The following is a 57,671-nucleotide window of genomic DNA, read 5'->3' as shown; positions in this document are numbered from 1 at the left end:
GGATGTGGACGACTGGGCAATCCAGTTCAAGCGCTGCTATGAAATGGCAGGTATCACCCCCATGGATCGTATCCAGGTAACACCGGGCTACGGTTTATGGACAGCTGGTATCGGTTTCCAGAATGGTGCAGAAAAGCTGGGGGCAATGGTGATCCCCATGGGTCCCGGCAATACAGACAAACAGCTCCAGATGATGATGGATATGAAGAGTACTGTGCTCTGTTCCACCTCCTCCTATGCTCTGCTCCTGGCGGAAGAGATCCAGAAGCGTGGCATCAAGGATAAGATCCACCTGAAAAAGGGCGTCATCGGTTCGGAACGCTGGAGCGAGAAAATGCGGAAGCGTATCTCCACAGAGCTTGGCATTGAACTGTACGACATCTACGGACTGACAGAGATCTACGGCCCTGGCATCGGCATCAGCTGTTCAGAAAACCACGGGATGCACTACTGGGATGACTTCATCTATCTGGAGATCATCGATCCGGTGACCGGCAAGAATCTGCCCGACGGCGAGATCGGCGAGATCGTGATCACCACTTTGGTGAAAGAGGGAGCACCGCTCATCCGCTACAGAACCCACGATCTGTCCAGAATTATCCCCGGCGACTGTCCCTGCGGCAGTAAATTCCCGAGAATTGACACGATCCTGGGAAGAACTGACGATATGATGAAGATCAAGGGTGTCAATGTATTCCCTAGTCAGATCGAAGAAGTACTGGGGACATTCCCGGAGATCTCCAGTGAATACCAGATTCGCATCTCCCATCTGGACGGAAAAGACACGATGCGCATCTATGTGGAAACCACCGGTTCAGTGGATTTTACAGACCTGAGCAAGCGCATTGCCGAAAAGGTAAAAAGCCGCATCGGATTTACTCCTATTGTAAAAGTCGTTGAAATTGGGCTTCTTCCCCGGAGCACTAAGAAAACCGCCCGTGTCATTGACGAACGATATGATTGATATCATGAACGTTCCGAATTTACCTCTTGACATCACCCCAAAAAAACGATATAATAAAAGACAGAAAGTAGCCGGATGTATTTGCGGCGGCTGAAACGAAAAAGGAGAATCCATATGACATACAAAGAATCATTTCTGCGGTTTATGGTGGACTGCGGTGTGTTGACGTTCGGCAGCTTTACCCTGAAAAGCGGCAGACAGGCACCCTATTTCATCAATGCTGGTAATTATCACAACGGTTCCCAGCTCATGAAACTGGGACGGTACTATGCCGCCTGCATTGAAGAACACAATATCCCGGTGGAGACCCTCTTCGGTCCTGCATATAAGGGCATTCCCCTGGCGGCAGCTGCGGCAGTGGCTCTGGCGGACAAATACCAGAAAACCGTGAATTTCTGTTTCGACCGCAAGGAAGTCAAAGATCATGGCGAGGGCGGCATGTTTGTAGGAAAGCAGCTCACAGACGGCGAAAAAGTCGTTATCATTGAGGACGTCATGACTTCTGGAAAGGCAATGGCTGAGGTTTATCCCAAACTCAAGGCTGCCGCCGATGTTGACATTACAGGCATGGTCATTACTGTTGACCGCATGGAATGTGCGCTAGAGGGAAATCAGTCTGCGGTACAGACCGTCTATGAAAAATACGGCGTTCCGGTCTATGCTATCGTTACCATGGAAGATATTATCCAGGCGATCCGTGATGGTGTTATACCCGGTCAGGAGCATCTGGATGCGATGTTGGCATACCGCAAGGAATACGGTGTGTCTTAATTCATTCATACATATTCTGTGCATATTGCAGATTGCCGAGCACACGCCCGGCAAATGTTCCTGTAGCTCAGCTGGATAGAGCGGCCGCCTCCTAAGCGGCAGGTCGGGTGTTCGAATCACCTCAGGAACGCCACTAATAGGTCGATCTAAGATTTCATGCCTACTGCGTTAAAAATTCTTGCCAGGCGAAATCCTATCTACATTTTTCCCTTGTATGCGTAAAAAAACTACTCGAAAATCCGCACAAATATTTTATGCGAACATGCTCTAAAGCTTTTCTACCCCAACCTGGTCAGAGGTCTAAATTACAAACAAAAACGGAACTGCACGAACAGTTCCGTTTTTTGCTTATATAAACAGAATAATTGGTTATCTCAGATATCGTTCCGTACCAGATCTTCTAATGTTTCACGCTTTACTGCCAGACGGTCTGCGCCATTCTTAACAAAGACAACAGCCGGTTTCTGGAGACGATTGTAGTTGGATGCCATAGAATAGTTATAAGCACCTGTTGCACAAACAGCAATAATATCTCCCGGCTCACAGGACTGGAGCGCCATATTTTCGCCGATGAGGTCGCCGCTTTCGCAACATTTTCCGGCAATGGTCACTGTCTCTGTCTTTGGTTCCCCTGCCTTATTTGCCACTAGTGCATCATAGGCAGACTGGTACAGAATATAGCGTGGATTGTCGCACATACCACCGTCAATGGAAACATAGGTGCGGATATTGGGGATGATCTTCTTGCCGCCAACGGTGTACAGCGTAATGCCTGCCGGCGCCGCAATGGAACGTCCCGGCTCAATGAGAATAAACGGACGCTTTACATCGTGGCTTTCGCAGAAACCGTTGATGACCTTTGCCACTGCTTCCATGTACGCATCATAAGGCAGCGGATCATCTGCATCGGTATAGCGGATGCCAAAACCGCCGCCCAGATTCAGATCCTCTGTCTCAAAGCCTAGTTCTTTTTTCAGCTTTTCGATGAATTCCATCATGACTTCTGCTGCTGCCGTAAAGCCATGGGTATCCAGAATTTGAGAACCAATATGGCAGTGCAGACCACGCAGCTGAAGATTGGGATAGGACATTGCCTTTTGTACCGCCTCATAAGCCTCGCCGGTCTCCAAAGCAAAGCCGAACTTGCTGTCGATCTGTCCGGTGCGGATGAAGTTATGGGTATGGGCGTCTACGCCGGGCTTGATGCGGAGCAGAATCGGTGCGGTGACGTTCTTATCTGCTGCCAGCTGGTTCAGCTGTTCCATCTCATAGATGTTGTCCACCACAATGCGGCCTACCTTATATTCCAGCGCCATATTCAGCTCTTCCGTAGTCTTATTGTTGCCGTGGAAGCACGCCTTAGAAACGTCAAAGCCAGCCTGTAATGCGGTGTACAGCTCGCCGCCGGAGACTACATCAATACCCATATTTTCCGACTGCATCACACGATAGATCTCCTTACAGGAAAACGCCTTGCTGGCATAGCAGACCATTCCTTGACCATCGTAATATTTCTCAATGCTCTTCTGGAATGTCTGACAGTCCCGGCGGATCATATCCTCATCCATAACATAAAGAGGTGTACCATACTTTTTCGCCAGCGCCACTGTATCCACACCGCCGATGGTAAGATTGCCCTTTGCATTGATATCCAGATTATCTGATACAAACATTTTTTTTACTTCCTTTCCATTTTTAAACCGTTATTCCTCCGGCTCTAATGCGATCTCTTCTAAAACCGCCTGTACTTCAGTAACGCCCTCCCGTGTGACTGCGGAAAAGGGAATCACATGAATTTGTGAAAAATACGGAATTTCTGTCTCAAACGCCTGCATCCGTTTGGCTCGTTCTGTCTTGTTCAGCTTGTCCGCCTTGGTGAGAACGATCAAAAAAGGCAGCTCACTCTCCACCAAAAAGTCGATCATCTGCAAATCATCCTTGGACGGCGCATGGCGCATATCAATGAGCAGCAGGATCAGCCGCAGATCCCGATCTGCTCCCAGATAACCGGAGATCAGCCCCGACCAGCGTTCCTTTTCTGATTTCGCCACCTTGGCATAGCCATAGCCCGGCAGATCCACAATGGTCAGGGGATCTAACCGGTAAAAATTAATGGTTGCTGTTTTTCCTGGCACGGCACTGACACGAGCCAGCGACTTCCGCTGAAAGATTTTGTTGATCAGCGTAGATTTTCCCACATTCGATCGCCCCGCAAAGGCAATTTCCATGGAATTGCAGGGCGGTATCTGAGAAAAAGTGCCGTATGACGCAACAAATTGTGCATTCTGAAACTGCATACATCCTCCCTTTAAGCGTGACACATTTCCGGTTGTACAGCAGTGACATTGGATATTTCGACTTTCTCAGGCACAAGGGCTGTCTCCAGCACCGTGTCCAGAGTCTTTGCCGGAACAAATGTCACATGTTCCCGTACTACCGTATCGACTTCTTCCAGATCCGGCAGGTTTTCCTCTGGAATAATTACAGTCTGAATACCTGCTTTGTAGGCAGCCATGGATTTTTCCCGGAGACCGCCGATAGGCAGCACCTTTCCGTGAAGCGTGATCTCACCGGTCATAGCAACATCGCCCCGGACTGCTCTGCCGGACAAAGCGGAGATCAGTGCCGTTGCCATTGTGACCCCGGCAGAGGGACCGTCCTTCGGCACAGCACCCTCCGGCGCATGGATATGCAGATCACGGTTGGTGTAGAAATCCTCAGGAATGCCATATTGCTTCGCCACGCTACGGGTATAGCTGACTGCGATCTTTGCGCTTTCCCGCATGACATTGCCCAGGGAACCGGTGTATTCCACAGCACCCTTTCCCGGCATGACCAATACCTCCATGGGCATGAGCACGCCGCCCACCGAAGTCCATGCCAGACCGTTTACCACGCCCACCGTGTCCTCATGGCTCTGGGCATCGGGGCGGAATTTCTGGATACCTAGATATTCCCCGAGATTGTCGGCGGAAAATGTCACCTTTTTGCATTCACCGCTGACGATCTTTTTTGCTGCCTTCCGGCACAGAGTTCCAATCATACGCTCCAGTTCACGGACACCTGCCTCCCGGGTATAGCCGTCAATCACAGCGTAGATCACTTCGTCAGGGATCCGGCACTGGGTACCTTTCAGTCCGTGCTTGGCAAGCTGCTTCTTGACCAGATGCTCCCGTGCAATGTGGAACTTTTCCTCCCGGGTATAGCTGCTCAGCTCAATAACTTCCATACGGTCCAGCAGGGGTGCGGGAATGGGATCCAGGGAATTTGCCGTTGCAACGAATAATACCCGGCTCAGGTCAAAAGGCACCTCAATATAATGATCCCGGAACGCCTTGTTCTGTTCGCTGTCCAGCACTTCCAGCAATGCCGCCGATGGGTCACCCCGGAAGTCATTGCTCATTTTGTCCACTTCGTCCAGCAGGATCAGCGGATTATTGGAGCCGGCACGTGTCATGGCATCCATGATACGTCCAGGCATTGCGCCGATGTAGGTTTTCCGGTGTCCCCGGATGTCTGATTCATCCCGTACGCCGCCCAAGGACACACGCTCATATTTCCGTCCCAGTGCCTTTGCAATGGACTTCCCGATGGAAGTTTTACCCACACCTGGCGGGCCAACAAAGCAGAGGATCTGTCCCGTTGCCTCCGGCAGCAGGGAGCGGACGGCAAAGATTTCCAGGATACGTTCCTTCACTTTCTGTAGCCCGTAATGATCCCGTTCCAGCACACCCTGCGCCCGTTTCAGGTTCACCTTGGTGTGGGTGGAAACATTCCACGGCAGCGCCAGCACAGTGTCCAGATAATTCCGGATCACAAATGCCTCCTGAGATGCCATAGGCAGCCGTGACAGCCGTTCTGCTTCTTTCTCCAGCTTTTCCCGGCTGGCGTCGTCCAGAGGCAGGCTTTGGATCTGATCCTGATATTCCTCAAGTTCCGAGGCAGGGTCCTCTCCTTCGCCCAGCTGTTCTGCAATGAGATGCATCTGCTCCCGCAGATAATATTCCCGCTGGGAACGGTCAAGGTTTGCCTGGGTATCCTCCTGCAATTTACGTTCCATATGCAGGACATCAATTTCATCTGCCAGGATCTGCAGGAGCATTTTCAGTCGTTCGTTCCAGTCATCCTCTTCCAGGAGCAGCTGTTTTTCGGGATAATCCAAAGCGATATTAAATACAATATGCTCAAAGAGTTTTGCCTCATCATGTTCGCAGACCACTGAAGCCACAAGCTCCCGGGGCATCCGAGGCAGCAGCTCGGCATACTGCTGAAAAGCATCCTTAATGCAGCGCCCCACAGCTGTGCGCTCTGTACGTTTTTCTGCATCCGGAAGAATTTCTTCCCGCACCGCACAATCTGCCTGAGGATATGTCATATCTTCTCCGAGCTCTAGATAAGCAGTTTCGATGGTGACCCGTGTCTTGCCCTCTGCCAGAACACGTATGACCCCATCGGGCGTACGGAGCACCTGGCGAATCTCTGCGATGACGCCCATAGAATACAGATCCTTCTGCGTGGGTTCTTCCACCAGAGGATCACGCTGACTCACCAGAACCACACGGCGGTCTGCATCCATACCAGCCTGCAGCGCACGAACAAAAGGTTCCCGCGCCAAATCAAAATGCATCGTCATGCCCGGAAATAATACCGTGCCGCGCATGACAACAAGAGGCAGTTTTTGTATCGTTATTTCTTCCAATTGATTGTTCATATTCTCTGTTTTCCTTTCTGCGTCTATTCCTGCGATTGAGAGCTTATTCTCATTTTTCGTAACGACGCCGTATCAGGTAACGGTTCATTCCCTTCACCGCCGTGACCTCTGTCCGCCGGAATCCCAACAGCACCGACACGATCAGAATCAATTTGTTCTATTATACTATACTTCGTATGATTTTGCAAGTGGTAAGTCCTGAAAATTCAAAGTTCTGTTGCAAAAACAGAACATGTTTTTCAATTGTACCAGGCATTGTTTTATTTGTGCATCAGTTTTTCAAAAAGTTTTGTAAATCCCATTGCTTTTTTTTGCAAACTATGGTACAATTATCTTTGATTATGATAAATTGTTTCATGCGTAACGGCGCCCTCTGCGGAACTGCCCTGCGCAATTCAAATTTACCAGGAAGGCTGTGATGATAGGGTTGGAGAAAAAGCTGACCTTATATGGATTTAATAACCTCACGAAAACGCTGAGCTTTAACATTTTTGATGTATGCTATGCAAAGTCAGAACGGGAAAAGCGGGACTATATCCGCTATATTGATGAGCAGTACAATTCCGAGCGTCTGACCAATATTCTCTGCGACGTGACAGAAATGATCGGTGCAACCGTACTCAATATTTCTAAGCAGGACTATGAACCTCAGGGCGCTTCGGTGAATGTACTCATTGCCGAAGGCGAGGTTACGCCGGAGAGCATGGACGCCTCCTGCAATCAGGGAACAGAATTCTTGAAACGCCGGGATATCCACGCTCATCTGGACAAAAGCCACGTGACCGTGCATACGTTCCCGGAAAGCCATCCAGGCAACGAAGTCACCACCTTCCGAGTAGACATTGACGTATCCACCTGCGGCGAAATTTCCCCTTTGAATACGCTGGATTATCTCATCCGCAGCTTCGATTCAGATATTATTACCATTGACTATCGTGTCCGTGGATTCACACGAGATATCAACGGCAAGAAATTCTTCATGGATCACGATATGACTTCCATCCAGGACTTTATCAGCGAAGAGATCCTGCTGCGCTATGACGCACAGGACGTCAACGTATATCAGTCCAACATTTTCCACACCCGGATGCTGATCAAGGAACTAGAACTACAGAATTATCTCTTTAAAACCGACGCCTACGAATTAGACCCCCGGGTACGGCTGGATATTACCAATCGTCTGCGTCGGGAAATGATCGAGATCTTCAGCGGGAGAAATATTTATTGAGGAGACTTGCGGTATGGATTTGACACAACAGGATGCACCCCTGATGGATGCGCTGAAAGAACATCTCATGAACCGTGTGGTGCGGTTTGATGTTCCCGGACATAAGGGCGGCAGAGGAAACCGGGAACTGGCGGACTTTCTGGGAGACCGCTGTGTGCAGATCGATGTGAATTCTATGAAGAATTTGGACAATCTATGCCATCCCGTGTCGGTACTCCGAAACGCCCAGGCACTGGCAGCAGAGGCATTCGGTGCAGCAAATGCCTTTTTTATTATCAATGGCGCAACAGGTGCATCACAGGCAATGATCATGTCCGCCTGCAAAGCCGGGGAAAAACTGATCATGCCCCGGAATGTCCACCGGAGTGCCATCAATGCTTTGGTTGTGAACGGCGCTGTTCCGGTTTATGTAGATCCAGACGAAAACAAAGATCTGGGTATTCCCTTAGGCATGTCCGTGAAAGCTGTGGAAAAGGCGATTTTGGAAAATCCGGATGCCAAGGCAGTGTTGGTGAACAATCCCACCTATTACGGCGTCTGTCCGGATATCCGGCGCATTGCAAAGCTGGCGCATGACCATGGAATGCTGCTCTTAGCTGACGAGGCACACGGAACCCACTTCTATTTCGGGGAAAATCTCCCCTGCTCTGCCATGGCAGCAGGTGCGGATATGGCTTCAGTGAGCATTCACAAGACCGGCGGTTCTTTGACCCAGAGTGCCATGCTTCTGTGCGCAGAGAGCGTCAATGCCGACTATGTACGCCAGGTCATTAACCTGACCCAGACCACCAGTGCATCCTATCTGCTCATGGTATCCCTGGATATTGCACGGCGGAATCTGGCGCTGAACGGACGGGAAATGTACCGGAAAGCGGTGCAGTACGTGGATTATGCCAGAGAAGAGATCAACCGCATCGGCGGCTATTATGTCTACGGTGATGAGCTTTGCAACGGCGATTCATTCTATGCCTTTGATCGGACGAAGCTGTCCATTCACACGAGAAACACTGGGCTTGCAGGCATTGAGGTATACGACCTGCTCCGAGACGAATACGGCATCCAGATCGAGTTCGGCGACATCGGCAATATCCTTGCCATCGTCACTGCTGGAGACCGTGCCCTGGAGATCGAGCGGCTCATTTCTGCATTGTCGGAAATTAAACGGCTGTACGGTGGCGATCCCACGGGAATGCTCCAGAGCGAATACTTAGCGCCGGATGTGGCACTGCCGCCCCAGCAGGCGTTTTATGCAGAGAAAAAGGCAGTTGCCCTGGAACAGAGCGTGGGCGAGATTTGCAGTGAGTTTGTCATGTGCTATCCTCCAGGAATACCCATTCTGGCACCGGGCGAGCGCATCACGGCGGACATTGTGGATTACATTCAATATGCCAAGGAAAAGGGCTGTTCCCTGACGGGGTCGCAGGATATGGAGATTACAAAGCTGAATGTGGTGAAATGACGCCAAAAACCAAAGTACAAGAAAGCGTACTTTCAATTTTATTTGTGATGCAGATACCGATGTATTTTGCAGATCAAGCGAAAGAAAAAGATCGAGTAAATGAAGGAACAGCAGTTTGAGGATATCAAGGAGAGATATTGGAAACAGTTGAGTGTGTAAAACGGCAAATCGAAATTTTTAAAAGTGATAAAATTAGTCATGGAGGTTGACTATGAAAAAAGGATTTATTATCGTTGGAGAATGTGCTTTGTTGATTATTATAATACTTATTATAAAGATTACGCTTGAAAACTTTATACCTAAAATAGTAAATAACAATATAATAAGTTTTGTGTTCTATTTCATTTCAGCTATGGGTAGTGTTTTGATATACCGTATGAATACAAGAAGTAAATAGCATAACTTCCAATTTATCTCCCCCACCCCAAACAGAAAGGAGATCCCCATGGACATTTGGTACACCGAAAATCACACCGAAAACGTGCGGCTGTCCATCCGCATCGACAAACAACTCGCAAGCGTGCAAAGCGAATTCCAGCGAATCGACGTATTTGATTCCGTAGAATTCGGCCGTATCATGACGCTGGACGGACTGCTCATGGTGACGGAAAAGGACGAGTACATCTACCACGAAATGATCACCCACATCCCCATGGCAACCAACCCGGACATCAAGCGGGTACTGGTTATCGGCGCAGGAGACGGCGGCACCGTCCGGGAACTTTGCCGGTATTCCACTATCGAGCACATCGACATGGTGGAAATCGACGAAATGGTGGTGCATCTGGCAAAGGAATACCTGCCCTTTACAGCGTGCAGCCTGGACGACCCACGAGTGCATATCTACTACCAGGACGGTCTGCGGTTTGTCCGCAAAATGGAAAACGCCTATGACCTCATTATCGTAGATTCCACCGACCCCTTCGGCGTAGGCGAGGGACTGTTCACCAAGGAATTTTACGGCAACTGCTACAAGGCACTCTCCCCTGACGGCATTCTGGTCAACCAGCACGAGAGTACCTTTTACACGTCCTATTCCAACGCCATGAAGCGTGCCCACAGCCGTATCAAGCACTTCTTCCCCATCGCCCTGGTCTATCAGGCGCATATCCCCACATATCCTTCCGGGCATTGGCTCTTTGGCTTTGCATCCAAAAAGTTTGACCCACGTCAGGATTTGCAAGCGGACTGGTGGAATAGTCTGGGACTGAAAACACGGTATTATAACACCATCCTGCATCAGGGCTGCTTTGCCATCCCGAATAATGTCCGGGATGCACTGCGGGAAGCGACAGGCCGAAACTGACATAAGGAGAAAGCCATGGGCTTATTTGATTTTTTCAAGAAAAAAAACGATGTGGCAAAGGAAATGAAAGAACTGGAAGCCATTCACAAAGCCGGTCTTCATACCGTCGATGACATCCGGGACGAAATCCTGCAAAAGACGGCAGTGCATTGTATGATGCTGAAACTGACGGATACCAAGCCAGGATTGTTAGACAGCAAGGTGGGCGGAATTGGCTATGTGCCTCATGACGGGCAGATTCCTCAAGACAGTGAGGGCAAGGAATTGCAGCTTCTGGCACAGATCGACTGCACAAAAATTACATTGGAAGATTTTCCCCACCAGGGTCTGCTGCAATTCTGGATCTTGAACAATGATGTCTACGGACTGGATTTTGAAGATAACACCAGGCAGAACACCTTTCGGGTGCTTTATTACAAAGATGTGGACAGAACTGTCACCGAGGACAAGGTGCGTGGGAAAATGCACAGTGATACTTCGGACGACGATTGTTATTTTCCGGTGTTTGACTGTTATGGACTAGCATTTTCTGCGGAAACAGATACAATTTCTGTCTGCGATTGCCATTTCGACAGTCGTATCACAAAACTGGTACAAAAATATTACCCAGACGAAGCAGAAGACTTGCTGGACGATCCGACAGATTTTGAAGATGAGGACAAAAACGGTTTCGGTCACAAGATCGGCGGTTATCCTGGATTCACTCAGTGGGATCCCCGCAGTGAGGACGACAGCCATGAAGTGCTGCTGTTCCAGCTGGACAGCGAATTCGGAGACGGCGAGGACAAGATCTTATGGGGCGATGCCGGCATCTGCAATTTCTTTATCAATCGGGAAAATCTCAGACGCTGTGATTTCAGCGATGTGATTTATAACTGGGATTGTTGTTAAATATAATTTGGAGGTATAATCATGGGAAAAGCATTGATTATCGGAGCCGGCGGCGTTGCCGGAGTAGTCATTCACAAGTGCTGTCAGAACAGCGAGGTATTCACGGAGATCTGCATTGCCAGCCGTACCAAATCCAAGTGCGATAAGTTCAAGGAAGAATTGCAGGATAAGACTTCCACAAAGATCACTACGGCACAGGTGGATGCCAACGACGTGAACCAGCTTATCGCTCTGATCGAACAGGAAAAGCCGGATATCGTCATTAACGTGGCACTTCCCTATCAGGATCTGACCATTATGGATGCCTGCCTTGCCACAAAGACGGACTATGTGGACACTGCCAACTATGAGCCGGAGGATACGGCAAAGTTCGAATACAAATGGCAGTGGGCATACCGGGAAAAATTCGAAAAAGCCGGCATTACCGCACTGCTGGGCAGCGGCTTTGATCCGGGTGTAACCGGCGTATTCTGCGCTTATGCACAGAAGCATTATTTCGATGAGATTCACTATATTGACATTCTGGACTGCAACGGCGGCGATCATGGCTATCCCTTTGCCACCAACTTCAACCCGGAAATCAATATCCGTGAGGTTTCCGCAAAGGGCAGCTATATCGAAAACGGTCAGTGGGTGGAAACAGAGCCCATGGAGATCAAGCGTGTGTATGACTTCGATCAGGTTGGCGAAAAGGATATGTACCTGCTGCATCACGAGGAACTGGAGTCCCTGGCGCTGAATATCCACGGCATCAAACGCATCCGGTTCTTTATGACCTTCGGTCAGAGCTACCTGACGCATCTGAAGTGTCTGGAAAATGTGGGCATGACTTCCATTGAACCCATCCTGTACGAGGGCAAAGAAATTGTTCCTCTGCAGTTCCTGAAGGCAGTACTCCCCGATCCGGCATCCCTGGGTCCCCGCACGGTGGGCAAGACCAATATCGGCTGTATCTGTCAGGGTGTCAAGGACGGTAAGCCTGTGAATTACTATGTGTATAACGTCTGCGACCATCAGGAATGCTACAAGGAAGTCGGCTCTCAGGCTGTCTCCTATACCACAGGTGTTCCGGCAATGATCGGGGCAATGATGGTCATGACCGGCAAGTGGAAAAAGCCGGGCGTGTATAATGTGGAGGAATTCGATCCTGATCCGTTTATGGAAGCACTGAACAAGTGGGGTCTGCCCTGGACGGAGAATTTTGATCCGGTGCTGGTGGATGAAAATGTTCCTGAAAGTCAAGAAAAAAATCCTAAAATATATGAGAACATCGAACAAGTTTTCGATGAAAAAAAAGCGCAGGAAGAATTGGAGAAAGGATATAAAAAAGCTGAGAAAATTTTGAAGAATCGAGAAAAAATGGAACGATTCTTACAAAGGCTTGAAAAGAAGCTGAAATCAATTCCTGTTTTAGGTGAGAAGTTATCTTATATTCCTGCGATGGTTTCATTGTTAAAAAGCTACATCGAAAAGGAATACACTGATTTACCATTGGGAACTATCATCGCAATTACCAGTGCTTTGCTCTATTTTGTATCTCCGATTGATCTTGTACCTGACAGCATCCCGGTTATTGGCTATTTTGATGATGCTGCCGTAGTTGCTGCGTGTTGGAAATTAGTGGAGTCAGATGTAAAAGAATATCTGAAATGGCGTGAGGACAATAACAAAGTTGTGATTTAAAAACAGTGAACGGATCGTAATAATGTACCACGTAAAACTACTTCTCAAATACACCATCCGGGAACAGATTTTCTACGAGGAATCCATTTTGCAGGTTGATGCCGACTCTTTTGATGCGGCTTATCAAAAGGCAGAGAACTACGTCAGCCGGATGATCGAACCCCAACGCAAAAATATGTATGGCGACACAGTACATTGCTCTATCGTGGATTATCTGGATTGCTTTCAATCTGATAATATAGAGGATGATGTGCAGGAAGTGTATTCCAGAATTTTTCAAAATCGTTTCGGACTTTCTGAAAAGGAATTGGAAAAATGCCTCGGCGATTCATCTACACGAGAGGAAATGCTGCCCCTTCGGTATTTCCCCGATCAAAACGAAATCTAAATCAAGAAAGCGTTCCGCATTACGCAGAACGCTTCTTTCATACACAAAGAAAGGAGTTACCCATGAACTTTGCATCTCTGTTTGATATTTCGATCAACGATCTCTCCACGCCGTGCTACATCACGGACGCACGCCTGCTGAAAAAGAACACTGCTCTGCTGTGCCGTATCCAGGAACAGACCGGCTGTAAGATTCTGCTGGCACAAAAGGCATTTTCCATGTTCTCCGCCTATCCCCTGATCCGGGATGACCTGGCAGGCACTACGGCAAGCGGACTTTTTGAGGCGAAACTGGGACGGGAACGCTTCGGAAAGGAGGTACACGTATTCTCCCCTGCCTACACCCAGGAGGACTTCACCCAGCTGTTGGACATTGCTGACCACATTGTATTCAACTCTTTCGGACAGTGGCACAAATACCGTGCCCAGGTGGGATCTGCACCTCGACACATTTCCTGCGGCATCCGCATCAATCCCGGCTATGCCGAGGTGGAGACTGACCTGTATAACCCCTGCATCCCCGGCTCTCGGATGGGTGTTCCTCTGGAACAGATGGAAGACCTGAACGGTCTGGAGGGCATTCATTTCCACACCATGTGTGAGCAGAATTCCGATGTACTGGAACGTACACTTAACCATTTGCTGCCCAAGTTCGACTTATGGCTGAGACAGTGCAAATGGGTAAACTTCGGCGGCGGTCATCATATCACCCGGGAGGATTACGACATTGACTGTCTTCTGCGGTGCATTGACCGAGTGCAGTCGGAATATGGCGTGCAGGTCTATCTGGAACCGGGAGAAGCTGTAGCTCTGAATGCCGGATATCTTGTAGCATCGGTGCTGGATATTGTGCACAACGGCATGGACATTGCCATTCTGGATGCCTCTGCTGCATGCCACATGCCAGATGTACTGGAAATGCCTTATCGTCCGCATATTATCGGCAGTGGCACTGCCGGCGAAAAAAAACATACCTACCGCCTTGCCGGAAATACCTGCCTTGCCGGGGACGTCATCGGGGATTATTCCTTTGACCATCCTCTGCAGCCCGGCGACAAGCTGGTTTTCTGTGACATGGCGATTTATTCCATGGTGAAGAATAACACTTTCAACGGCATTCCCCTGCCGGATATTCTCTTGTATCACGAGGACGGCACAATGGAACTGGTGAAGCGATTCGGCTATCGGGATTTTGAGAGGCGGCTGTCATGAGTTTCGATGTGACCCACTGCACCCTCTGTCCCCGGCAATGCGGTGCAGACCGGACAAAAACTGTGGGATATTGTCACTGCGGCACGGAAATCCGTGTGGCACGTGCAGCACTGCATCCCTGGGAAGAACCGTGTATTTCCGGAGAGACTGGTTCGGGGACAGTATTTTTCGCCGGATGCACTCTGGGCTGCTGCTTCTGCCAGAACCGGGAGATCAGCCGTTCTGCCGTGGGAAAAGTCCTGACCGTGGAACAGCTAGCGGATACGTTTCTGCGGCTTCAGGCGGAACAGGCGTGCAATATCAATCTTGTCACCGGCAGTCACTATACGCCGTGGATCGTACAGGCGCTGGAACTGGCAAAACCACAGCTGAAAATTCCCGTGGTATGGAACTGCGGCGGCTACGAATCCCCGGAGATTTTGGCAATGCTGGACGGACTGGTGGATATCTACCTGCCTGACCTGAAATTTTACAGTCCGGAGACAGCAAAGGCATATGCCAACTGTCCGGATTATTTTGAGACAGCATCCAAGGCGATCATGACCATGTTCCAACAGGTGGGCGCACTGCAATGGAATGGGACACTGCTAGAGCGTGGATTGATCGTCCGGCATCTGGTGCTGCCTGGACACCGGAAAGAATCCATGGCGCTGCTGGACTGGCTGGCGGAGGCACTACCGAAGGAACAGTTTCTGCTCAGTCTCATGGGGCAATATACGCCGCCGGATATGCCGCTGCCGGACAAGCATCTGAACCGCCGGGCGGCAACTTTTGAATATGAATCCGTCCGGGAACATGCGGTGGAATTGGGGCTTAATGGCTATGGACAGGAACGGTCGGCAGCGGCTGCGGGGTATATTCCGGCTTTTGAGGTGGAGTGAAAGGTCAGATAAATCGGAATTTGTGAGGAAAAAATATGTTTTTAAGCTTCGATTCTCAAGAGAAAAGACGTGAATATGGTGATTCGAGTTATGTAGAATTGCAGTTCTGTAAGATGCCTTTGAATTCTAAAATAGAATCAATTGTAACAGTTGATAATATTAAAAATTGGGAACTCGATTCATTATATATAAACGAATATGAAGATTTCAGTATGATATATGGGAACATTTTTGATTGTGGAATATATAGCAATATGCAAAATGGTACTGTAGATATTTATGGTATAAATTACTATAAGCCCGAATTAGTTGATATGATAATTTCTAAAATAAAAAATAAAAAGCCAGAAGATTACCTTGTTTTACTGAAATGGTTGGAAGATGCTAAAAATTATAATGGATTTTATATTTTAGGAGTTTAACGATTTCCAGTTTGCCGAAAAGGTGAATTCTGATTTTACAATCCATGAATCCGCCCAATGACATAAGCTTTGCAAACACATAACACCCATATACATGAAAAAGGCAGCATTCCCCCACGGAACGCCGCCTTTTTTCTTATCTTAATGAAACCGTTTACTCCGGCTGAATGGCATCATAGCCAGTCTCCTTAGTACGAATGCGCATCGCTTCCCGGACATCGTAACTAAAGATCTTTCCATCGCCAATATTGCCGGTATATGCTGCCTTCTGAATGGTGTCAATGGTTTTCTGCTCCCACTCCTCCGAGGAAACAAGCACCTCCAGCTTGATCTTCGGGAGCATCTGGATCTCCACCTGCTGATGGCCACGCACATAGGCATATTCTTTCAGACCACGCTGGGTACCGCAGCCCATGACCTGATAGCAGGTCACACCGTGCACATCCAGTGCTGCCAGTGCATCCAGCACATCCTCCAGCTTTTCTTCCCGGATAATTGCTTCCACTTTAATAATCATCTCTGTCTCTCCTCCTATAATTAGTCTAAGCCGTTAAACGACGGATATGCCGATTCGCCATGCTGCGAGCGATCCAGACCGATACGCTCATCCCGTTCGCTGACACGAATCTGACCGGTGAGCAACCGGGTAATGCCATAGCAAATCAGCGTACCCACAACTGCTACTACAATGGTAATACCGATACTAGCCAACTGCATGAAGAACAACTTTGTATCACCGAAGAATAAGCCGTTGCCCTGACCGATATCATTGATCGAAACCTTTGTGAACAATCCGGTGCAGATACCGCCCCATATACCACCGACGCCATGGCAGCCAAAGGCATCCAGTGCATCGTCATAGCCGAACTTTTTCTTTGCCCAAGAAATCATGAAGAAGCAGATAGGTGAGGTGGTCAGACCAATGAGAACGGCTGCCCAGATGGGTACAAAGCCTGCGCCCGGCGTAATGCCTACCAGACCGGCAACCATGCCTGTGCAGGCGCCTACAAAAGTTGCCTTCTTGTTTACCAGAACATCACACAGCATCCAGGAGAGCATGGCAGCTGCCGAGGAGACTGCCGTTGTGACAAAGGCATGTGCTGCCAGACCATCTGCTGCCAGAGCAGAACCTGCATTAAAACCAAACCAGCCGAACAGCAGGATAAATGCGCCAAGTGCAACCATGGGAATGCTGTGGATCTTATAGTTGGCACGGGAATAATCATACCGCTTGCCCAGCAGAATGCAGAGTACCAAAGCCGTCACACCGGAGCTGATATGCACTACGTTACCGCCGGCAAAGTCTATCGAACCGATCTCCGCCAGGAATCCACCGTCTGCCCAGACCATGTGCGCCATGGGATAATAGACCACCAGACTCCACAGAACCAGAAATACAAACAAAGACTTAAACCGCATTCTTCCAGCAACAGAGCCAGTGATCAGTGCCGGTGTAATGACAGCGAACATCATCTGAAACAGGCAGAATACCATATTGGGGATCTGCTGCCCTTCCACATAAGGCTCTGTCAGAGATACGCCCTCCAGACCAAACCAGCTGAAATCGCCGATAACGCCAAAATGATCTGTTCCGAACGAAAGCGAATAGCCGAACAGTACCCACATGACAATTCCGGTACCAATGGTAAAGACTGAAGCAAACATCGTGTTCACGGCGTTTTTCCGGCGCACCAGACCGCCGTAAAAGCAGGACAGACCCGGTGTCATAAAGAACACCATGGCTGCACATATCATCACAAATGCAATATTTCCAGAATCCATAATAATTTTGTCCTCCAAACCAAATGATATCTTAAAATGTTTCCACGCCAAGGAATCACCGCTACAATGCAGAAGTCCAAGCAGCAACGCCTTTGTTTCCGCCATTCGAAACAATCACTGGAGGGCACAAAAAAGCGCCTCGTGCAGCGATTGTGCTGTACGGGACGCCATTGTCCGTATTCGAAATAAATCCTTCTTTGCCGGATTCTTCCTCATGCTATTAGTATACAAGAAATTTATGAAATATAAATATATCATCTGTGAACAAAAACGAAATTGTCATTCCCAGGGATGAAATCAAGCGAAAATACCTGGATGTTGCCCTTTATATCAAAGCGATACTCTCCACATCCTCCGGCATAAGCGTCAGCAGGGTCTCATCTGATATCGTCCCCTGGATCTGCGCCAGACGATCTGCCTGATTGGTAAGTGCAAATTCGAAGAAATTGCGGACATCACGGGCATTGGCAAAATTCTTTCCGGCATCTGCACTGCGTTTCCGGAAATATTCCTGCACATAGGCATAGGTCTCCGGAGTCATTTTTAGGCAGTAGCTGTCACAGATATCCGAAAATATCTCCATGAGTTCCTCCGGCGTATAGTCTGCAAAGACAATAACCTGGCGAAACCGGGAACGCAGACCCGGATTCACATCCAGGAATTGTTCCATTTCATCGGGATAGCCGGCAACAATGACAATCAGATCGTCCCGGTGATCTTCCATTTCTTTGAGCAGCGTATTCACTGCCTCTGTGCCAAAGTCATTTCCACCAGAGGAACTGGTGAGAGTATAGGCTTCATCAATAAAAAGCACGCCGCCCATGGCCTGATCAATCACTTTTTTGGTCTTGATGGCAGTCTGTCCCACATAGCCGCTGACAAGTGTAGCACGGTCAGCTTCCACCAGATGCCCTTTTTTCAGAATGCCCAGCCGTGCATAGATCTTTGCAAGAAGCCGTGCCACAGTCGTTTTGCCCGTGCCGGGATTACCGGAAAAGACCATGTGCAAAGATGTCTGAGGCAAAGGCAAACCACGCTGCTGACGAAGACTACGGATTTTCAGCAGATTGATCAGACTATCCAACTCTTCCTTGACGCTTTGCAAACCGATCAGAGCATGAAGCTGTTCCAGCAGTTCTTCCAGGGTTTCTGTAGGCGCATCAGTAACTGCCACTTCTGTTACTACCGGCTCTTTAGAAAGAGGCACCGGCGGCAGATCCTGCCCGAATTCTTTCGGAACAGTGGCAGGACGTTCCCGATCACTGCGCTTGCACTTTGCCATTGCCGCTGTACGGTAATTCGTCAGTTGCTGTAAAATAGAACGCTGGACGATCTGCTGCTGCGGATCCACGCTGCCAGCAGTTTTAATGGAAAACTGATTGCCAAGCTGTTCCAGCGTTTGCAGCCAAAGAAGAGATACGCTGCCGTCTGTGCCGTTCCCGTTCAGATCTGCACGGATCAGGGCAGACAAAAGCACCAAAAGAGAATCCACTGTGCCGGAAAAGGAAATGGCATTTTGCTGCAAAAAGCGCTCCAGCATAGGTGTTGTCATGGACTGGTGCAAACAAGTATTGATGTATTCTGTCTCGGCATCCGTGATCACCCGATCCTGATTTGCCAGAAACAACAGGTATTTCAGGTTGGCAAATCCGGCATATTCGAAAAGGGACATTTGGCTGCCGGTCACCTGGATCCCTTGAGATGCGTATGTATGATACAGCGTATCAAGATACGCCAGAGAGGCTTGCAAATTGTTGTGCTGCATAATGCGGTTCCTTTCTCAATGGGTTTGCGTTTCTGATTTTTTCGTTTTCCGTTCTGCGCGCTTATCCACATGTTTCTTGATCATCCAGCCAGCAAATGCCAGGAGCAGAATAACGCCGGTCAGAACGATAGTCAGAATATAATTGCCGTCCCAAAGGCTGCCGCCCAGAAAAACAGTCAGGATCGTGGCAGGCGTTCTGCCCAACGTGGTCAGCAGAAACAGATGCATGGGCTTGATTCTGGAATTAAATGAAACAAGATAAGTGAGCACATCCTTCGGCAGTCCAGGCAGAAGGAATACCAAAAAAATCAGAAGCTCTGTACGCTTTCCCTCCAGAAGAAAATCAAATTTCTGGAAATGCTTTTCCGACACGAATCGGTCAACCAAAGGTTTACCGATCCACTGCACCAGATAATACACCAGCACCGTCCCCAGAAAAAAACCTGCCAGAGACAGTGCCAGAGCACCCCATTCCCCGAAGAGTACACCGCCGATCATGGGCACCGGGCCACCGGGAATGACAGCAATCACCACCTGAACCACCTGGAGCAAAACAAATAGCAATGGTGCAAAAATGCCAAAATCCTGCATCTTTTCAATAATAACAGCTTGTCCCTCATCGCTGGAAAGCAGTCTTATCAGAGGCAGCATTGCAACACAAGCTGCAATACAGACAGCCGCTATAGCCAGCAGCATAAGGATCGTCCGCCAGGAAACCGTTCGTTTTGTGTTCTTCTTCATACAGAATCGCTCCCGTAATTTTTTTCAGTGTGTCATATCATTGCTTTCAATAACAGTATACCCCGATTTTACGAAAATTGCAACCCCTATTTGTGCCTGTTTATGACATTTTTACAAAAGCACTTGACATTTCCCCCTGAAGCGTGTATAATAAGACGTATCAACTAATTTAGAAAGGAACTTGTTCTATGAAATCAACTCGAGCAAGATGGATTGCCTGCCTGCTGGTTTGTGCGATTGGGGTAACGTGCGGTGCATGCGGCAAGAAAAATGAAGATTCGAATAGCAATAGCGTTGAAGAAAACAGCGTTGGCACGATGGCTTCAGAAGATCTGGAAAAGATGCAGAAGCAGGAAATGATCTTTAATTATGCCATTGAAGAGGACGGCGAATCCTCCGGGAACGCAGATGTCCCTGTAAACCAGGGGGTCAATAACCAAAGCGGAAACAATTCTGATGGGGATACTTATGTTGTTGTCACTGATGATGCTGGTCAGCCGGTTGTCGACGAAAACGGCAACACTGTGACAGAAGTTGTCAGCGGTGAAAACAGCAGCAGTCCCAACGGAAATTCCAATGAGAGTTCTACTGTCGGCGGCAACAATAGCTCTGGAAGCAATAATACTTCTGGAAACGGGGATACGTATACCGCTAATTATAAGACTTTCCAGGCATACTGGCTGGACATGTCCTCCGGCGGTGACGTTGTCTGCAACGGCGATTTCCTGGATGTTACCTTTAAGATCAAAGAAGACGCTCCAGATGGCAACTATGCTATCACAGCTGGTGCAAACGACTTTGCAAACTGGGATGCAGAAAGTGTAAGTGTCGCTTTCGTTGAGGGTGACATCGCCGTAGGAAGTGCTTCGCAGAAAGAAGCTGGTACTCCAGAAAGCGGTAAATTTACTATCACTTCCGGCACAGCAAAGGGCAACCAAGGCGATGAAGTCACAGTTCGCTTTGATATGTCGGACAATCCTGGTATCGTTGCACTGATCTTCCGCTTCAAGTATGATGCAAATGCACTGGAAGTCGTAGATGCAGTAGTCGGCGAGGATTGCAGTGACTCCATCGAAATGGCAATTTCTGAATAACTTTTTTTCGTAAAACTAAGGCACACGGAAAACATTCCGTGTGTTTTTCTTTTTAAAGCAAAAATATCCGCACAGCCCACCTGACTGTGCGGATATTTTTTGACCCTTATGTTTTTTAGAGCGTAAACGAACCGGAATCTCCATTGATCACATAGTACACCATACTCTCCTCCGGCTTTACATACAACTGGATATCTTTTGCCGCTGTTTTCTTCTGGCTGTGTTCCGCAGCCCATGCCACAATGGCACGTTCCGTCAAAACATCAGTGTTCCACTCGGCACCGCCGTACTGCAGGCTTATGCTGACCGTTTTGCGTGTTCGTGTTGTCTTCGGTGCGGCAGTTGTTTCAGCCTTTGCTGCTGTCTTTTTTGCAGCAGCAGTTTTCTTTTCTGCAACAGCCGGCGTCTTGGCGTCTTCTGTTTTCTTGGTTGTTCTCGGCATAGTTCATTCCTCCTGCATTCTTATGCGTTGACAGATTCTTTCAGGTTCTTACTTGCCTTAAATACCGGTGCCTTGGAAGCTGCGACCTGAACCGTCTCACCGGTACGAGGATTTTTACATTCCTTTGCGCTGCGTTCCCGTACTTCAAATGTGCCAAACTTAGAAATGGTTACCTTATCACCGGAAACCAGTGCTTCACGAATTGCATCAAAAACTGCATTGACAAGTGCTTCTGCATCTTTCTTTGTGCAGTAATTCTCCTCGTGCAATTTTTCGATCAGATCAGTTTTTGTCATATTTCATACTCCTTCAAAGTTTAATCTACTACGAATTATATACTATTCTTTTTCATTTGTCAAGAACTTCTCGGAAAAATGACATTTGCACGGATTTTCGCCAGTTTTGGGTGTGTTTTTTATGAAAAAACACATAAAAAATACTTTAAAAAATGCAATACGTGTATTCACAGTCCATTCGCCGTATTCAGGAGCATTTCAGATCACAAGCAGAAATAAAACGGCGGCACCGCACATTTTTCGTGCAGCACCGCCCGTTCGTCTATTGTTTACTCGTTCCATTTACTGACAGGTCAGTTTTGTTCCGTCATAGTCAATCTGAATCTCTGTTCCCGGTGCCGGATCATCCGCAATGATCTTTCTGGCGACCAGCGTCTCCAACTTGGACTGGATCAACCGTTTCAGAGGACGTGCACCGTAGTTGATATCATAGCCCTGTGCCACGATAAAATCCTTTGCTGCATCAGAGACAGATAACTCCAGTTGTTTCTCTTCCAAACGTTTGTGCAGTTTACCCAACAGCAGATCTACAATGCGGAAGATCTCTGTCCGGTTCAAAGGCTTGTAGAATACGATCTCGTCCAGACGATTCAGGAATTCCGGACGGAACTGCTGCTTCAGCAGTGCATCCACTTCCGCTCTCGCCTGTTCGGAGATATTGCCGTCTGCATTGATTCCTTCCAAAATGTTGAGCGACCCCAGGTTAGAGGTCAGGATAATAATGGTATTCTTAAAATCCACTGTCCTCCCCTGCGAATCGGTGATTCGTCCATCATCCAGGACTTGCAGCAGAATATTGAAGACATCCGGATGTGCCTTCTCTACTTCATCCAGTAGTACCACGGAATAAGGCTTCCGGCGAACAGCCTCAGTCAGCTGACCGCCTTCCTCATAACCCACATATCCCGGAGGCGCTCCAATGAGACGGCTCACACTGAATTTCTCCATATATTCGCTCATGTCAATGCGGACAATGTTATTTTCATCATCGAACAAGGCTTCGGCAAGTGCTTTCGCCAACTCGGTTTTGCCCACACCTGTAGGACCGAGAAACAGGAACGATCCCAGAGGACGATTCGGATCCTGGATGCCGGCGCGGGAACGCAGAATAGCTTCGCTGACTTTTTCCACAGCCTCGTCCTGTCCGATAACACGGCGGTGAAGCACATCTTCCATGTGCAGCAGCTTCTCTCGTTCGCCTTCCATGAGTTTTGAAACCGGAATACCTGTCCAGCGACCGACGATCCGGGCGATTTCCTCTTCCGTAACTTTATCACGCAGCAGAGAGTTCTTATTTTCTTTCTGCTGTTCTGCCAAAGCTTCTTCCTCTTCCAACTGCTTTTGCAGTACTGGCAACCTGCCGTATTTCAACTCGGCTGCCTTGTTCAGATCATAGTCACGCTCAGCACGTTCGATCTCAGCATTGATCTGCTCCAATTCCTCACGCAGCTTCTGCACTTTGGAAATAGCGTCCTTTTCATTCTCCCACTTTGCTTTCATTTCGTGGAACTGATCCCGCATTTCGGACAATTCTCGCTGTACTTCCTGCAAATGCGCCTTTGACAGCTTATCATCCTCTTTTTTCAATGCGGCTTCCTCAATTTCATGCTGCATGATCTTTCGGCGAATCTCATCCAGCTCTGTGGGCATGGAATCCATCTCCGTCCGGATCATAGCACATGCTTCGTCCACCAGGTCAATGGCCTTATCCGGCAGGAAACGGTCTGTGATATACCGGTCAGACAGAGTCGCCGCTGCAATCAGTGCCTGATCCTGGATCTTGACACCGTGGAATACCTCATAGCGTTCTTTCAAACCACGCAGAATGGAGATCGTATCCTCCACAGTCGGTTCATCTACCTGCACCGGTTGGAACCGGCGTTCCAATGCGGCATCCTTTTCAATATACTGGCGGTATTCATTCAGGGTCGTAGCACCGATACAGTGCAGCTCACCACGTGCCAACATCGGTTTCAGCAGATTGCCAGCATCCATGGCACCGTCCGACTTTCCAGCGCCTACAATGGTATGCAGTTCATCAATAAACAGGATAATGCCGCCTTCACTCTTTTTTACTTCGTTCAAGACAGCCTTAAGACGTTCCTCAAATTCGCCCCGATATTTCGCACCGGCAATCAGTGCACCCAGATCCAGGGAGAATATCTTCCGATCTTTCAAATTATCCGGCACATCGCCCCGAACGATCCGCAGCGCCAGTCCTTCGGCAATTGCCGTTTTACCAACACCAGGCTCACCAATGAGCACAGGATTGTTTTTCGTCTTTCTGGAAAGAATCCGGATCACATTCCGAATCTCGTTGTCTCGTCCAATGACAGGATCCAGCTTTCCCTCACGAGCGCGCTCCACCAAATCCTGTCCGTACTTTGTCAGCACATCATAAGTTTCCTCCGGGTTCTGATCCATCACACGCTGGTTTCCGCGTACTTTCATCAATGCGGCAAGGAATGCATCCTTTGTCACAGAGAAAGGTTTCAACACATTGGTCAGTGCCTTTCCCATAGCATCAAATAAACCCAGCATCAGATGCTCTACGGAAATGTACTCATCCTTCATGCGACTGGCTTCTTTTTCTGCCTCCCGAAGCGCACGGTCTACATCCTGGGAAACATAAACTTCGTCTGCCTTACGTCCACTGCCTGTCACAGCCGGCAGAGCGTCAATGGCATTTTTCAACTGTATCTGAACATTATCCACAGATACGCCCATTTTTTCGAACAGCTGGGGAATCAGACCACCGTCCTGTTCCAACAGCGCAAGCATCAGATGCACTTGTTCAATCTGTTGATTCTGATTTTCCACTGCCAATCCATTGGCTGCCTGAATCGCTTCTATGGATTTTTGCGTCAGTTTTTGTGCATTCATAGCCCATACCTCCTATACAATTTCAGACGATTTATTGCCTATTCCTTGGTGTAGTGTTGCCTTTACTACAATTGATATGCCTGTTTCCGGCGGATCGCCAAATACTGCTGCTCCAGCGTATGCTGTAAAACAGTTCCCGGCAGTTCCTGCTGTAATCCGGTAAAATAGGATTGCAGCACAGCGTGGAACATACGGATATACTCTCCCACAGCCGTTCCCAGGGCATCATCTTCCTGAATTCCATGACGCAGCAGCACTCGTGTCATACGGCCTGGTGCAATCTCATACAATCCTTGGGCACATGCACCTTTTGGGTCATATACTTGTTCCAGCTGCACCCAGAATTGAAAGAAGGACTGCATGGCATCCAACAGCGTCCGGCTTTGGGTGCGGCAGGAAATTTTCAGCTGTCCGATCTCCTCACGGCGCAGATCCCGCAGCAGCTCTACACTGTAGCGAATGGTGGGGCGATACTTGTACTGCACCGACCCGAAAACAGAAAGCATGGCGTCAGATCCTTGTTCCTGTATGCGAAACGCAGAATCCATCTGCTGCATCATATAGGAAAACACCTGCCGCATCTGCTGTTCCGGCGTGGTACAGCTCACATGCTCCGCCAAGATCTGATTGATGAGATTAGAACGACTCGTCCCCTGCTGTGCCGCCAGCCGGTCAATTGCCGTAACCACATCGTCCATAAGGATCAGGCTGTATGTGCTTCGTTTCATCCACTCACCTCCGTGTCTATCGTTATTTTTATTATACCACGTTTTCATAATTTGTCAAGCTAATTATATAACTCAGTTTGCATATTTTTGATTATAAAAGAAAACCGCAGGATAACCCTACGGTTTTTTCGAAAAATTTCAACTATACACAGAGAATAATACAAATTTACTTGCTTTATCAAACAAGAAGAATCACTTCTGTTCATAGATCTGATCTTCAAAGCGATAGAGGGAAAGAATTACAGTCAGGTTACCGTTCAGCTTTCTCAGATCGTCAATGAACTGTTTCTGATCCACATCGTTTTTCAATTCCAGGCTGTAGACCAGTTCAAATAGAGATCCGAAATTGGTGGTTTTCACACGCTTCAGATGCCAGCTAGTAGTATTTTTGTCCAGCAGTTCGTCAAAAAGTCCCACATAATTGAGGTTTTCCGGAATGGTGATCTTCAGAGTCATGCTGCTGGTCTTGCAGACACCATAGTGCAGGAATTCCACAAGAATGAGCACCGCTGCCACAATGGCAAAGAATACGAAAACAAACCAAACATGGCTGCCGCTATTAATGCCACAAATAACGCCGGTCGCCATAGCAAAGAAAACATAGGTGATATCCTTCGGGTCACCGGGGACGGTTCGATAACGGCAAAGGGTGAACACACCTGCAAGACTCAGGGCACTTGCCATAGAATTGATCATGACCAGAACAATTGCCACAATCGGCGGCAGCATGAGCAGGGTCAACACATAGCTTTGGGTATAACCAGATTTGCGATGAGTGATGATGTACACCAGGCTGATCAAGAAGCCCATGACAACGCCCAGCAATAGCGCAAACAGCATGTCTTTCACAGAAACGGCTTGACCCGTTGCACTGCTCACGGTAGACATCAAAGAGGAAAGATCCGCATTTGCGGCGGCAAACATGTTGGAAATTGAATTAAGCATAGTCGTAATTTCTCCTTTTTTCTACTTGCAGCTGAGGACGAGTCCACTCCAGCTGATGTTTGATATACATTTCATAGGCATGGCCGTACTTGGAAAAACTAGTCTTATAGACTTGCAATTTCGCCAGTTCCTCCGCCAGCCATATAGGCATAGAATCGGCAATTTTGACCTCCATGAGCCGGGAATCTTCCGGAATCAACAAGTCCCCATAGCTTTTCTGAGTCAGGGTCACATCACTGCGCCGTCCGGTCAGTGCCCGGTCAAAGGTCAATCGGAAATCCGGGTCGTTCTTTCCAAAATAAGCTGCACGCTGATAGCTGATGTACTGTTTCGGATGAACATCATACCGCCGGCGAAATACATCGATCTCATCCATCACCTGTTCCTGAATGTAATTTCCGCCAAAGTCCAGGTAGATATTCTTTTCCATGTATGCTTCAGCCTGTGCCAGTGTCATAGTCACACGCCGCTTATTGACAATTCCTCCGATTTTTTTCTTAATCTCCAGAAAAACAATATCATCGGGATTTGCTGGAGAGAGATAGCTCCGGAGCCGGATCTTCTCTTTATAGTAAGGCTTTGCAAGGGATTCCCGGATCAAAAAATCGTCTGGCGTATCATAATAAATATTATAGATGCCATATTCCCTGCCATCCACGCAGAATTTGTCCGGATTCATGTACTCCGTCAGAAGAGGCAGGATATCTCGATACTGCTGATTGGTCAGAAGAAACTTGATCTCTTTCCGTGCAAATGTCTGAATTGCTGCCATAGCCCGCCCTGTATCCGGTCATGCCGGTACAGGTTCCTCCTTTCTTTAGAGTTTGTTCAGTATCTGGGCGTACGCAAATTGCGCAGTCAGATTTTTTGGGAGATGAAGTGAAAAACGGAGGAAATCCTTTGTGGATTTCCGAGTATTTTCGCAAAATTTCCCAGAAAAGATGCAAGCAAGATGCGTGCGAAAAGATGCTGAACAAGCTCTTAGGTTATCATGCGAATCAATCGAACCGTATTTTCGATGGTATAGTCATTATAGAACAGAATGCTTGAAATAATCTTAATGTTTTTGGTGAATTCACCGATTCTGGAAAAAACGCCATTTTTCCCCGTTGCTTTTTCCTGCGTTATCCTATATAATAAAAAAAGCGCAGACCGCCTGCGCCAGACTTTATCAATAAAAGAGGAGCAATCAACATGGCAGAATTGAAGTATGAGATCGTCGAGCACATCGGCATCATCGGCGAAAACGCACGTGGCTGGAACAAGGAACTGAACCTGGTCAGCTGGAACGACCGGGAACCGAAATATGACCTTCGTGACTGGGCACCGGATCACAGCAAAATGGGCAAGGGTGTGACGCTCACCGCAGATGAAGTAGCATCCCTGAAAGATCTGCTCGCCGGACTGAATCTGGATTCTTTTGAATAAAAAATCTTTTCGGATGTAATCTTGCTAGCTGGTACATTATTGTAGGGACGGATATCATTTTCCCGTGTTGTTCACGAATGGTGAACCTGCAGGAGAGCGATGTTCGTCCCTACAAGCGCAATTACAAGGAGTACTGAAATGACCAGAGAGGAAAACAGAGCGTTCATAAAAGATTTCTTTGAACGTTATTATAAAAAGAGAAAAAACCAAGGAAAAGATTCCATTCTCATCACAGGTGTGAAAATTGCACCGGAGATGCAATCAGATGAGAAATCGAAGTGGGGTGAGGAATACAGCATATGGAAACTGATCCCCTCCACTGTCTCTGAGAATGATCTGAAGCAGTTTGAAGAAACATATCACTTGAAGCTACCGGAATGTATCAAAGCTTTTCTTTCAGTATACCATCATAGATTCGGTGATCCTATAGGATATAATGACATCAGGAATCTATTCTGGTCAATGAAAACCAATTATACGCATCAACTAGCACAGAATGGATATCTTTCATTTGCGTGGGACAGCGAAAGTATTTTTATCCGATGCATCGATCTTTCCAACATGCCGGATGAGGAAACGTGTCCAATAGTTGAAATTGACCACGAACTATTTTTTGATTTACAGTATGATGCAGAAGAGACAGACATACTAATTCCACGAGAACAGCTCACTGCGCTGATGCATCCCGTTGCAGATAATTTTTATCAATATTTGAATGGAGTCTTCAATGATAAGATCTCATAAAATCACCTTTCGCAAAATGCTTGCACCGTGAAACTGCACAAGAATTTGTCTTACATCTATACAGAATGTACAAAAGTTGCAAAATGTCTTGTGATTTATCGAAAAATGTATTACAATAATAAGGAGGCACTGTTTGAAGCGGTGTCTCCTTTTCACTGTCAGTATCCTGACAGACCAAATCCATCGAAAGAAGGGAATCTGTTGAACAATTCCAGAATTATGCTGGGGAACGCTGCCATTGCGCAGGGTGCCTACGAAGCCGGCGTAAAAGTTTCCGCTGCTTATCCGGGTACGCCCAGCACAGAAATCAGCGAATGTATTGCAAAATATCCCGAGATCTATGCCGAATGGTCTCCTAATGAAAAAGTTGCCATGGAAGTCGCCATTGGTGCATCCATTGCTGGCGTCCGTGCCATGGCTTCTATGAAGCTTGTGGGTGTCAACGTAGCATCCGATCCCCTGTACTCCACCGCCTATGCTGGCGTCAACGGCGGTCTGGTACTGGTTGCCGCAGACGACCCGGGCATTTACAGCTCCCAGAACGAACAGGACACCCGGATGGTAGCACGTGCCGCTATGGTTCCGGTGCTAGAGCCGTCAGACAGCGAAGAAGCCCGTATTTTCACAAAGCTTGCTTTTACATATAGTGAACAGTATGATACTCCTGTAATCGTCCGCACCACCACACGGCTCTCCCACTCTCAGGGAATTGTACACCCGGAGGCACGGGAAGAAGTACCGGACAAGCCTTATGTACGCAACATTGAGAAGAATGTTCTTATGCCGGCAAACGCCAGAAAGCGCCACGTGATCGTGGAACAGCGCATGAAGCAGATGGCAGAGGACGCCTGCACATTTGATATCAACCGCATCGAATACCGGGACAAGAAGATCGGCGTCATTACCAGCGGTATCCCCTATCAGTATGTCCGGGAAGCTCTGCCGGATGCCTCTGTTTTGAAACTAGGTCTGGTGCATCCCCTGCCGAAAAAATTGATCGAAGAATTTGCCGCAAACGTGGAGACACTCTATGTTGTAGAAGAACTGGAACCAGTCATGGAAGAGCAGATCCGTTCCTGGGGCATTCCTGTTATTGGTAAGGAAATCTTCACAGTACAAGGCGAATACAGCGCCAACATGCTGCGCCGTGCTATTCTCCACGAGGATGTACAGTTGACACCTCCGGCAGAAGCACCTCAGCGTCCGCCCATTCTCTGCCCAGGATGTCCTCACCGCAGCGTTTTTTCCGTTATGAAAAAACTGAAACTCCATGGCGCAGGCGATATCGGCTGTTATACTCTGGGGGCAGTTGCACCTCTGGGCGTGTTGGACTTCAACGTCTGCATGGGTGCCAGCATTTCCACCCTCCACGGCATGGAAAAGGCAAAGGGCAAAGAATATGTCCAGGATTGGGTAGCACTGATTGGTGACTCTACATTCCTGCACACCGGCGTCAATTCCCTGATGAATATGGTGTACAACAAGGCAACGGGAACGGTTATCATCCTGGATAACACCACCACCGGTATGACTGGGCATCAGGATCATGCGGCAACAGGAAAAACACTCCAGGGCGAACCGACCTATGCGATCAATATCTACCACCTTTGTCAGGCTATGGGCATTGAGCATGTCTATGAGATCGACGCTTTTGACATTGAAGGACTGGAGGCGTTGCTGAAACGGGAAACAAAGCGCAATGCACTTTCTGTGATCATCACAAAGTCTCCTTGCGCTCTTTTGAAAGAATTCATTCCCAAGGGCAAGTGTATTGTCCACGAAGATGCCTGCAAAAAGTGCGGTCAGTGCCTTGCGCCGGGATGTCCGGCAATGATCAAGCAGGCAAACGGCGTGCCGAAGATCAACCCGGCAATGTGCAACGGCTGCGAACTATGCGCAAAGCGGTGTAAATTCGATGCCATTGAACTGATTCCAAGGGAAAAAGGAGGCAAAGCATAATGCAGTCCAAAAATATTATGATCGTAGGTGTAGGCGGACAGGGTACGCTCCTCACCAGCCGTGTGCTGGGCAAGATTGCTCTGACTGGCGGCTATGATGTAAAGCTGTCTGAGGTACATGGCATGGCACAGCGCGGCGGCAGTGTTGTCACCTTTGTGCGCTATGGCGAAACTGTGGCTGAACCGATTGTAGAAGAGGGACAGGCAGATATTCTCATCGCTTTTGAACGGCTGGAAGCCCTGCGCTATGCCCACTTCTTAAAACCAGAGGGCGCAATTATTGTCAACGACACTCGCATCGACCCCATGCCTGTTGTCATCGGTGCAGCGGAATATCCGGAGGGTATTCTGGATACGCTCCGACAGTCCTATAAAGTACTGGCAGTAGATGCCACCGCAGAAGCTCTGAAACTAGGCAATCCTCGTGTATTCAACACCATTATCCTCGGCGTTGCTGCACAGAAAATGGAGTTTTCCAAGGAAGAATGGCTGGATGTCATTGCAGATACTGTGCCGCCCAAAACCGTTTCCATCAATCAGACCGCATTCCTGACCGGCTACAACTACACCGGTGATCACACAGCGGAAGGACAGGAGTAAATATTATGCCAATTACGGAACTTTTAGAAGAAAACGCCCGGAAATACGGCGATGATGTTTGTCTGGTGGAGGTCAATCCCCAGATCCAGGAAAAACGCCGCATGCTCTGGAAGGATTACGATCTGATCCAGCCCACCTCATCATTCTGGTACCGCCGGGAGATCACTTGGCATGTCTTTGACGAAAAGGCAAACCGTTTCGCCCAGCTGCTCATCAGCCGCGGCGTCAAAAAGGGCGACAAGGTTGCCATTCTGCTCATGAACTGTCTGGAATGGCTGCCCATTTATTTCGGCATTCTGAAAACCGGCGCCCTTGCAGTACCTATGAATTTTCGCTACAGCGCAGAGGAAATCCAGTATTGTCTGGATCTGGCGGATGTGGATGTACTGGTGTTCGGTCCCGAATTTATTGGGCGTATTGAAACCATTGTCGAATCCATCAGCAAGAACCGACTGCTCTTTTATGTCGGCGGTGACTGTCCGTCTTTTGCCGAAGACTATGACAAGTTGACCTCCAACTGCGCCAGCATTTCCCCCGGCATTTCCATCCAGGATGAGGACGATGCAGCCATTTATTTCTCTTCAGGAACAACAGGATTCCCCAAGGCCATTCTGCATTCCCACCGTAGTCTCATGCATTCGTGCAAAGTAGAACAGAATCATCACCATCAGACCAAAGACGACGTATTTCTCTGCATTCCGCCCCTATACCACACAGGTGCAAAAATGCACTGGTTCGGCAGCTTGCTGAGCGGCAGTCGTGCGGTGCTGCTGAAAGGCGTCAATCCTGAAACCATCTTGCAGACTGTTTCCCGGGAAAAGTGTACCATCGTCTGGCTGCTGGTGCCCTGGGCGTTGGATATTCTGGAAGCGTTGGACAACGGCTCTGTCCGTCTGGAGGATTATGAGCTGAGCCAATGGCGGCTCATGCACATCGGTGCACAGCCTGTTCCTCAGAGTCTCATTAAGCGTTGGAAGGAATATTTCCCATGCCACCAGTACGATACCAACTACGGACTCAGCGAATCCATCGGTCCAGGCTGTGTACATCTGGGGCTGGAGAATATCCACAAGGTCGGTGCCATCGGTGTACCGGGCTACGGCTGGGAAGTAAAGATCATCGACGAAAACGGACAGGATGTGCCTCAGGGCGGTGTTGGCGAACTGGCAGTCAAAGGTCCCGGCGTCATGAAGTGCTACTATAATAATCCCGAAGCTTCTGCAGAGGTGCTCCACGACGGCTGGCTCTATACCGGTGATATGGCACGGCAGGATGAGGATGGCTTCTATTTTTTGGTAGACCGAAAAAAGGACGTGGTCATCAGCGGCGGCGAGAATATCTACCCTGTTGAAATTGAGAATTTCATGAGTAAATTCGAGAAAATCAAGGATGTTGCCGTGATCGGACTTCCGGACAAGCGCCTGGGTGAAATTGCCACTGCTATTGTGGAACTGAAGCAGGGTGTGGAATGCACCGAAGAAGAAATCAACGAATTCTGTCTGGGTATGCCTCGTTATAAGCGTCCCCGGAAGATCATTTTTGCACCTGTCCCCCGAAATGCCACCGGAAAGATCGAAAAGCCAAAGCTGCGGAAAATGTACTGCGGCGATTGCCTGATCGAGAAGGAAAATCAGGGCTGATTTTCGAGGCAAAACCGCCAAAGATCAATGGTTAAGTTTGTACAAAATCACTCCCCCGAATGGAAAGAAATTGGTTGACATATAGCCAAATCGGTGTTATAATAAAAACAATATGTTCCAATCTTTTGGTTTTTTTGAAGTGAATAACAAACAGGAGGAATTTTATGAAAAAGCACTTGCACAAATTGCTCTCTGCCGGCGTGGCAGCAGCTATGCTGTTTTCGACATTGACCATTTTCCCTGGTTCAGTTTCTGCGGAAGGTACCATGACGGCGGACGATATCACCGAAGGCATGACCATCGGCTGGAATATCGGTAACTCCATGGATGCCAACGGCGGCGGTCTTTCCCAGGAGACAAGCTGGGGCAACCCGGTCATTACACAGGAACTCATCGATGCTGTCAAGGCAAAGGGGTTCAACACCATCCGTGTTCCCACAACCTGGTACAGAAATGTCACTCAGAGCACCGATGAAAACGGTAATCCGGTTTATACCATCAATCCGGACTGGCTGGCACGTGTCAAGGAAGTCGTGGACTATGCATATAATCAGGGCATGTATGTGATTCTGAACCTGCACCACGAGGAGTGGATCAACCGTTCGGACTTCCCCACTGCCTACGATGAAATGTCTCCTCGTCTGATTCAGATGTGGGAACAGATCGCAGCATATTTCAAGGATTACGACCAGCACCTGATTTTCGAGGGCATGAACGAACCCCGTCAGACAGGCGTGCTCTATGAATGGCAGGGCAACGCAGATTGCTATGCAGTGGTAAACAAGCTCAATGCAGATTTTGTGAACACCGTGCGTTCCATTGATTCCCCTTACAAGGACAACCGTCTGCTGATGATCCCGTCCTATGCGGCTTCGGCATATGCCAGCAGCTACTCCTCTCTGGAGATTCCGGAAGATGACTATGTGGCAGTTTCCCTGCACGCATACACCCCTTATAATTTCGCGATGGGTGACGGTGACCATACCGTTTTCTCTGACAATTATAAGAGCGATCTGGATTCTCTCTTCTCGGATATCCAGTATTATTTCACCGACAAGGACATTCCCGTTGTACTGGGCGAATTCAGTGCATCCAACTTCGACAATACCGACGCCCGCTGCGATTGGGCAACCTATTATCTGACCTGGACGAAGAAGCTGGGTATCCCCTGCGTACTCTGGGATAACAATGCCATCACCAACAGTCTCTCTGCTTCTGAAGCGCACGGCTATCTTAATCGCAGCAACAACACCTGGTATGAGGCCTCTGAACCGGTAGTTGACGCTATGATGGCAGTTATTGACGACAATGGCATAGCCTGGGGCAGTGAAAAGCATCTTCCTATCTATGAGCATGCAGATCTGAGCACAGGCGATGTGATCTGGGAAGGCGAAAATTCTATCACAGAGGCATCCAGCGCTGTGCCTATTACGAAAGATCAGCTGACAAAGGGTGAGATCGCTGTTGTATACACCAGCGGCAGCAAGCCTGTCATTGCCTTTATGGACAGCTCCTGGGGCAACTGGACCGAAGTCGGCGCATACAGCGTAGACGAGGAAAAGGGCATTGCTTACTACAGTTCTGAGGATATTGCAAAGGCATGGGGCGGCGATATTTCCACCATCGGTTCCATCTGCGTCAAGACGACCGGCGGCGAATGCACTTATACCAAGATCGTTGCCCTGGGTGAGTCAACGCTCACGACAGGAACAACTCCTGTGCAAACAACGGATACGACCACTTCCGTTAGCATTGACTATTGGCTGTTGGGCGATGTTAATGACGATGATACCGTCAATGTTGCCGATATCGTGTACTTCTCAAAGTATCTGCTGGGCAATGCAGAATTGACCAAGCGTGGACATGACAACGCCGACCTGAACGATGATGGCAAAGTCAATGGCATGGATCTGACGATCCTGCGCCAATGGGTGGCAAAACACGACGTGTAATTTCATCATTCACATATATGCAATTCTAAAACGCAAAAGCGTCTGACTGGTTTTCCCAGTGAGGCGCTTTTGCATTTGACACTGGCTCTGTCCTGTGCTATACTGAAAAAGAACGGAAGTGATATAAATGAAACAAATTATGACGCCAGAATACAGAACATTTCGCTGCATTGCCGGAGCCTGTCCGGACAGTTGCTGTACAGACTGGGAAATTGTACTGGATGAGAAAACCGAAGCTTTTTACCGTACTATTCCCGGTGAATTGGGAAAACGACTCCGAAAAACTATGATTTTTGATGCGGATGGCGATGTTATCTTTCAAGAAAAGGACAGCCGCTGTCCATTCTGGAATGCACAGCATCTCTGTGATATCCAGATGCAGCTCGGCGAAACTGCATTATGCGAAACTTGCCGCCAGTTTCCCCGGCTGGTTCAAGATTATGGGGATTTTGCGGAATATGACCTCTCCATTGCCTGCCCGGAAGCGGCACGGATACTGCTGACCATGCCTTTGGATACATGGAGTCTGACAGAAGAGAATCACCCAGAACTGCCCGGAGATGCGCCAGAATATGATCCGATACGCATGTCGCAATTGCAGCGCCAACGATCACAGCTGTTCAAAACGCTCAGGGATACATCCCGCCCGGCATTGGTTCAGATGGCAGAATGCCTTTCCATGCAGCTGGATTGGGAACAAATTGCTCATCCGCAAATGCAGAAGGATGTCATTTGCTCAGAAAATGTTTGTCTGGAATTCCTGCGTTCCTGCGAAATTCTTACTCCAGACTGGCAGCATATGCTGGAACAGGCTGCGCTTGTACCGACATATGCTTTGGAAATGAACGAAGCGTTTGACAGGGAGATTCGCCTCTTTGCCATAGATGTGCTGTATCGACACTATCTGCGCACGGTATTTGACGATAGTTCCCTGTTTCCAGTACAACTGGCAGCATTTTTCGTGTGTGCTGTCTGCACTATGATCCATCGGCTGGACATTCGCACACAACCGGAACGTCTGCGCATTTGGCAGTTGTTTGTCAAAGAAGTGGAATATGACGGAGATAATATGGAACGGCTGGAACTTTTGCTGGAAACAAAGCAGGAGCTTTCACCCGATGCCCTCTACGCCCGGCTGTATGCAGAAAATGTTGATCCTTCTCAAAAAAATTGAAGATCCTTCTCAAAAAAATTGAAAAAAGGTATTGACAAGCCCTGAAAAGTGTGATATAATAAAAAACTGTAGCGGCTCTGCTGCAAAATCATTAGAATTCTCAGGACTACTGTCGGCGCAATGGCCGATGGGCTGCTGTAGATAGATACAACAGATTCAGGAGGTGAAACCCCATGAGAGAAGGCATTCATCCGACATTTGAAAAGACCACCATCACATGCCACTGCGGCAACGTTATGGAGACAATGTCCACAAAGAAGGATATCAAGGTGGAAATCTGTGCAAAGTGCCACCCGTTCTTCACTGGTAAGCAGAAGCTGGTTGATACCGGCGGACGTGTTGATCGTTTCAAGAAGCGTTTCAATCTGGACTAATTTCCGGAACAATTACAATGGAAAAGGACGGTATATTTCTTACCGTCCTTTTTTGTCTACCTGGAGGTTAATGAAATGACAGACTATCGCACTGTTGCCGCACCTGTGGCGGCATCCTTTGTAGAGAAAAAGTCAGAGTTTATCGCATATCTAGCACCAATACATACCCAGGAAGAAGCTGCCCAGGTCATTGACAATGTGCGGCGGGAACATCGGAGAGCCAGGCACAATGTCTATGCCTATCTGCTTCGTGAGGGCAATGCCTCTCGCTATTCAGACGACGGCGAACCTCAAGGCACAGCCGGAATGCCCATTCTGGATGTGCTGCAAAAGAACGGACTGACGGATGTCTGCTGCGTGGTAACACGGTATTTCGGCGGTGTGCTGCTGGGTGCCAACGGACTCGTCCGTGCTTATTCCCATAGCGCAGCTCTTGCAGTAGAACAGGCACAGGTACAGATCATGCTCCCCTGCTATCCAGTCACCATCCAGTCAGACTATTCCCTTTACGGCAAGATCATCTATAACCTGCCCCAGACAGATCTAATACAGCTGGACACTGTGTTTGAAGATCAGGTGCAGTTGAAACTGCTGGTGCGGGATACACTCTGGGCGTCATTGCAAAAAGAACTCATTGACCTGACCGGAAACCAGATCTCCGTAAACGTGGGCGAATTGCAGTATGCAGACTTTTCCAGAAGTAACAAAAAATAAGTACAAAAAAGCACTGTAAAAATAAAGGACTTTTTGATATCTGAAGCGTATTTATAGACAGTGACATATTTATACATATGTGAAGGAGGAAGCCTCATGACCATTCGAGAACAGTTGGAGCAGCAGGAGTTACAATTTCTGTCACCGAATGCCTGCCCCAATCTGGGACATGCCCAGCGAATGCGGCCGGAAGAGTCATGTCCCTACCGAACGGAATTCCAACGGGATCGGGATCGAATCCTGCACTGTAATTCGTTCCGGCGGCTGAAACGAAAAACGCAGGTATTCCTCTCCCCTGCCGGTGACCACTACCGCACCCGACTGACTCATACGCTAGAGGTGGCTCAAATCGCACGAACCATTTCCCGTGCCATGGGGCTGAACGAGGATCTTACCGAAGCCATTGCCCTAGGACACGATCTGGGACATTCCCCTTTCGGACACAGCGGCGAGTCCATCCTCAACAGCATTTGCCCTCACGGCTACCGCCACTATGAACAAAGCCTGCGGGTGGTAGATATCATCGAAAAAAACGGTGCAGGGCTGAATCTGACCGAAGAGGTACGCAACGGCATTCTCTGTCACACCAACCGGATCGCTGACACAAAAGAGGGGAATGTCGTACGTATTGCTGACCGAATCGCCTATATGAACCACGACATTGAGGATGCCATCCGTGCCGGTATCCTTCGGAAAGAAGATTTGCCTTCGGATGTGGTGGAAGCACTGGGAGATACCAAAACAAAACGGATCACCAAGCTGGTAGGGGCTGTTGTAGAACACGGCACGGAACAGATCGGCATGGCGCCGGAGATCCAAGCCATGCATGACAAGCTTCACGCTTTTCTCTTTGAACGAGTGTATTACAACCCCATTGCCAAGCAGGAAGAAAACAAGGCGAAGCTACTCATTGAAACATTGTATACTCATTTTATTTCCCACGCTTCATTATTACCGGCGCAATACCTCGCTATTGCGGAAAAAGAGGATATCCACCGGGCAGTCTGTGACTATATTTCCGGCATGAGCGACGGCTATGCCGTGGATCTGTACAAGGATCTGTTTATTCCGAAGGGCTGGGAATAAGCATACAATTTGTGAAAAGGCGGTGATCCTATGACTTATAGCGACGACTTTTTAGAACAGATCCGGGCTGCCTGTCCCATGGAGACCATTGCTGGAAATTATGTGAATCTGATCCGCCGGGGCAGACATTATGTGTGCAACTGTCCCTTTCACTCAGAAAAATCCCCATCCTGCACAATATTTCCAGATACGCAAAGCTTTTACTGCTTTGGCTGCGGTGCAGGCGGCGATGTCATCACCTGGGTGCGGCGCATGGAAAATCTGGAGTTCGCAGATGCTGTAAAGCAACTGGCAGAAAAAAGCGGTCTCCAGGTACCCAATGACCGGGAAGCCGACCGCCGCGCACAGCTGCGCACGAGGATCTTTGCCATCAACCGTGAGACCGCCAATTTTTATTTCCGAAACCTCACCGCCGGCAATGACAAACGAGGACTGCAATATCTGGTCTCTCGCCAGCTAAAGCCGGAAACCATCCGGAAATACGGTCTGGGCTATGCACCGGATGCGTGGAATGTGCTGACAGACCACCTGCTGAAAAAAGGCTTTACAGAAGAAGAACTCCTGGCGGCAAACGTGGCGCATCGTTCCAATAAAGGTAATCTATACGACGCATTCCGCTGCCGTGTTATGTTTCCCATCGTGGACACACGAGGCGCTGTTATTGGATTTGGCGGCAGAGTCATGGACGACAGCCAGCCGAAATATCTGAACACTGCCAAGACGCCTGTCTTTGATAAGGGGCGCAATCTGTTTTCCCTGAATTTTGCCAAGGACAGCAGTTCCACTTACATGATCCTCGCCGAGGGCTATATGGATGTCATTGCCATCAACCAGGCCGGTTTTCCCAATGTGGTGGCAACTCTAGGTACCGCCATTACGCCGGAACAGGCACGGAAGCTCACCCAATATGCCAAGGAAATGATTATTGCCTATGACAGCGATGGTGCCGGGCAGCAGGCAACGCAAAAGGCGATCAACCGGTTCAGCGAAGTGGGAATGCCCACACGGATCCTGCACATGTCCGGCGCAAAAGACCCAGACGAATTTATCAAAAAATTTGGTTCAGAGCGATTCCGACTGCTGCTGGAACAGGCAGGAGATGCCATCAATTTCCGGTTGGACCGCTGCGAACAGGGACTGGATCCCAACACAGAAGCAGGAAAGGTGCAGCTGTTAAAACGTGTGGTATCTGTACTGACGGAGATACAGAATCCTCTGGAACGGGAGGTCTATCTCTCCCGGACAGCAAACAAATGGGAAATTTCCAAGAACGTGCTGGAACAGCAGGTGGAACGCCAGTTGCGCAGCAAAAAACACCTGGAAAAAACAAAGGAATGGAAAGGCATTATGGAACACACGGTACGGCCTGAACCGCAGCAGCCTCAATCCAGTGTCCACCTCCGGGAAAGCCGTGCAGAAGAACGAATTCTCTGTTATCTGCTAGTAAACCCGACAGATGCAGCATGGATCGCAGATACACTGACGGCGGAACAGTTTGTCATTCCTTTGTACCGCCGGGTCTTTTCAGCTTTTCAAGAATGCCGCAAAAATGAAACTGCGTTTTCGCTTTCTTACCTGGGAGGCGTATTATCTGACGACGAAATGGGTAAAATAAGCGGGATTCCTGCACGACATCGAGATATTCCTGTCACACGGGAAGAAATAACAGACTGTGTCCGTATTTTGCAGGAAGAACAGCATACAGCTGTGGAAACAGACGATGATCTGCTCTCTCTGATTCAAAAAAAACAGCATCCGAAAGTCTGATACATATATGAAAACGGTTCTCCACTGAGAATTCAGATAGAAAGGAAAATATGCCATGGAACAGAAAAAAATGACCATTGACGCTTTGATGGAACAGGGCAAGGCAAACGGAAAGCTTACCACAAAAGAGATCACCGATGTTCTGGATGAGCTGGATTTCGACACCGACCAGCTTGCTTCCATCATCAACAGCTGCGAACAGCTGAATATTGAGATCATTGACGACACCGCCATTGATGAATCCATCGGCAACAGCGATGCAGATCTGGTAGACGATCTGGAAATGACGCTGTCTACCGAAGGCATTGCCATTGACGACCCGGTCAAAATTTATCTGAAAGAGATCGGTCGTGTACCCCTGCTTTCCCCGGATGAAGAAACCGAACTAGCAAAGCGCATGATGGAAGGCGACAGCTATGCCAAAAAGCGCCTGTCTGAGGCAAATCTGCGTTTGGTTGTCAGCATTGCAAAAAAATATGTAGGCAGAGGAATGCAGTTCCTGGATCTGATCCAGGAGGGCAATCTGGGACTTCTGAAAGCGGTAGAGAAATTCGACTACACAAAGGGCTTCAAATTCTCCACCTATGCCACATGGTGGATCCGTCAGGCAATCACCCGTGCCATTGCAGACCAGGCAAGAACGATCCGTATCCCGGTACACATGGTAGAGACCATCACCAAGGTAAAGAAAGTTTCCAGCCAGCTGCTCCACGAGACAGGTCACGATCCGTCTGCGGAAGAAATTGCAGAAAAGCTGGAGATGCCGCCGGAACGTGTCCGTGAGATCATGCGCATTGCACAGGATCCCGTTTCTCTGGAAACACCCATCGGTGAGGAAGAAGACAGCCATTTGGGCGATTTTATCCCGGATGACGATGCGCCGGCTCCGGCAGACGCAGCTTCTCTCATGCTGCTGAAAGAACAGCTCAACGAGGTATTGGCAACGCTGACTGACCGTGAGGCAAAGGTACTTCGTCTGCGTTTCGGTCTGGAGGACGGACGTTCCCGGACACTGGAAGAAGTGGGCAAGGAATTCGATGTCACCCGTGAGCGTATCCGTCAGATCGAAGCAAAGGCACTGCGCAAGCTGCGCCATCCCAGCCGCAGCAAAAAAGTTAAGGATTTTCTGGACTAATCTTGTATAAACAGCTCCTGCTGCACCCCGATTTCCCCTTGGAGCGTATAAGTAACCGTCCATTGTATGCCGTCCTCGGTTTCGAGGACGGCTGTTTTTTTGTCCAGAATCTCCACTTCATCCAAAAAATTATCTTCATATCGTTGTACCTGTTCCTCCAGATTTTGTTTTGCCTCTTCCGGCGTCAATGTCAATGTTTTCGATCGGTATTCGTGGTAGGTCTCCCGATAGATGCCAATAGGCAGTTCTGCACCAAGCAGGGAAAACCAGCTGTAGCCTGTGGTTTTGATGCTGTCCTCATAGGGATCGTCTTTATTTCCAAGGGGGATATGCCATGTAAAAATATCCAGATATTTCCTTGGTGTTGTTTCACCTGTTGGCGTGCGCAGCTGCTGCTCATAAGAACAAGTAAAAGTTTCTGTCTGCTCATACTGCCCGATAATACTTCCCAGAGAATGGCGAATCCCCAAATGTCCTGTTTCATCTATGACAACGCCGCTGACTAAAAGATCCCCTTTCTGCACTGGTTCTCCCACCAGTTTCATAAGCTGTCCGCAATAAATAGATACAGAAACAATCTGTCCGTCTTGTGCAGAAACAATATTAGATGGCACCCGATCCTCCAACATTTTCGGCACAGGATCACGTTCCATCACCTCTACTACAAGACGGTTTCCCGTATGGCGCATTCCCACCCATGCCAGTTCATCTACCCCGGCACGCAGAGTATGTTCACACATAGAAAAATCAATAGACGGGATCCAGCGCCCCCGTGTCACGCCGCACTCCTCCAGAATTGCAGTAATCTCCGCTGTCGTTGCAGTTTCGTTGCCGATCACGTCAATTTCCGTGACAATATTGGAACCATAAAACAACAGTCCGCCAGTGAGCAGCAGTCCTAATGGAATACCGAACCGGAAACGGTAGCGATGTAGAAATTGCCGGAGAGTGCGGCGGGTAGTCAACTGTAATGTAACGCCGTATTGCTGCGCCAATTCTTCCACGGCTGTACGATATTTCTCATAAAACCGAAACTGATAGGTATCTCCCAGACAACGCTGTCCCCGACAGCAGATCCCGGCAGACTGCATTGCATTGAGAAAGGAATACAGCTTTCCGCCGGATGCCACCGCCCGGTACTCACCTCGCAGATGCTGTTCCATGGCGCACCCCCTTTGGTGTCAATGTCATCGACTGGATCTCCCCGTGGATCAGCAGACTTTCCGGTGAACGGCTGTCAGCCTGGAGATCCTTACCCCAGATCTCCAAAATCAGATCCGTGGTCTGTACTACAATACGGATATCGTTATATTCCAGGATCCTGCGGCAATTTTCCAGATAAATCTCCCGGTTCCCATTCATTTGAAGATAAGTTTGCAGGCAGAGCAGCCGCCGTCCGGCTTCTGCCACACGTTTTCCCATGCGAATCACCTCACAGCATTCTATGCACAGGTATGGAAAAATAGTATCTCAGACATATTCGGTAACTTGATAGGCATAAAAATTCATGAGATCCCGTTGGATGTATTTTTCGGAGGTTGTGATATGGTTCGTTCTCTCTTTATACGGCGCAATGCTTCTGCTTTTGGAATATTGCTCCTGCTGATCCTCTGTGTCTGTTTTGCCAGTGAGATCCGGTTGGAAATGCAGAATGCGCTGACCCGATGCCTGACAGTGATCATCCCATCTCTGTATGCTATGATGATCCTGTCTCAACTGCTTGTGACTACAGGAATCTGGCGTGTGCTGGCAAAACCTCTGCGCCGGATCACGCCGAAACTGTTTGGTATGCCTGATGCCTGTTTTGCAGTATTCTTATTGAGCCAATTTGCAGGTTATCCGATCGGTGCAAGCATGCTCCGCACCCTGACGGAAAACGGCACCCTGCGCCGGGAGGATGCCGGTAGACTGCTCGGGGTATGCTACGGCAGCGGTCCGGCATTTCTCCTGGGACTCCTGGGCAATGTCCCCCATCGAACCCAAGTGTTTCTGCTGATTTTCGGAACAAATGTATTATCCAACCTGCTGCTGGCATGTCTGCTGTTTCGACGTAAACCCATACGGCTTCAACGAAACGAGCAAACGGCAATTTACCCGGCAGATGCCTCTCTGTTGGTGCAGTGTACTGCCGACGCCGGACGAACACTGCTGAAGCTCTGCGGTATTATCCTTTGTTTTTCCGCAGTTTGTGCAGTTCTGAATGCCTTAGGGCTGTTTCAACTGCTGACCCTGTCTGCACAGAAATTGTCCCTGACATTTCCTGTTTCCGCCGTAACAAAATGCATCCTGGAAATCACAAATGCCGCTGCATTGTCCCTGCCCTTTCGCCTGCGGATTCCTATATTTGCAGCGCTGCTCTCTTTCGGCGGTCTCTGCGTCATATTGCAGATCCGAGCTGTCACTGGAGATGTCGTTCCCATGAAGCACTTTATCTCTTGGCGGTGCGTGGCTGCCATATCCTCTGCCGGATGCTGTGCTGTGGGTGTGCACTTTCTGCCAGATATTCCAGATGAAACAGCGGCAGTGATGTCAACAGCAATCGTCTCACGGAATCCGATTTTCCCTACTTGTATGCTGCTGATAATGATACTTCTGGTGTTCCGGGAGGAACGGAGGCTTTTGGAATAATTTTTGTTTTTCAGAAAAGCGGTACTGTGCGCCTAATTGCCCAGATTTTTTTCAAAATCCCTTGACTTTTTAGACAGAATATACTATAATGAAAGAGAATAGATTCTGTTTACAACAGAAAAATAAAAAGGTATCGTCGGTGACGGTATTTTCACCAGAAAGGAGTTCGTATATTTATGAGAATACGAAAAAAACTAATGGCGCTTGCTGTCTCAGGGATGATGACAGTCACCTGTTTTTCCGCAAGCATTCCTGCGGTGCAGACAAGCTTGAGCGCTGCTGCTGTAGATGACAACAATGATGACTGGCTTCACGCTGAGGGCAGCCGTCTTTATGACTCAGAGGGACATGAGGTTTGGCTCACCGGCGCAAACTGGTTCGGCTTCAACTGCACGGAAAACTGTGCCCATGGACTGTATGCTGCTGATATTGATGACTTCCTGGAAAATGTTTCAAACCACGGCATTAACCTGATCCGTATGCCCATCTCCACAGAGCTTCTGGTATCCTGGATGGACGGTAAACCGCTGGATGTTTCCAGCGTCAATGCCGGAAACGATCCGCCGTATTTCGTAGTAAACCCGGATTTTGTCCTGGAGGACGGCAAAACTCTGAAAAACAGCATGGAAATTTTTGATATTATCATGCAGAAGATGAAAAAGTACGGTCTGAAAGTGATGATTGACGTCCACAGTCCGGCTTCTCATAACTCCGGCCATAACTATAACTTGTGGTACTACGAAAGTTCCGCAGCAGATGCAGATAACATGGCAGTAGGTGCCTTTTCTTCTGAACAGATCACATGGGACATGTGGAAGGATTCCATTACCTGGCTGGCGGAGAAATATAACAGCGATGATACCATCATCGGCTACGATCTGAAAAATGAGCCTCACGGAAAACGCGGCTATAATGGGACAACTTGCCCCTCTGATATTGCAAAATGGGACAACTCTACCGATCTGAATAACTGGGCATATTCCGCAACAGAATGTGCCAATTCTTTGCTGAGTGTCAATCCCAATGCACTGATCTTCATCGAAGGCGTTGAACAGTATCCCAAGACGGAAAAAGGCTACACTTATGACACAGCGGACATCTGGCAGGCATCTGCGGATGTTTCTCCCTGGTACGGTGCATGGTGGGGCGGAAATTTGCGTGGTGTGAAGGATTATCCCATTAAACCGGATTCCGGTACCAGCCAGATCGTTTACTCGCCTCACGACTACGGCCCGTCTGTGTATAACCAGACCTGGTTTGACAAGGACTTCACTACCCAGACTCTGCTGGACGACTATTGGTATGACACCTGGGCATATATCAATGACCAGGATATCGCTCCCCTGCTGATCGGCGAGTGGGGCGGTCATATGGACGGCGGCAGTAATGAAAAGTGGATGACGCTGCTTCGGAACTACATGATCGACAACCACATCAATCATACTTTCTGGGGTCTGAACCCCAACTCCGGTGATACCGGCGGACTGCTGGCATACGATTTTATCACATGGGATGATGAAAAATATAACATGTTTGAAGAATCTCTGTGGCAGACGCTGGAAACTGGAAAATATATCAGCCTGGATCACCAGCGTGCACTTGGCACAAACGGCTCCAGCATTTCTCTGAGTGATTTCTACAGTTCCTACGCTTCTACAGAGGGAAGCAACCTTGACGGCGGCACCATCTGGGATGGCAAAACTAGTTCCTCCAAACCTGTAGAAACTGGTACAGGAGTTTCCACTACCACAAAGGAAGAAACCACTACTACCGTAACCACATCGGAAACACCGGCTGTCATCGGAGATATTACACAGGATGGCACTACGGATATGGCAGATCTTATCCAGCTTCTCAAATTCCTGCTGGGGCAGGAAACCAGCGACGGGAATTTCCGGGCAGGTGATGTCAACGGTGACGGTACTGTAAACGGCATCGACCTGGCACTCTATCGTCAGGTGCTCTCCAAATCTATTGATGCATTTCCCCAGTGAGGTCGTTGCCGATGAAACGTAAGGATTATCTCACCTGGGATGAATATTTCATGGGAATCGCCCTGCTTTCCGCCCAGCGCAGCAAAGACAATCACACACAGGTCGGCGCTTGTATCGTCAACCAGGAGCACAAAATCGTCTCTGTCGGTTACAACGGTATGCCTACGGGCTGCAATGATGACGACATGCCATGGGAACGGGAAGGTGATTTTCTTGATACGAAATATCCCTTTGTCTGCCATGCAGAACTGAATGCCATTCTCAACCGCAGCGCAGGAAGCTTGCAGGGATGCCGGCTCTATGTGACTCTGTTCCCCTGCAATGAGTGTGCAAAGGCGATCATTCAAAGCGGTATTCGTGAAATCATCTATTATGACAACAAATATGCAGATTCCGATGCCACAAAGGCATCCCAGCGAATGTTCCTGCTGACCGGCGTCACTTGCCGTCCTTATCATCACACAGAACGGACAATCGAACTGACGCTCTGACCATTGTTAATTCTGCATAACTTTTCACAAGAAAATGCTCTCCCGTTTTTCGGGAGAGTTTTTTTTGCCTAAAAAAGCCTTTTGGTTTTTGTGAAATATCCCTATTTTCGATTTTTTTCGCTTTTTTTCAAATTCCCTTTGTGTTTTTCTGCAAAATATGCTATAATAAAATAGAGAAATTATGCGCCCGGAAACGGTGCATTATCACGAAAGGATGAAAACGATCCATGCGTATTCGCTGTAAACCCTGGGCACGACCGGAATTGGAGGCCTGCCCATTCTATATCTCGGAACCGAAATCCTGCAAAGGACAGTGGGCTTCTCAATTTCCGAAGCAGCAGCCCCTTCGACTGGAACTCGGCTGCGGCAAAGGCGGCTTTATTGCACAAGAAGCTCCGTCAAATCCGAATTATAATTACCTTGCCATTGACATAAAAAATGAGATGCTGGTTCTTGCCAAACGCAAGCTGGAAACAGCATATGCAGCGGCAGATCTGCCCTTGGACAATGTCCGCATTTGTATTGACAATATTATGTATCTTCGGGACTGTTTTTCTGAAACAGACCGTATCGACCGGATCTATATCAACTTCTGCAACCCCTGGCCGAGAGGGAAGCATAAAAAACGTCGGCTCACTCATCCGCGTCAGCTGGTGCAGTATCGACTGCTCCTGGACGGAGAGATCTGGTTCAAAACAGACGATGACGAACTGTTTGAGGAATCTCTGGCATATTTTCCTGAGGCAGGATTCCGCATCACAACGATAACACGAGATCTCCACAGTGATCCAACGCTGCGGTATTTTGAGACTGAACACGAACAGATGTTTGACGAAATGGGAAAAAAGATCAAATTCCTCAAGGCCGAACCAGACCCCTCTGTGCCGATAGAATCCCTCCGGCATCTGCTGCAATATAGTGAAAGGAACGAGAACAATGGGCTTAACAACGAAGAACCATAAATCCATGAACCAATATTTTTCTAATCTCATAGAGCGAAATACTGCGCCGCCCATGGAAATCATTGCAGACGGCACCCAGGCAAATGAGAATCCGGCAGCTAGTTATCGTGGATTTGGCTGCGTCACCGGAAACAATTCTTCCCGGCTGCTGCTGGACTATAAAGTGGAACATCCCCAGGCATACGAAGAGATCATGCGGCTGCTGTTTCAAAAGGACTATGGCGTTGGACTGACGCATATTAAAATCGAACTGGGCGCAGATATCAACTCCTCTTCCGGCACAGAGCCGTGTACCAAGCGTTCTGCCAACGAACCGGCAGATGTTACACGTGGGGCAGGCTTTCAGTTTGCCGCAGACGCAAAGGCAATCAATCCGGATATTACGATAGATTTTCTCCGTTGGGGCGAGCCAAACTGGGTCACAAGTGCCTTTTCTATCAGCCAGGAGCATGGTCTGAATGCACGCTATCGCTGGTACAAGGAAACGCTGGATGCCGCTTATGCCGTGTACGGGCTGAAATTCGACTACATCAGCGCTGACCAAAATGAAACAGACACACCCGACGAGGCGTGGATTCTCTATCTGCGCTATCGGCTGGATCATGAGACAAATGCACCTTATGATTACAGCAAGATTAAGATCATTGCTTCTGATGAGGTAGGCACTCGTAACATTGCTGAGCAGATGGTAGACAACAGTGCCCTGCGCAATGCAGTGGATGTCATTGGCCTGCACTACACCACATTTGGCGATTCCTACACCAACTTACTCAATGAAGCATATGGGAAAGAAATTTGGTACAGCGAAGGTATTGCTCCCTGCAATGTGCCAGAGCTGACGGTACAGGCGGATGAATCCGGACTTATTGGCAAAAACGGGCCCATTGACGTAGCAAATCGCATCATCAATAGCTATTACAACGGCAAAATGGTCATGTACGAATTCCAACCGGCGGTTGCCTCTTATTATGATGGTTCTTGCTATGCACCGAAACAACTGATCCGAGCATGGGAACCGTGGTCGGGGTATTATGTCATTGACATCGGCTTTTGGATGGCGCTTCATTTCAGTCGTTTCTCCCAGAAAGGCTGGATGTATGTGAATGGTGCCTGTTATGGAGACGGCGTAGAAGATCACGCCATCACCAATACCACCAGCAACGTCATGACCCTGACCTCGCCAGATCGCACGGAACTGTCCATGTTCTTCACCAACGAAAGCGATGAAGTGCGTGTTTACTCTGTGCAGATCAAGGATATGGCATTTGAACCTGGCGTACTTTCCTCGGTGGTGACAAAAGGTCCTTCCGGCAGACAGGCATATGATGCAAATTGGTTCCAGAAGGGCAAGAATTTCCGTCCGATCCGCAATCACAAGGATACATATCTCATCAAAGTACCCCCACGCTCCATTATGACAGTAACTACGCTGGATACCAGTTGGGTCAACGGTGTGAACACCTTCCCGGCAATTCAACCGCCTATGGCAACCCGTCTTGCACTGCCCTATCATGATGATCTGAAATATACAGCAGAAGAGATTCGCATACGAGGTTGTGCACCACGCTATATGACCGATCAGGGCGGTGCCTTTGAGTTGGTAGAAGCGGACGACGGCTATGCCATCTGTCAGAAAATCACACCGCAGATTCTGCCCACAAACTGGCGATTCCGTGGAACACCTCTGCCGCTGACCTGCTTTGGCGACGACAAATGGCGCAGCTATAGCGCCGAAGCTGAAGTACGCCTCGCCAATTTAGAAGAACACAACTTTTCCGGCATCGGCATCCGCTATAATTCTGCTGTCACCTGTGAATTTTCTTCCATGTGCGGCTATACCGGACGAATCTACGGCGACGGCAGTTGGAAACTCATGGATATGGAAAGTGTTGCGGCAGAGGGAATTCTGCACCATGTGGATCCTCAAGAATGGAACAAGCTAAAACTAGTCGTGCTGGGCAACTCCATCTTCTTCTTCATCAACGGCAATTTCCTGACCAAATACACACCCCAATGTATGGTCAACAGCGGCAGAGCCAGCCTTTGCAGCGATTATGCCTGGAATATGTTCCGCAATATCCGCATTGAACCGATTGCTGTACAGCCGCCCTTTGTCCGTCGGATAGACTGCTTCGGGGATGGTATTCTCTACAACGAAAACTGGGAGATCCACGCCATGGAGAGCTACCTCTTCTATAATCGTACATCCATGGAAGCGAAAGCAGGGGCTGAATTCTCGTGCAGCTTTGACGGTACAGGGATCGCTGTCATTGGTACAGCACAGAATGCGGAGTTCACTGTGCTCATTGACGGACACACCGTGTATGAAAATTTCTTTGTTCCCGACTGCCAGCCCCGTCAGGCATGTATGGTTATTGACCAGCTTCCGGAGGGTACACACACAATGCGCATCTTTCTCACCGGCGGTTCATTTAAGCTGGATGTACTGGAAATTCCGGAATCTTACCCTCGTATGACAGATACGCTTTCTGTCCCCAACAACATTCGCTCCACCGTCGCTGCCACACGCCGCCAGCAGAAAGCAACTCATCCGACTGATTCCGATTTCATGGATGCAGAGGCAATGCTATGGCATATGGAACACCCTTTTACAGAAGCGCCGAAGCCGACGGAAGAAATACCTGCGCCTGCATCGGAACCCGAAACACCCCAGCAGCCGGAACAGATGCCTACAGAAGAGTCTGAACTAACAGCGCCAGAGAAATCTGCGCCGAAGCAGGATATTCTCACCACATCAAAGGCAGCCTCGGAACAACCTGTGGAATCTGCGTCACAAACTATAGAAGAAGCACCTGCTGCACCTGTCCCTGAAGAACCAGAATTTGACCCAGAGACACGCCAGTCCATGCGTGAGATCGAAGCCATTTTTGAGCCATCCGATACAAATTCCGATGATGCAACTTCTCAGGACATGGAAATGAGCCTGACCATACAGGAAATGCAGCAGATCCTGGAAAACGACTCCACAGAAATGATGGAACACTATGCTGACGATTCTACTGAACCCAAACAGTCCTGAACCTCTCTATCGGCAGATCTGTCAGGCAATCCAAACGAAAATCGCTCAGGGTGTCCTTATACCTCATGAAAAATTGCCGTCCCGGCGTGCACTTTCGGCGCATTTGCAGACTAGTATGATCACAGTACAAACGGCATATGAGCAGCTTGTGGCAGAAGGATATCTCTATTCCCGCCCCCGTGCCGGCTATTATGTAGACCCGGATGCCACACTGTTGGCACATGCGCCTCAACTAGAGAAATTGCCGGCGCATAATGCGGCTGCATCCTTACCGGATACACCAAAGGATCAGATCATTTTTTCCACCAGCGGTGTAGATCTGGAACAATTCCCCTTTGCCACTTGGGCAAAATTATCCCGGCAGGTGCTGACTTCAAAACAGGAAGCTTTGTTACAGGCAACGCCCTCCATGGGCATATACGAATTGCGTCAAGCAATTGCAGCCCATCTCCGGGCATTTCGGGATATTCATGTTACTCCGGAACAGATTCTGGTAGGTGCAGGAACGGAATATTTGTTGGGAATCCTGGTGCAGCTGCTGGGCGCATCCCGGCGGTATGCAGTTGAGGATCCCGGTTATCAGAAGGGCAAACAGATTCTTCATAGCAACGGCGCAGCAGTCATAGGCGTTTCCATGGACAATGCCGGGCTTCGGCTGAATGATCTGGAACAATCGGGAGCAACGATTGTTCACGTGACACCGTCCCACCAGTTCCCTACGGGAATAATCATGCCCATACGGCGACGTGCTGAGCTGTTGCAATGGGTCTCAGCCCAGCCTGACCGCTACATCATTGAAGATGACTATGACAGCGAACTGCGGTTTCAAGGAAAACCCTTACCGACACTGTACAGTCTGGACAAGACAGGACATGTTATTTATATGAATACCTTTGCCCGGACACTTGCACCGTCTCTGCGTATTGGCTATGTTGTCCTGCCGCCTGAGTTGGCGGAACGATTTAAACGGGATTTTTCCTTTTATTCTTCCACCGTGCCAAGCTTTGAACAGTATACTTTGGTGCAGTTTTTGCAGGAAGGTCACCTGGAACGCCATCTGAACCGGATGAAAAAAACCTACCGTCAGCGTCAGATTTTATTGCTGTCAGTGCTTCGCTCTCATCCCCTAGCGAAATCTATCACCGTCAGCGGTGAAGAAGCTGGGCTGCACTTGTTGTTGAAGGTGCATTTGCCATGTACAGAAGAGGAACTGATCCGGACGGCGGAACAAGTGCATGTGACAGTATATGGCTTGTCCGGCTATTATGGAACGGCAAGCTGCACATCAAAAACATCCCCATGTATTGTCTTAGGCTATGCCTGTCTTTCTCCAGAGGAAATAACAGTTGGAACAAAACGACTGCTGGATGCATGGAGCAAATTATTATAATGTTATCCCCCAAAAAAACGGGTGCAGGTACCACAAAAGGTACTGCACCCGTTTTTTCAGACTATGCTGGAATTATATGCTGGAAGAAATTTCTTAGCATCCACAGCCACAGCCGTTATTGTTATTGCCACAGCCGAAGCCATTGCCATTACCGCAGCAGCAGAACAGAATCACAAGCAGAATAATAATCCAGCAGCATCCACCGTTACCTTCAAAACACATAATACACTATCTCCTTCATGTCAGATTTTTTTGAAACAAACTGTTTTTTGTCTGTTTCATAGTACATTGTATGCCAAAGCGAAAAATGTGTGACTCCTTCGACAAATATTGCAGGAAGTTTATGGCATACTATAACCGTACACATTGAATCAGAGGAAAGGACAGATAAAGCCATGCGATATACAGAAGGATTTACCGGAAAAGCAATTCTCGCCATGAAAGAAGCAATTCATGCTGCTGAGGAACTAGGGCATACGTACATCGGAAGTGAACATCTGCTGTTGGGATTGGTGGAGGAAGGCGGCAATGCAGCTGCAAGCGCGCTTGCAGCACAACAAATGGACGCAAAACAGCTGCGCCATGCCGTCATTGATCTGGTGGGGCGAGGTATTCCTGCACAAGTCCGGGATGACTGCCTGACGCCGTCACTGGTGTCCATTCTGGAGGATGCCAAAGAACGGGCACGAGATGCCGGGCGGGCACTTGCGGGAACAGAACATCTGCTCCTGGCAATCATTCATGCGCCCTGTTGCAGTGCTGTGACTATTCTCAAGAAGTTGGGCGTGAGTCTGAACCAGCTGTGCACCCTTTGCAATTGTGATACCACCTACGGTGTCCGGATGGAGCGTCAGCAGATCGATACCTTGTCCCGGAAGTCCTGCCCAGCGCTGTTTCAGTACGGCAAGCTCATGACCGATCCGTCTAATCCATACCGTTATGATCCACTGGTGGGACGGGACAAAGAATTACAACAGATCGTTCGCATCCTATCTCGACGCACCAAAAACAATCCTTGTCTCATCGGAGAAGCTGGTGTGGGTAAAACCGCCATTGTAGAAGGAATTGCCCGAAAAATCCTACAGGGCGATGTGCCGGAATCCCTGCAACATATGCAGCTGTTTTCCCTGGATCTGCCTGCCCTGCTGTCCGGAGCGAAATACCGAGGTGATTTTGAGGAACGCCTGAAAAACTGCCTGACCGAAGCAGCCGAACACGGCAATATCATTTTATTCATTGACGAACTGCATACCATTGTAGGTGCAGGTGCGGCAGAGGGTGCCATTGATGCGGCAAATATGCTAAAGCCCCAGCTTGCACGAGGAGAAATCCGGCTCATTGGTGCCACTACACCTGATGAATTTCGTACTACCATCGGAAAAGACAGTGCGCTGGAACGCCGTTTTCAGCCAGTACAAGTCCACGAGCCAGACGAACGTCAATGTTATGCCATGCTTCAGGGATTAAGGGAAACCTATGCGGAATTTCATCAAGTGACCATTTCAGACCCAGTTCTGAAAACGGCGATTCAATATGCTGATCGGTATCTCCACGACCGTTTTCTGCCGGACAAGGCGATCGATCTCCTGGACGAAGCTTGTTCCCGGGCACGAATTCGCTGGGAACAGACACGAAAAGCGCCGGAAATTGCTGAAGTAACTGAAGAAGATATTGCCGTGGTTGTAGCAGCACGTACGGGCATCCCCACGAAAAAAATCACCGAAGCCCAGCGTCAGAAACTGCTGACTCTTGGGGATACTCTGAAACGTCAGGTCATCGGACACGACAAAGCAGTTGACGAGCTGACAGCCACACTATTCCGTGCCAGCACCGGACTACAGGAAACTGCTCGTCCCATCGGCACTTTCCTCTTCGCCGGACCAACAGGCGTAGGAAAAACTGCTCTGGCAAGCGCCTTAGCGGAACATCTGTTTGACGACAAGGAGAGTCTCATTCGCATTGACATGTCCGAGTTTATGGAAAAGCACGCTGTCTCCAAGCTTATCGGTGCTCCTCCCGGATATGTAGGCTTTGAAGACGGCGGAATGCTGTGTGAACGAGTGCGCAGCAGACCCTATTGTGTTATTTTGTTTGATGAGATCGAAAAAGCGCACCCGGATGTTTGCAATATTTTGCTGCAAATCATGGAAGATGGTGTCCTCACCGACTCCTGCGGCAGAAAAACCAGCTTTCGCCACGCCCTGCTGATTCTTACCTCCAATATCGGCGGTGAAGCTATGCGTACTGGAGAGCAGTTAGGATTTACAACATCTCACTCCAGCATGCACAACGAAGCAGCACAGAATGCCTTAAAACAGCATTTTTCCCCGGAATTTCTGGGCAGACTGGATGGTGTACTTTGGTTCCATAAATTGCAGCCCAACAGCCTGGAACAGATCGCAAAAAGAATGCTCCAAGGATTGCAGCAGCGGCTGGCACGCATGGAAATTGCCATGGAATTTACGCCGGAAGCTGTGCAACTTCTGGCACATGCGCCGAAAACTGCACAATACGGCGCTCGTCCCATGAAACACTACCTGGCGCAGACTGTAGAAAATCCTCTGGCAGACAAAATGCTGCACAGTGAGATCCGTCCAGGTGATGAGATCCGTCTGACAGCACGAGAGAATAATTTTGTGGTACTGGATCGTGTACTCCGATAAATCCAAAAAAACCGGATACTGAGGAAATCTATCCTCAGTATCCGGTTTTTATCAAGTCAAAGAGAACAATTCGTTCAAATAATGTATCCCTGTTTCCGTTCGAAAGATTTTATCCCGAAATGCCTTGATGTTGCGTTTGGGCAGTCCATCTTCATAGGCATTCACCATAAAATCAGCTTCTACCAGTATTTGCAGGCTTACATCATCAATCTGGTCATAGGTATGATGGTGTGCTACCAGTTCACAGACCCGGTTAATAAGAGCCGGTTGGAATTCCAATGCCATCAGCATAGCACGTGCAATGGGCGGTCCCTCGATCTCCTGATACTCACCGGCAGCAGAACGATATTTTTTTTCTGCCGCATGAATCCCAATGTCATGCACCAGCGCTGCCACTTCGATCACCTCGCGCTGCTTTGAGCCGAGTTGTTCTTCTTCGGCAATCATTTTTGCAAACGCATACACCTTCATAAAATGCTGGATCCGCTTGGGGTCTCCGCTGTACAATGTGATCATTGCCATTGTCAATTGACTCATGGATGCCATAATACTGCTCCTTTCACCGCACGGTTCTCTTTTATAGGTTCTTAAAAAAGATATTAAAGCTGGTCAGCAATATCATAAATCAGCCGCTCAGACTTTTCCCAGCCAAGGCACGGATCTGTAATGGACTTGCCGTAGCAGCCCTCTCCGATCTTCTGTGCACCGTCCTCAATATAGCTTTCTATCATAAAGCCTTTCACCAAAGAAACAATTTCATTGCTATGGCGACAACTATGGAGTACTTCGTTGCAGATACGAATCTGTTCCAGGTATTTCTTGCCCGAGTTCGCATGGTTCGCATCCACGATCACAGCCGGATTCTGGAAGTTCTTTTTCTGATACAACTCATACAAGGTAATCAGATCCTCATAGTGATAATTGGGAATGGTTCTGCCCAGTGGATCCACTGCGCCGCGCAGAATAGCATGAGCATAGGGATTTCCCGAAGTCTGTACTTCCCAACCACGATACAGAAATACATGGGATGCTTGTGCAGCAACCAAGGAATTCATCATAACAGAAAGATCGCCGCCAGTAGGATTTTTCATACCCACGGGAATATCCAAACCACTTGCAGTCAGGCGGTGCTGCTGATTTTCTACGGAACGTGCACCCACCGCCACATAAGACAACAGATCTGACAGATACCGATGATTTTCCGGATAGAGCATTTCATCTGCACAGGTTAAGCCCGTTTGTTCAATGGCACGGGTGTGCAGCTCACGGATGGAAATCAGACCCTGAAGCATATCCTCTTTCTTCTCCGGATCCGGCTGATGTACCATGCCCTTATAGCCCTCACCAGTCGTCCGGGGCTTGTTGGTATAAATCCGGGGAATGATGATCAGCTTGTCCTTTACCTGCTCCTGCACCTTTGCCAGACGTGCTGTATAATCCAGTACAGCGTCCTCCCGGTCAGCAGAGCACGGTCCGATGATCAGAAGCTTTTTCTGGGATTCCCCGGTGAAAACGCTTTTGATCTCGGCATCTCGCTTTGCCTTTACCTCTACCAGCTTTTCTGACAAAGAAAACTGTTTTTTCAGTTCCTTCGGAATCGGGAGCTTCCGAATAAAATTCATATTCATCGTGTTTCAATTCCTTCTTTCTAATACTGATTCTCCAAACTGTAAAAACATTACAAATTGAAGAGTACTTCTAAATCATGTGCGAAACTCCAGCAGGCTTTTGTCTGCCGAAGCGGAAGAGATTCGCATGAAAATCACCTTATTAAGTATACTATATTTTCCGACAAAATGCAAGCTTCATTGTGGAAATCATGAAAAGTTTACCGGTGTTGCTATAGGCGGAGACGTAGACTCCGGTTTTGTTTCAAACTTCGCAGGTATCGTTGTAGTTTCCGTTATTTTCTCGGTATTAGCCTCTGTTTCCTCCACTTCTGGTGTAAGCAGTTGAATGGTCAGATTCCCCTGGGAAGTATAGGTGGTCAATAATGCCTTGGTTTCCGGCAAGATCAAAACACGTTCCACTTCCGCTGCATCCAGTCCCAGGTCACCCCAAGTATAGAGCAGTTCTGGTTCTGCATTTTTTTCTGCAACACGATACATTCCATTTTCATCCCAGAAACCATACCAGATCGTTTCCTCTGCCTCTTCCAAAAGGGCACAGTCCACAGCCAAAAGCTCAGACGAAGAAATTTCCATCTTCCAGAGTGTATTGTCTGTGATCACCAGATGAGACAATTGCAGCAATTCTTCTGCATCCTTTTCCAGAAGAAGCATACCGTCAGAACCGCAGCGAATCCATTGATAATCTGATTCCAAGGACAGAATATTGGAGTCGTTTCCCTGAATGGGAAGAAGATTACCGCAGTCGTCCAGGGTCATGAGACATTCCTGTTCATCAATCGTCGCAGTCAGATAGACATGATCCGAAGCATCGCTGCGGACACTGGTAAATGCCATGGTCTGCTTTGCTGCTTCATCCAGATCCAACAGAGTAGAAAGTCCCAGTTTCTGAGTGATCTCTCCGTCAGAGTTATACCATACCAAGCGATACTGGGTAGCATAATTTTCATAATAGGATTCCCAGTCAAACTGTTGCGGATCAAAAGTCGGATCTTCATAGGGAACTGCATTGGAATTTTCACACACCAGACCGCAGATCGTTCCATCAGACAATACATCAAAATCCATCAATCCCAGGAAATTTATTTCATTCACACTATCAAACAACGGTGTGAACTCCGGCTCCTCTTCTGCCGTTGCCCGAAACAGAACACTCTTCTGCTGCGTTTCACTCTGCTGTATTCCAAGCAGATAGATTTCCCCATTGTGCACACGAACAGTCTGCAATGTTCCCAACTCTTCCGGCAGTTCCCAAGCTGCTACCGTTGCCTCAAATGCCGGTTCCGGCAACTCGGTCTCTACAGAAAGCGTCGTTTCAACAGTTGTCTGTAACGTTTCTGTCTGTGCAGTCGTTACCAACGGCGGCAATTCTGTCAGCGCAGATTCTTCCGGTTCTTTTTCACCGTGATTCGCAGCACATCCCGTTGTACAAAGACACATCCCCAATGCCAAAGCATAAATCCGATACCTTCGATTTGATTGCATCACACAGCCTCCATTCTTAAAATCTCCGTTTATTATAATACGAATTTTGCAAAAAGTCAAGTCCTGTTCAAAAAGTGGGTGAAATACCTACTTTTGTCATGATTTGTCTTTTTCAATTATCAGAATATCACCATACCAAACCATTCTATGCATACATATTGCAAGGCACCTCTAAGAGCCTGTTCAGTATCTTTTTATGTGCGGATTTTCGAGCATAATTTTGTCGT

49 protein-coding genes, 1 tRNA gene and 2 pseudogenes (1 of these 52 running past the window's edge) are annotated in these 57,671 nt (G+C 48.5%); 33 read left to right on the top strand and 19 right to left on the bottom strand.

The window, feature by feature from the left end; genetic code table 11:
* The 3 genes from QZ375_RS03430 to QZ375_RS03420 form a co-directional block, all read left to right on the top strand.
* Positions 1-964: the 3' portion of a phenylacetate--CoA ligase gene (locus QZ375_RS03430; protein ID WP_295215281.1), read on the top strand. The gene continues 272 nt to the left of window position 1, outside the view; the window shows 964 of its 1,236 coding nt (coding positions 273-1,236); the start codon falls outside the window, past its left edge; its stop codon occupies positions 962-964.
* Between the two features lie 114 nt (positions 965-1,078).
* The gene (gene pyrE / locus QZ375_RS03425; RefSeq protein WP_295215278.1) at positions 1,079-1,735 is read left to right on the top strand and encodes an orotate phosphoribosyltransferase; all 657 of its coding nucleotides are present in this window, start codon (positions 1,079-1,081) and stop codon (positions 1,733-1,735) included.
* A gap of 56 nt (positions 1,736-1,791) precedes the next feature.
* Positions 1,792-1,868: transfer RNA gene (locus QZ375_RS03420), tRNA-Arg, on the top strand.
* 241 nt (positions 1,869-2,109) lie between these two features.
* Here the strand turns inward: QZ375_RS03420 and lysA are convergent.
* Genes lysA through lon form a run of 3 tightly spaced genes read right to left on the bottom strand, consistent with a single transcriptional unit; the run spans position 2,110 to position 6,446 of the window.
* Positions 2,110-3,408 carry a diaminopimelate decarboxylase gene (gene lysA / locus QZ375_RS03415; RefSeq protein ID WP_295215275.1) on the bottom strand — a complete coding sequence of 433 codons (1,299 nt, stop codon included), beginning with the start codon at positions 3,406-3,408 and terminating at the stop codon, positions 2,110-2,112.
* Between the two features lie 30 nt (positions 3,409-3,438).
* Positions 3,439-4,032, bottom strand: a complete 594-nt coding sequence (gene yihA, locus QZ375_RS03410; protein ID WP_295215272.1) for a ribosome biogenesis GTP-binding protein YihA/YsxC — start codon at positions 4,030-4,032, stop codon at positions 3,439-3,441.
* A gap of 11 nt (positions 4,033-4,043) precedes the next feature.
* Positions 4,044-6,446 carry an endopeptidase La gene (gene lon / locus QZ375_RS03405; RefSeq protein ID WP_295215269.1) on the bottom strand — a complete coding sequence of 801 codons (2,403 nt, stop codon included), beginning with the start codon at positions 6,444-6,446 and terminating at the stop codon, positions 4,044-4,046.
* Between the two features lie 415 nt (positions 6,447-6,861).
* On the opposite strand from lon, the gene speD reads away from it, so the two are divergent.
* From speD to QZ375_RS03355, 10 genes and pseudogenes are all read left to right on the top strand, one after another.
* On the top strand, positions 6,862-7,674 hold the full coding sequence (speD, locus tag QZ375_RS03400; protein WP_295215266.1) for an adenosylmethionine decarboxylase: 813 nt from the start codon (positions 6,862-6,864) through the stop codon (positions 7,672-7,674).
* Between the two features lie 13 nt (positions 7,675-7,687).
* Positions 7,688-9,133: an aminotransferase class I/II-fold pyridoxal phosphate-dependent enzyme gene (locus QZ375_RS03395; protein ID WP_295215263.1), complete on the top strand. Its 1,446-nt coding sequence runs from the start codon at positions 7,688-7,690 to the stop codon at positions 9,131-9,133.
* Between the two features lie 445 nt (positions 9,134-9,578).
* The gene (gene speE / locus QZ375_RS03390) at positions 9,579-10,439 is read left to right on the top strand and encodes a polyamine aminopropyltransferase (protein WP_295215260.1); all 861 of its coding nucleotides are present in this window, start codon (positions 9,579-9,581) and stop codon (positions 10,437-10,439) included.
* Positions 10,440-10,454: 15 nt separating this feature from the next.
* Entirely contained in the window at positions 10,455-11,330 is an 876-nt protein-coding gene (locus tag QZ375_RS03385; RefSeq protein ID WP_295215257.1) for a DUF1963 domain-containing protein, read from the top strand.
* 21 nt (positions 11,331-11,351) lie between these two features.
* Positions 11,352-12,551 (top strand): annotated as a pseudogene (locus tag QZ375_RS03380) (saccharopine dehydrogenase family protein); the annotation flags it as partial.
* A gap of 138 nt (positions 12,552-12,689) precedes the next feature.
* Positions 12,690-13,013 carry a YkvA family protein gene (locus QZ375_RS03375; RefSeq protein WP_365728210.1) on the top strand — a complete coding sequence of 108 codons (324 nt, stop codon included), beginning with the start codon at positions 12,690-12,692 and terminating at the stop codon, positions 13,011-13,013.
* 22 nt (positions 13,014-13,035) lie between these two features.
* A complete protein-coding gene (locus tag QZ375_RS03370) occupies positions 13,036-13,401 on the top strand; it encodes a DUF4288 domain-containing protein (protein ID WP_295215254.1) in 366 nt (121 codons plus the stop codon).
* A gap of 62 nt (positions 13,402-13,463) precedes the next feature.
* The gene (gene nspC / locus QZ375_RS03365; RefSeq protein WP_295215251.1) at positions 13,464-14,612 is read left to right on the top strand and encodes a carboxynorspermidine decarboxylase; all 1,149 of its coding nucleotides are present in this window, start codon (positions 13,464-13,466) and stop codon (positions 14,610-14,612) included.
* The gene (locus QZ375_RS03360; RefSeq protein ID WP_295215248.1) at positions 14,609-15,493 is read left to right on the top strand and encodes a radical SAM protein; all 885 of its coding nucleotides are present in this window, start codon (positions 14,609-14,611) and stop codon (positions 15,491-15,493) included. The genes nspC and QZ375_RS03360 overlap by 4 nt, the downstream gene beginning before the upstream one ends.
* Positions 15,494-15,528: 35 nt before the next feature.
* Entirely contained in the window at positions 15,529-15,915 is a 387-nt protein-coding gene (locus QZ375_RS03355; RefSeq protein ID WP_295215245.1) for a hypothetical protein, read from the top strand.
* A 154-nt stretch (positions 15,916-16,069) separates the two neighbouring features.
* Here the strand turns inward: QZ375_RS03355 and QZ375_RS03350 are convergent, their stop codons facing one another.
* From QZ375_RS03350 to QZ375_RS03335, 4 genes are all read right to left on the bottom strand, one after another.
* Entirely contained in the window at positions 16,070-16,432 is a 363-nt protein-coding gene (locus QZ375_RS03350) for a P-II family nitrogen regulator (protein WP_295215242.1), read from the bottom strand.
* Positions 16,433-16,452: 20 nt separating this feature from the next.
* Positions 16,453-17,697, bottom strand: coding sequence for an ammonium transporter (locus tag QZ375_RS03345; RefSeq protein WP_295215239.1), 1,245 nt, complete (start codon positions 17,695-17,697; stop codon positions 16,453-16,455).
* Positions 17,698-18,022: 325 nt separating this feature from the next.
* Complete coding sequence (locus QZ375_RS03340) at positions 18,023-19,462, bottom strand: AAA family ATPase (protein WP_295215235.1); 1,440 nt, start codon at positions 19,460-19,462, stop codon at positions 18,023-18,025.
* Between the two features lie 15 nt (positions 19,463-19,477).
* Positions 19,478-20,203, bottom strand: coding sequence for a VTT domain-containing protein (locus tag QZ375_RS03335; RefSeq protein ID WP_295215232.1), 726 nt, complete (start codon positions 20,201-20,203; stop codon positions 19,478-19,480).
* Positions 20,204-20,391: 188 nt separating this feature from the next.
* Between QZ375_RS03335 and QZ375_RS03330 the strand changes: the two genes are divergently transcribed.
* Positions 20,392-21,297: a cohesin domain-containing protein gene (locus QZ375_RS03330; protein WP_295215229.1), complete on the top strand. Its 906-nt coding sequence runs from the start codon at positions 20,392-20,394 to the stop codon at positions 21,295-21,297.
* 115 nt (positions 21,298-21,412) lie between these two features.
* On the opposite strand, the gene QZ375_RS03325 is transcribed toward QZ375_RS03330, so the two are convergent.
* The 6 genes from QZ375_RS03325 to QZ375_RS03300 form a co-directional block, all read right to left on the bottom strand.
* Positions 21,413-21,739, bottom strand: a complete 327-nt coding sequence (locus tag QZ375_RS03325; RefSeq protein WP_295215227.1) for a DUF6465 family protein — start codon at positions 21,737-21,739, stop codon at positions 21,413-21,415.
* A 20-nt stretch (positions 21,740-21,759) separates the two neighbouring features.
* Positions 21,760-22,035 carry an HU family DNA-binding protein gene (locus QZ375_RS03320; RefSeq protein WP_295215224.1) on the bottom strand — a complete coding sequence of 92 codons (276 nt, stop codon included), beginning with the start codon at positions 22,033-22,035 and terminating at the stop codon, positions 21,760-21,762.
* 282 nt (positions 22,036-22,317) lie between these two features.
* Positions 22,318-24,918 (bottom strand): ATP-dependent chaperone ClpB, encoded by a 2,601-nt coding sequence (clpB, locus tag QZ375_RS03315; RefSeq protein WP_295215220.1) that lies wholly within the window; start codon positions 24,916-24,918, stop codon positions 22,318-22,320.
* Positions 24,919-24,983: 65 nt separating this feature from the next.
* Complete coding sequence (locus QZ375_RS03310) at positions 24,984-25,646, bottom strand: CopG family transcriptional regulator (RefSeq protein WP_295215217.1); 663 nt, start codon at positions 25,644-25,646, stop codon at positions 24,984-24,986.
* Positions 25,647-25,838: 192 nt separating this feature from the next.
* Positions 25,839-26,591: a DUF4956 domain-containing protein gene (locus QZ375_RS03305; RefSeq protein ID WP_295215214.1), complete on the bottom strand. Its 753-nt coding sequence runs from the start codon at positions 26,589-26,591 to the stop codon at positions 25,839-25,841.
* Positions 26,584-27,363, bottom strand: coding sequence for a polyphosphate polymerase domain-containing protein (locus tag QZ375_RS03300; RefSeq protein WP_295215211.1), 780 nt, complete (start codon positions 27,361-27,363; stop codon positions 26,584-26,586). Before QZ375_RS03300 ends, QZ375_RS03305 begins: the two co-directional genes overlap by 8 nt.
* A gap of 422 nt (positions 27,364-27,785) precedes the next feature.
* Between QZ375_RS03300 and QZ375_RS03295 the strand changes: the two genes are divergently transcribed.
* The 12 genes from QZ375_RS03295 (at position 27,786) to rpoD (ending at position 41,163) form a co-directional block, all read left to right on the top strand.
* A complete protein-coding gene (locus QZ375_RS03295; protein WP_295215208.1) occupies positions 27,786-28,019 on the top strand; it encodes a YdbC family protein in 234 nt (77 codons plus the stop codon).
* A 138-nt stretch (positions 28,020-28,157) separates the two neighbouring features.
* Positions 28,158-28,763: an SMI1/KNR4 family protein gene (locus QZ375_RS03290; protein ID WP_295215205.1), complete on the top strand. Its 606-nt coding sequence runs from the start codon at positions 28,158-28,160 to the stop codon at positions 28,761-28,763.
* Between the two features lie 219 nt (positions 28,764-28,982).
* The gene (iorA, locus tag QZ375_RS03285) at positions 28,983-30,722 is read left to right on the top strand and encodes an indolepyruvate ferredoxin oxidoreductase subunit alpha (RefSeq protein ID WP_365728208.1); all 1,740 of its coding nucleotides are present in this window, start codon (positions 28,983-28,985) and stop codon (positions 30,720-30,722) included.
* Positions 30,722-31,321 carry an indolepyruvate oxidoreductase subunit beta gene (locus QZ375_RS03280; protein WP_295215196.1) on the top strand — a complete coding sequence of 200 codons (600 nt, stop codon included), beginning with the start codon at positions 30,722-30,724 and terminating at the stop codon, positions 31,319-31,321. The genes iorA and QZ375_RS03280 overlap by 1 nt, the downstream gene beginning before the upstream one ends.
* A 5-nt stretch (positions 31,322-31,326) precedes the next feature.
* On the top strand, positions 31,327-32,961 hold the full coding sequence (locus tag QZ375_RS03275; protein ID WP_295215192.1) for a class I adenylate-forming enzyme family protein: 1,635 nt from the start codon (positions 31,327-31,329) through the stop codon (positions 32,959-32,961).
* 164 nt (positions 32,962-33,125) lie between these two features.
* Positions 33,126-34,913: a cellulase family glycosylhydrolase gene (locus QZ375_RS03270; protein WP_295215187.1), complete on the top strand. Its 1,788-nt coding sequence runs from the start codon at positions 33,126-33,128 to the stop codon at positions 34,911-34,913.
* A gap of 127 nt (positions 34,914-35,040) precedes the next feature.
* On the top strand, positions 35,041-36,087 hold the full coding sequence (fliB, locus tag QZ375_RS03265) for a flagellin lysine-N-methylase (protein WP_295215183.1): 1,047 nt from the start codon (positions 35,041-35,043) through the stop codon (positions 36,085-36,087).
* Positions 36,088-36,260: 173 nt separating this feature from the next.
* Positions 36,261-36,461, top strand: coding sequence for a 50S ribosomal protein L31 (gene rpmE, locus QZ375_RS03260; protein ID WP_295215180.1), 201 nt, complete (start codon positions 36,261-36,263; stop codon positions 36,459-36,461).
* 75 nt (positions 36,462-36,536) lie between these two features.
* Positions 36,537-37,175: a YigZ family protein gene (locus tag QZ375_RS03255; protein ID WP_295215177.1), complete on the top strand. Its 639-nt coding sequence runs from the start codon at positions 36,537-36,539 to the stop codon at positions 37,173-37,175.
* Positions 37,176-37,271: 96 nt separating this feature from the next.
* Positions 37,272-38,261 (top strand): deoxyguanosinetriphosphate triphosphohydrolase, encoded by a 990-nt coding sequence (locus tag QZ375_RS03250; protein ID WP_295215174.1) that lies wholly within the window; start codon positions 37,272-37,274, stop codon positions 38,259-38,261.
* A 30-nt stretch (positions 38,262-38,291) separates the two neighbouring features.
* Complete coding sequence (dnaG, locus tag QZ375_RS03245; protein WP_295215171.1) at positions 38,292-40,028, top strand: DNA primase; 1,737 nt, start codon at positions 38,292-38,294, stop codon at positions 40,026-40,028.
* A 55-nt stretch (positions 40,029-40,083) separates the two neighbouring features.
* Positions 40,084-41,163, top strand: a complete 1,080-nt coding sequence (gene rpoD, locus QZ375_RS03240) for an RNA polymerase sigma factor RpoD (RefSeq protein WP_295215169.1) — start codon at positions 40,084-40,086, stop codon at positions 41,161-41,163.
* Here rpoD and QZ375_RS03235 read toward each other — a convergent pair.
* The gene (locus tag QZ375_RS03235) at positions 41,160-42,326 is read right to left on the bottom strand and encodes a sporulation protein YqfD (protein WP_295215166.1); all 1,167 of its coding nucleotides are present in this window, start codon (positions 42,324-42,326) and stop codon (positions 41,160-41,162) included. The genes rpoD and QZ375_RS03235 overlap by 4 nt on opposite strands.
* Positions 42,304-42,585, bottom strand: a complete 282-nt coding sequence (locus QZ375_RS03230; RefSeq protein ID WP_295215163.1) for a YabP/YqfC family sporulation protein — start codon at positions 42,583-42,585, stop codon at positions 42,304-42,306. The genes QZ375_RS03235 and QZ375_RS03230 overlap by 23 nt, the downstream gene beginning before the upstream one ends.
* A 123-nt stretch (positions 42,586-42,708) precedes the next feature.
* Between QZ375_RS03230 and QZ375_RS03225 the strand changes: the two genes are divergently transcribed.
* From QZ375_RS03225 to QZ375_RS03200, 6 genes and pseudogenes are all read left to right on the top strand, one after another.
* Positions 42,709-43,791, top strand: coding sequence for a hypothetical protein (locus tag QZ375_RS03225; RefSeq protein ID WP_295215160.1), 1,083 nt, complete (start codon positions 42,709-42,711; stop codon positions 43,789-43,791).
* Between the two features lie 176 nt (positions 43,792-43,967).
* Complete coding sequence (locus tag QZ375_RS03220; protein ID WP_295215158.1) at positions 43,968-45,785, top strand: cellulase family glycosylhydrolase; 1,818 nt, start codon at positions 43,968-43,970, stop codon at positions 45,783-45,785.
* An 11-nt stretch (positions 45,786-45,796) separates the two neighbouring features.
* Positions 45,797-46,276: a dCMP deaminase family protein gene (locus tag QZ375_RS03215; RefSeq protein WP_295215155.1), complete on the top strand. Its 480-nt coding sequence runs from the start codon at positions 45,797-45,799 to the stop codon at positions 46,274-46,276.
* A gap of 227 nt (positions 46,277-46,503) precedes the next feature.
* Positions 46,504-47,142, top strand: a pseudogene (gene trmB, locus QZ375_RS03210) (tRNA (guanosine(46)-N7)-methyltransferase TrmB); the annotation flags it as partial.
* Between the two features lie 70 nt (positions 47,143-47,212).
* Positions 47,213-50,278, top strand: coding sequence for a glycosyl hydrolase family 59 (locus QZ375_RS03205; protein ID WP_295215153.1), 3,066 nt, complete (start codon positions 47,213-47,215; stop codon positions 50,276-50,278).
* Positions 50,244-51,668, top strand: coding sequence for a PLP-dependent aminotransferase family protein (locus tag QZ375_RS03200; protein WP_295215151.1), 1,425 nt, complete (start codon positions 50,244-50,246; stop codon positions 51,666-51,668). The genes QZ375_RS03205 and QZ375_RS03200 overlap by 35 nt, the downstream gene beginning before the upstream one ends.
* A gap of 93 nt (positions 51,669-51,761) precedes the next feature.
* On the opposite strand, the gene QZ375_RS03195 is transcribed toward QZ375_RS03200, so the two are convergent.
* Positions 51,762-51,890, bottom strand: coding sequence for a hypothetical protein (locus tag QZ375_RS03195; RefSeq protein ID WP_295215149.1), 129 nt, complete (start codon positions 51,888-51,890; stop codon positions 51,762-51,764).
* Positions 51,891-52,063: 173 nt separating this feature from the next.
* Here QZ375_RS03195 and QZ375_RS03190 point away from each other — a divergent pair, with 173 nt between their 5' ends.
* Positions 52,064-54,331, top strand: a complete 2,268-nt coding sequence (locus QZ375_RS03190; protein WP_295215147.1) for an ATP-dependent Clp protease ATP-binding subunit — start codon at positions 52,064-52,066, stop codon at positions 54,329-54,331.
* A 51-nt stretch (positions 54,332-54,382) separates the two neighbouring features.
* Here the strand turns inward: QZ375_RS03190 and QZ375_RS03185 are convergent, their stop codons facing one another.
* The 3 genes from QZ375_RS03185 to QZ375_RS03175 form a co-directional block, all read right to left on the bottom strand.
* The gene (locus QZ375_RS03185) at positions 54,383-54,877 is read right to left on the bottom strand and encodes an HD domain-containing protein (protein WP_295215145.1); all 495 of its coding nucleotides are present in this window, start codon (positions 54,875-54,877) and stop codon (positions 54,383-54,385) included.
* Positions 54,878-54,930: 53 nt separating this feature from the next.
* Positions 54,931-55,959, bottom strand: coding sequence for a 3-deoxy-7-phosphoheptulonate synthase (locus QZ375_RS03180; protein ID WP_295215142.1), 1,029 nt, complete (start codon positions 55,957-55,959; stop codon positions 54,931-54,933).
* A gap of 189 nt (positions 55,960-56,148) precedes the next feature.
* Positions 56,149-57,444, bottom strand: coding sequence for a hypothetical protein (locus QZ375_RS03175; RefSeq protein ID WP_295215139.1), 1,296 nt, complete (start codon positions 57,442-57,444; stop codon positions 56,149-56,151).
* Positions 57,445-57,671 lie beyond the last annotated feature (227 nt).

This window comes from Ruminococcus sp. (assembly GCF_019417665.1).
Classification (GTDB): Bacteria; Bacillota; Clostridia; order Oscillospirales; family Ruminococcaceae; genus Ruminococcus_C.
The sequence above is the reverse complement of the archived record's forward strand: the minus strand, read 5'-3'. Positions and strand labels throughout refer to the sequence as shown.

Coding starts and splice junctions, on each gene's coding strand:
- lysA (WP_295215275.1), bottom strand. CDS start 3,408: ATGTTTGTATCAGATAATCTGGATATCAATGCAAAGGGCAATCTTACC.
- QZ375_RS03330 (WP_295215229.1), top strand. CDS start 20,392: ATGAAATCAACTCGAGCAAGATGGATTGCCTGCCTGCTGGTTTGTGCG.
- rpmE (WP_295215180.1), top strand. CDS start 36,261: ATGAGAGAAGGCATTCATCCGACATTTGAAAAGACCACCATCACATGC.
- pyrE (WP_295215278.1), top strand. CDS start 1,079: ATGACATACAAAGAATCATTTCTGCGGTTTATGGTGGACTGCGGTGTG.
- QZ375_RS03290 (WP_295215205.1), top strand. CDS start 28,158: ATGACCAGAGAGGAAAACAGAGCGTTCATAAAAGATTTCTTTGAACGT.
- QZ375_RS03325 (WP_295215227.1), bottom strand. CDS start 21,739: ATGCCGAGAACAACCAAGAAAACAGAAGACGCCAAGACGCCGGCTGTT.
- QZ375_RS03345 (WP_295215239.1), bottom strand. CDS start 17,697: ATGGATTCTGGAAATATTGCATTTGTGATGATATGTGCAGCCATGGTG.
- QZ375_RS03360 (WP_295215248.1), top strand. CDS start 14,609: ATGAGTTTCGATGTGACCCACTGCACCCTCTGTCCCCGGCAATGCGGT.
- QZ375_RS03270 (WP_295215187.1), top strand. CDS start 33,126: ATGAAAAAGCACTTGCACAAATTGCTCTCTGCCGGCGTGGCAGCAGCT.
- QZ375_RS03375 (WP_365728210.1), top strand. CDS start 12,690: ATGGAACGATTCTTACAAAGGCTTGAAAAGAAGCTGAAATCAATTCCT.
- QZ375_RS03300 (WP_295215211.1), bottom strand. CDS start 27,363: ATGGCAGCAATTCAGACATTTGCACGGAAAGAGATCAAGTTTCTTCTG.
- QZ375_RS03280 (WP_295215196.1), top strand. CDS start 30,722: ATGCAGTCCAAAAATATTATGATCGTAGGTGTAGGCGGACAGGGTACG.
- QZ375_RS03295 (WP_295215208.1), top strand. CDS start 27,786: ATGGCAGAATTGAAGTATGAGATCGTCGAGCACATCGGCATCATCGGC.
- QZ375_RS03355 (WP_295215245.1), top strand. CDS start 15,529: ATGTTTTTAAGCTTCGATTCTCAAGAGAAAAGACGTGAATATGGTGAT.
- QZ375_RS03370 (WP_295215254.1), top strand. CDS start 13,036: ATGTACCACGTAAAACTACTTCTCAAATACACCATCCGGGAACAGATT.
- yihA (WP_295215272.1), bottom strand. CDS start 4,032: ATGCAGTTTCAGAATGCACAATTTGTTGCGTCATACGGCACTTTTTCT.
- speE (WP_295215260.1), top strand. CDS start 9,579: ATGGACATTTGGTACACCGAAAATCACACCGAAAACGTGCGGCTGTCC.
- QZ375_RS03305 (WP_295215214.1), bottom strand. CDS start 26,591: ATGCTTAATTCAATTTCCAACATGTTTGCCGCCGCAAATGCGGATCTT.
- QZ375_RS03200 (WP_295215151.1), top strand. CDS start 50,244: ATGCTGACGATTCTACTGAACCCAAACAGTCCTGAACCTCTCTATCGG.
- rpoD (WP_295215169.1), top strand. CDS start 40,084: ATGGAACAGAAAAAAATGACCATTGACGCTTTGATGGAACAGGGCAAG.
- QZ375_RS03250 (WP_295215174.1), top strand. CDS start 37,272: ATGACCATTCGAGAACAGTTGGAGCAGCAGGAGTTACAATTTCTGTCA.
- QZ375_RS03395 (WP_295215263.1), top strand. CDS start 7,688: ATGGATTTGACACAACAGGATGCACCCCTGATGGATGCGCTGAAAGAA.
- QZ375_RS03205 (WP_295215153.1), top strand. CDS start 47,213: ATGGGCTTAACAACGAAGAACCATAAATCCATGAACCAATATTTTTCT.
- QZ375_RS03185 (WP_295215145.1), bottom strand. CDS start 54,877: ATGGCATCCATGAGTCAATTGACAATGGCAATGATCACATTGTACAGC.
- QZ375_RS03225 (WP_295215160.1), top strand. CDS start 42,709: ATGGTTCGTTCTCTCTTTATACGGCGCAATGCTTCTGCTTTTGGAATA.
- fliB (WP_295215183.1), top strand. CDS start 35,041: ATGAAACAAATTATGACGCCAGAATACAGAACATTTCGCTGCATTGCC.
- QZ375_RS03220 (WP_295215158.1), top strand. CDS start 43,968: ATGAGAATACGAAAAAAACTAATGGCGCTTGCTGTCTCAGGGATGATG.
- QZ375_RS03275 (WP_295215192.1), top strand. CDS start 31,327: ATGCCAATTACGGAACTTTTAGAAGAAAACGCCCGGAAATACGGCGAT.
- QZ375_RS03320 (WP_295215224.1), bottom strand. CDS start 22,035: ATGACAAAAACTGATCTGATCGAAAAATTGCACGAGGAGAATTACTGC.
- QZ375_RS03190 (WP_295215147.1), top strand. CDS start 52,064: ATGCGATATACAGAAGGATTTACCGGAAAAGCAATTCTCGCCATGAAA.
- QZ375_RS03340 (WP_295215235.1), bottom strand. CDS start 19,462: ATGCAGCACAACAATTTGCAAGCCTCTCTGGCGTATCTTGATACGCTG.
- QZ375_RS03255 (WP_295215177.1), top strand. CDS start 36,537: ATGACAGACTATCGCACTGTTGCCGCACCTGTGGCGGCATCCTTTGTA.
- iorA (WP_365728208.1), top strand. CDS start 28,983: ATGCTGGGGAACGCTGCCATTGCGCAGGGTGCCTACGAAGCCGGCGTA.
- QZ375_RS03235 (WP_295215166.1), bottom strand. CDS start 42,326: ATGGAACAGCATCTGCGAGGTGAGTACCGGGCGGTGGCATCCGGCGGA.
- QZ375_RS03230 (WP_295215163.1), bottom strand. CDS start 42,585: ATGGGAAAACGTGTGGCAGAAGCCGGACGGCGGCTGCTCTGCCTGCAA.
- QZ375_RS03335 (WP_295215232.1), bottom strand. CDS start 20,203: ATGAAGAAGAACACAAAACGAACGGTTTCCTGGCGGACGATCCTTATG.
- QZ375_RS03180 (WP_295215142.1), bottom strand. CDS start 55,959: ATGAATATGAATTTTATTCGGAAGCTCCCGATTCCGAAGGAACTGAAA.
- QZ375_RS03215 (WP_295215155.1), top strand. CDS start 45,797: ATGAAACGTAAGGATTATCTCACCTGGGATGAATATTTCATGGGAATC.
- QZ375_RS03310 (WP_295215217.1), bottom strand. CDS start 25,646: ATGAAACGAAGCACATACAGCCTGATCCTTATGGACGATGTGGTTACG.
- nspC (WP_295215251.1), top strand. CDS start 13,464: ATGAACTTTGCATCTCTGTTTGATATTTCGATCAACGATCTCTCCACG.
- QZ375_RS03385 (WP_295215257.1), top strand. CDS start 10,455: ATGGGCTTATTTGATTTTTTCAAGAAAAAAAACGATGTGGCAAAGGAA.
- QZ375_RS03195 (WP_295215149.1), bottom strand. CDS start 51,890: ATGTGTTTTGAAGGTAACGGTGGATGCTGCTGGATTATTATTCTGCTT.
- QZ375_RS03350 (WP_295215242.1), bottom strand. CDS start 16,432: ATGATTATTAAAGTGGAAGCAATTATCCGGGAAGAAAAGCTGGAGGAT.
- lon (WP_295215269.1), bottom strand. CDS start 6,446: ATGAACAATCAATTGGAAGAAATAACGATACAAAAACTGCCTCTTGTT.
- QZ375_RS03175 (WP_295215139.1), bottom strand. CDS start 57,444: ATGCAATCAAATCGAAGGTATCGGATTTATGCTTTGGCATTGGGGATG.
- clpB (WP_295215220.1), bottom strand. CDS start 24,918: ATGAATGCACAAAAACTGACGCAAAAATCCATAGAAGCGATTCAGGCA.
- dnaG (WP_295215171.1), top strand. CDS start 38,292: ATGACTTATAGCGACGACTTTTTAGAACAGATCCGGGCTGCCTGTCCC.